The organism is Pseudomonas sp. F9001, assembly GCF_013385435.1.
Taxonomy (GTDB): Bacteria; Pseudomonadota; Gammaproteobacteria; order Pseudomonadales; family Pseudomonadaceae; genus Aquipseudomonas.
This window is the reverse complement of the sequence record NZ_JACAPX010000020.1, coordinates 57672-107500: the sequence shown is the minus strand read 5'-3', so window position 1 is coordinate 107500 and position 49829 is coordinate 57672. Positions and strand designations below refer to the sequence as shown.

The window sequence follows — 49829 nt, the reverse complement described above, 5'->3', positions numbered from 1 at the left end:
TTCTAAGCTTCAGGTAACCAGGAACCGTACCCCAAACCGACACAGGTGGTTGGGTAGAGAATACCAAGGCGCTTGAGAGAACTCGGGTGAAGGAACTAGGCAAAATGGCACCGTAACTTCGGGAGAAGGTGCGCCGGTGAGGGTGAAGGACTTGCTCCGTAAGCTCATGCCGGTCGAAGATACCAGGCCGCTGCGACTGTTTATTAAAAACACAGCACTCTGCAAACACGAAAGTGGACGTATAGGGTGTGACGCCTGCCCGGTGCCGGAAGGTTAATTGATGGGGTTAGCTAACGCGAAGCTCTTGATCGAAGCCCCGGTAAACGGCGGCCGTAACTATAACGGTCCTAAGGTAGCGAAATTCCTTGTCGGGTAAGTTCCGACCTGCACGAATGGCGTAACGATGGCGGCGCTGTCTCCACCCGAGACTCAGTGAAATTGAAATCGCTGTGAAGATGCAGTGTATCCGCGGCTAGACGGAAAGACCCCGTGAACCTTTACTATAGCTTTGCACTGGACTTTGAATTTGCTTGTGTAGGATAGGTGGGAGGCTTTGAAGCGTGGACGCCAGTTCGCGTGGAGCCAACCTTGAAATACCACCCTGGCAACTTTGAGGTTCTAACTCAGGTCCGTTATCCGGATCGAGGACAGTGTATGGTGGGTAGTTTGACTGGGGCGGTCTCCTCCTAAAGAGTAACGGAGGAGTACGAAGGTGCGCTCAGACCGGTCGGAAATCGGTCGTAGAGTATAAAGGCAAAAGCGCGCTTGACTGCGAGACAGACACGTCGAGCAGGTACGAAAGTAGGTCTTAGTGATCCGGTGGTTCTGTATGGAAGGGCCATCGCTCAACGGATAAAAGGTACTCCGGGGATAACAGGCTGATACCGCCCAAGAGTTCATATCGACGGCGGTGTTTGGCACCTCGATGTCGGCTCATCACATCCTGGGGCTGAAGCCGGTCCCAAGGGTATGGCTGTTCGCCATTTAAAGTGGTACGCGAGCTGGGTTTAGAACGTCGTGAGACAGTTCGGTCCCTATCTGCCGTGGACGTTTGAGATTTGAGAGGGGCTGCTCCTAGTACGAGAGGACCGGAGTGGACGAACCTCTGGTGTTCCGGTTGTCACGCCAGTGGCATTGCCGGGTAGCTATGTTCGGAATAGATAACCGCTGAAAGCATCTAAGCGGGAAACTAGCCTCAAGATGAGATCTCACTGGAACCTTGAGTTCCCTGAAGGGCCGTCGAAGACTACGACGTTGATAGGTTGGGTGTGTAAGCGCTGTGAGGCGTTGAGCTAACCAATACTAATTGCCCGTGAGGCTTGACCATATAACACCCAAGCAATTTGCGTCGAANNTTCCAGAACCCCTGATTGCTTACGCAGTCAGGGGTTTTGTTTATGTAGAAGTCCATGATTTTCACCGGCACGTTGCGAACGCAACGGTCTGGTACACAGAATTTCTTGACGACCATAGAGCATTGGAACCACCTGATCCCATCCCGAACTCAGCAGTGAAACGATGCATCGCCGATGGTAGTGTGGGGTTTCCCCATGTGAGAGTAGGTCATCGTCAAGATTGAATTCCGAAACCCCTGTCTGCTAGCGCAGACAGGGGTTTTGTCGTTTAAGGGCTGGGCAAACAACTAGAACCGGCTCACCCTTTGCGTGCCTTACTGCTTCGCCTGGCCATTAACTTGCGCCACCATATATAGATCCCGGTAGCAGACAACATCGCGATCACAGCTCCCAGCAGCGCAATCAGCACCTGACCCGTCACCCCGATGATCCTGCCCCCATGGATCGGCAGTTGCAGCCGATAAAAGCGCTCTCCCAACGTACCTTGCCCTGCTATTTCCTGCCCCAGTAAACGCCCATCCGTCCCGTGGAAAAACAACCAGGATTTCCCATGGGCCTCGGTATCATGTTGTCCAAAACCCGCCCCATAAAAGTTGTACTCAAAGCTGTAGTAAAGCTCTCCAATCGCCGCCGTCAGTCCCAGCCGCTTGCCTTCCTCCAGCGCCCGCTCATAGGCCTGTTGATAACTCAGTTGTGTCACGCCCAATTGCTCGGCGGGTAACCCGCCACGGGCCTCATAGACGCTAGGCTCAACCGGTGAGAACAGCGAGACAGCAGGCTTGAACACCTGGCTCGGCAAATTCATCGCGACGCTGCTGACTGCAATCGGCAGCAACAACAGCCAAAGCCATAACCCGCCTGCACGATGCAGGTCGAAGTTCAGCCGGTAAGCGTGGCCGCCCTTGATCTTCCACGCCGTGGACCACTTCTTCCAGAACGGTTTACCTCTCGGCAGGGTCAGCCACAGCGCGATAAAACAATCGAACACCCATGCGATCGCCACCAGTCCCATCAGCCACAAACCCCAATTACCCGGCAGTGTCAGGTTGTAGTGAAATTCCAGAATGAACGGAATGAAGTTCTCGCGCTGAAAGCAGCAAGCCCCCCAAACACGCCGGCCCATTTCTTCGCCGCTGACCGGATCCAGGTAAAAGACCTGGTTGGGCTCCTCAAAGGGTTTGCCCGTCGCCGGATCGTTTCTCGCAACTGCCGCCAGCATCGCGGTATGACCGGCCTCTTGTGGATACTCCATGTACCAGACTTGCAGTTTGGGATGCTGCCCCTGCAACGTGTCCACCAGTTCACCTGGCGGCAATGCCGACCCTTTGGCCGTTGCTTCATAAAAGCCGGGATTGAGCCATTCATCCAACTCATGATTAAACGCCAGAAGGCTGCCCGTGAGTCCCGCCATCATCAGAAACAACGCCGTTGCCAACCCGATGTAGCGATGAAGTAAAACCAGCAATGCGCGCATAAAAATTTCCTGCAAAGACGACAAAGCCAGCGCCTGGAATCAGGAACTGGCTTTGTATGAATCGAGAGGGATTAGAACTGGTAGCTCACCGTCGCACTGACGTTGCGCTCTTCACCCAGGTAGCAGAAGTTCAAACTGGCACACGACGCCACGTAAGACTCGTTCGTCAGGTTGTTGGCATTCAGGCGTACATCCACACCCTTCAGTCCCACCTTGCCAAGGTCATAACCCATCGAGGCGTCAAACAGCGTGTAGGCGGGCACCTTCATGGTGTTCTCCGCATCTGCCCAGCTGTAGCCGACATAACGAACACCACCACCGAGTCGCAGGCCATCCAGTGCGCCGCTATCGAACTTGTAGTCTGCCCATACCGACGCCATATGACGCGGCGCCTGCGTCGGCGAGTTTCCCTTGTTCTCGATCACGTTGTCTGCGGTACTCAGCGTGCTGACCATCGACTTCGAATACTCGATATCGGTGAAGGTATAGCTGCCCAACAATTTGAGATGGTCGGTCAACTGCATATGCGCCTCCAGCTCCAGGCCCTGGGAGCGCACAGCGCCGACCGCGCGATAGAAGTTTTCCTGCGGCAGTTTGGTCGCCAGGTTTTCCTGGTCGATGCGGAACAGCGAGGCCGTGAACAAATTGTCGGTACCCGGCGGCTGATACTTCAAGCCGACTTCCCACTGGGTGCCGTCGGTAGGTGCAAGGGGATTGCCGGCACTGTCCGAATAGGAGTTCGGGTTGAAGGATTCGGAATAGCTGACGTAGGGCGCGAGACCGTTATCAAACAAGTAGAGCGCTCCGGCCCGGCCGGTCAGTTTGGTACGTTTATCACTGATCTCTGTGCCCAGCGGTCGTCCCGCTTCGGCAATGCGATTTTCATCGGAGGTCTCAACCCAGTCCTGACGCAGCCCGAGGGAGAACCGCCACTTGTCCATCTCAATCAGGTCTTGCAGGTAAACGCCGGTCTGCTCGAGCCGGCGCAGATAACTGGTTGGGCTGTAATAGCTGATCTCGGAATTGCCATACACCGGGTTGAACGCATTGATTGGCGCAAGAGAGCCGCTGCTCCAGTCCACGACGGTTTTGCGCCGCTGATAGTCCGCCCCCATCAACACCGTATGCTTGGTCGCGCCGGTAAAAAATTCAGCCTGCAGCATGTTGTCGATGATGAACGCATGCAGCTTTTCGTCACCGCCTGAGTAGTAGCGATTCAGCTCATTACTGGTGGGCGTAGTCCAGCCATAGGCATACACCTGGTCCAGCCGGACCTTGGAGTCCAGATACCGAAAATTCTGCCGCGCCGTGAAAACATCATTGAAGCGATGCTCGAACTGATAGCCGAACGACTGTTGATCACGCTTGTACCCATCAATGCCCGGCTCGCCTTCGAAGAAGTGATTGGAGATCCGCTGGCCGTTGCGCTGGTGCAACGCGCCATCTGCCGGCATGCCTCCGTGGTAGCCACCGTCGGGGTCATGCTGCAGGTAAGCCTGGAGTGTGAGGGACGTGTCATCGGTAAAGTCGATGCTCAAGGTGGGTGCCAGCGCGTAGCGTTTTTCCTTGGCATGGTCGAATTGCGTGTCGGACTTGTCTGCAAGCCCGGTCAGTCGGTAAGCAATGCGCTTGTCGTCATCCACCGGGCCGCTGAAGTCGAAACCCATGCCTCGCTGCCCTTGGGAACCTATCGTGGCCTGGACCTGATGGTATGGCTCAAACAATGGCTTCTTGCTGGTCAACGCCACCAGCCCACCCGGCGAGCTGCGCCCGTAGAGCACCGATGACGGTCCTTTGAGGATATCTACGCGCTCGAGGAAATACGGGTCCACCTGCATGGTGCTGTAGGTTCCGCTGTCACCCATGGATTTCAAACCGTCCAGGTAGATGTTATCCACCGAACCGTCGTTGAAACCACGCATCGCCACATAGTCATAGCGGTGAGTGGCGCCATAAGGGTTGGTCAGCACGCCAGGGGTGTAACGCATGGCCTGGGCAACGGTTTGCGAGCCTTGGTCGTCCATCTGCTCGCGGGTCACCACTGAAACCGTCTGAGACGTTTCCAGCAGCGCGGTACTGGTCTTGGTGGCGATCTGGCTGTGGGTCGCGTTGTAGCCTTCCATGCTGCCCAGGGCATTACCCAGGGCGAAGCCTTTGATGTCGGTGGTCGGCAAGGTCAGCGCCTCGCTCTCGGGCTGGACCTGCAACACGAAACTCACGTCGTCCTGCGCCTGCGCCTGCAAGCCTGAGCCGTTGAGCAATTGGCTCAGGCCCTGTTCGGCCGAGTACTCCCCGTGCAGCCCGGAAGACTGTCGGCCCTGAGTCTGCGCAGGCGTGCTGGAAAGGGTGATGCCTGCCTGACGGGCAAACTGATTGAGCACATCGCTCAGCGCGCCTGCCGGGATGTCATAGCGCTGGCTGATACGTTCGACCCCGCTATCAGCCGCGACACCGGCCACTGGCAGCAAGCCGATGCCCATCGTGGTCGACAGCAATGCTGCGCGTACGGCTTTGCCGAGCAAAGGGTAGGAAGAGGGAGAGTTGCTGAAAAAACGCACAGTCATTATCGAGATCCGTAGAGGTCGCTGAAGGCAGATTGAATTGCTTACTGTCTAAGCCGGACTCACGGAAAAAAGCCGCCAAAAATAAATCAGGCACGCCAAAAATAATCAGGCCTGACGCTCCAGGCTCACCCACCAGCGGGTGCGATAGCGCAGGCGCACAGGCAGCGTCTGCGGAAGGATCGCCAATAGTTTCTCGGTGTCCTCCAGGCGAAAAACACCAGACAAGCGCAAATCTGCGATATCGCTCGAGCAGCCCAGATAACCATGGCGATAGCGCCCCACCTCCGCCAGGAAGTCGGCAAGACGCATGTTGCGGGTGACGATCAATCCGTCGGCCCAGGCCCCTGTATCCATATCCGAAGGCGGCGCCAGAGCGGCCGCATTCTGACGCACCAGGTAGCTTTCTCCTGCATGCACTTGAGTGAAAAGCCCGTCGGCGGTATGCGGTGAATGAATCGCCACGTTGCCTGACGCGACGCTCAGGCGTGTGCAATCGCTGTCCTGGCGCACCACAAATCGCCCGTCTATTCCTTCGAACAAACCATGGCGGGTGCGAACCAGCAGGGGGGCGGTCGCCGCGGCGCCGCAGGTCACCAGGATTTCCCCACGCACCAATGTGATCAAGCGTTGTTGCGGGTTGAAGTCGAGGTCCACTGCGCTATCGGTATTGAGCTGCAGGCGCGTGCCATCCGGTAGTTGCACGCTACGGCGTTCGCCAGTGGTGGTAGCCAGGTCAGAGGTCCAACGCTGCCAGCCGGTGAGGTCTCGGCTGACCCAGGCCGCCGAACCCATCAACAGCACGCCGGACAATACCTTCAATGCCTGCCGGCGCCCAAGGCGCTGGGCACTGTTCTCCAGCGCCACATGGGCCCCGGGAATCGCCGCCAACTGGCTGCTTAATTCATGCTGCAGTGCCTGCACGCGTTGCCAGGCCAACTCGTGTTCATGATGAGCCTCGCGCCAGTGCTCGCACTGCGCCTTCAGGCGGACATTGGCGCGATTGTTACGCAGGCGCAGCATCCAGCTGATGGCCTGCTTGACCACCTGCGGGTCGATTCCTGCGCGCGCGGTGTTATCCATCGAGGTCATGCCTCATACCGCAGCACATAACAGTGATAAAGCGCCTCGGCGACATAGCGTTCCACCGAACGCAGTGATACACCCATCTGCTGCGCAATCTGCTTGTAAGTCAGGCCGTCGCATTGAGCCAGTAGAAACGCCTTGCGTACCTTGGGCTTGAGTCCGTCCAGAAGCCGGGCGATGGACTCCAGCAATTCCAGAATCAACGCACGTTCTTCAGCACTCGGCGCCAAGGCTTCGGGCAAATGCGCGATGGACTCCAGGTAGGCGCGCTCGATTTCTTCGCGACGCCAATGATCGATCACCAGGCCCCGCGCGATAGTGCGCAGGAAAGCGCGAGGGGCCTTGAGTTCGAAACGTTCGGTTTTTTGCAGCAGCCGCACGAACGTGTCCTGGGCCAGGTCCGCCGCATCCGCTGCGTTACCCAGACGGCTGCGCAGCCAAGTGTTCAGCCAGCCATGATGGTTGCTGTAAAGCGTCTGTACTGCGTACTCGGATGAGGGCATTCACACGGCCTGGCAAAGCGTCACAAATGATAATTAGTCGCATTGTCGACAAGCCTGAAAAATTTTGCAACTCCTGACGTTAGAGCGCTACCACTGGTCGGTTTCTGACATTAAAAGCAGATGCTTCTCACAAATTCCTAAGATTTATCCTGCCTTGGCCGAAAGCCTGACGAGCCATGCGTGCACCGAAATAGAGCAGTCGCAGAGTCTGCCTATACCGTTACATGGAATGTTGCATCCGGCACGCTCACCCCCTTTTGGCAAAAAGAAGTCAATGAAATGAATCTCAAGTTCAGTCATAAAATTCTGTTGGCCGCGTCAGGCGTAGTGGTTCTGGCCTTCGCGTTATTCACGTTCTACAACGACTACTTGCAGCGCAATACCATCCGGCAAAACCTGGAGTCGTCCATTCAGCAATCCGGTGAACTCACCGCCAGCAGCGTGCAGAACTGGCTCAGCGGGCGGGTGCTGGTACTGGAAAGCCTCGCGCAAAACGTGGCCCATCAAGGCAGCTCTGCCGATCTTCCGGGGTTGGTCGACCAGTCGGCATTTACCTCCAACTTCCAGTTCACCTACGTCGGTTCCACCAACGGCGTGTTCACCCAGCGTCCCGACGCCAAAATGCCCGATGGCTACGATCCGCGTCAGCGTCCCTGGTACAAGCAAGCTGTCGCAGCCGACAAGACCATGCTCACACCGCCCTACATGGCTGCGGTAGGCGGGCTGATCGTGACCATCGCGATGCCGGTGAAAAAGAATGGCGAACTGCTTGGCGTGGTCGGCGGTGACCTGAGCCTGCAAACCCTGGTGAAGATCATCAACTCGGTGGATTTCGGCGGCATCGGCCATGCATTCCTGGTCAGCGGTGATGGTCAGGTGATCGTCAGCCCGGACCAGGACCAGGTGATGAAGAACCTCAAGGACATCTATCCCGGCACCAACGTGCGCATCGAGAAGCTCAGCCAGGAAGTGGTCTTGAATGGCCAGGAACGGATTTTGTCCTTCACCCCGATCAGCGGGTTGCCGAATGCCGACTGGTACATCGGCCTGTCGATCGACAAAGACAAAGCCTACGCACCGCTGGGTAAGTTCCGTACCTCGGCATTGATCGCCATGTTCATTGCGGTTGCCGCCATTGCCGTGTTCCTGAGCGTCCTGATCCAGGTCTTGATGCGCCCGCTGACCACCATGGGCCGCGCCATGCAGGACATCGCCCAGGGCGAGGGTGACCTGACCCGCCGCCTGACAGTGGAAAGCAAGGACGAGTTCGGTGACTTGGGCAGTGCCTTCAACCAATTCGTCGAGCGTATTCACGCGTCGATTTCCGAAGTTTCCTCGGCGACGCGCCAGGTGCACGACCTGTCCCAGCGAGTAATGGCCTCGTCCAATGCGTCGATCATCGGTTCCGACGAACAAAGCGCGCGCACCAACAGCGTGGCCGCAGCGATCAACGAACTGGGGGCCGCCACGCAGGAAATCGCGCGCAACGCCGCTGATGCTTCGCAACACGCCAGCGGTGCCAGTGAGCAGGCCGATGATGGGCGCAAGGTGGTTGAGAAAACCATCCTGGCGATGTCGGAGCTTTCGCAAAAAATCAGCCTGTCCTGCACGCAGATTGAAACCCTGAACGCCAGCACCGACAACATCGGCCACATCCTGGATGTGATCAAAGGCATCTCCCAGCAAACCAACCTGTTGGCCCTCAACGCCGCGATTGAAGCGGCACGTGCCGGTGAGGCCGGGCGTGGGTTTGCCGTGGTGGCGGATGAAGTACGCAACCTGGCGCACCGCACCCAGGAGTCGGCAGAAGAGATCCACAAAATGATCACCTCGCTGCAGATTGGCTCGCGTGAGGCCGTGACCACGATGAACGCCAGCCAGACCTCGAGTGAAGAAAGCGTCGAGGTCGCCAACCAGGCCGGTGAACGCCTGGTCAGCGTGACGCAGCGGATCGTCGAGATCGACGGGATGAACCAGTCGGTAGCGGCCGCCACCGAGGAACAGACCGCCGTGGTGGAAACCCTCAACGTCGACATCAACCAGATCAACCTGCTGAACCAGCAGGGCGTGGCCAACCTCAACGAAACCTTGAAGGATTGCGACGCCTTGTCTCAACAGGCCAACCGCCTGAAGCAGTTGGTCGACAGTTTCAAAATCTGATCGATGAACACACAGGAGCGAGCCTGCTCGCTCCTGTCTCCTTTAGCCAAACATCGCTCGCACATTCGCCAGCGCACCGTCGGCGAATGCCTGCACAAACGGCTCAAATCCCTCCGCGCCAGGTTCAACCGGCTCGGCGATGATCGTCCAGGTCACCCGTGAGGATCCTGCTCCCAACGGTTCGACATCCATGGCGGCCCACAACCGTGCTACGCCCAAGGTGTTGTAGATCGTGGTCCAGGTCATGCGCATGGCCTGCTCGTCGCGGCTGTTGAGTTGCTCCACCACCAGGTGTCCATCGTGGAAGAACTTCTTGCGCAGCGATCCCGCGCCCGCACCAGTGATTTCGATGTGGGACAAGGCGGGGATGAATCGATCAAATCCGCCAAAGTCACCGACCACCGCCCACGCACCGGCGGCATCACAGGCAACCACAACTGAGGACACCACAGGTTTGGCGCAAGGGTTGCGAATCAACGTATCGGGTTTCATAAGGTCTTCCTTCAATTGAGAGCCTGGTCACAGGAAACCGGTGCTGCGCAGGTACTCGCAGCCCTTGCGTAACAGCGCCGGATTTTTTTCGGGGTAGCGTCCGCCCATCTGCTCGACGCCGCGTCGTGCGTTGTCATGGCGGATCATCGAGGTATCGCCGATGTCCTCGCCCACCCCGTTGAGGTAGAAGCCCAGTACGCCGAACAGCGCATTGCGGCTGTCCACTGTGTGCAGGTGACGTTGCCAGTGAGCCACGCTCACCAGCTCGAATGCGTGGCCTGCCTGGCGAAAGGCGTCGACGTAGGTTTCCCAGCTCAGGGGCTGCGGGTTATGCAGGTTGAACACCGTCCCTCCAGCACGGCAGCGGCTGCTGTGGAACGCAATAAACCGGGCGAGAAAGTCCACCGGCATCAAGTCGAAATTCAACTCAAGGTGCGGCACCAGGCCCAGTTGGAGTGAACCTTTGAGCATCAACATCAGGCGATTCTTCTGTGGCTCGCAGACTCCGCTGCGGCTGTTGAAGCTGATGTTCCCCGGGCGATGGATATTGACCCAGGCACCTTGCGCTGCGGCGCGTCCCAGCAAGCGTTCGGCAACCCATTTGGACAGGTTGTAGCCATTCTGGATGTAGAGCGGCGGGGTGGCCGCGGCGGGGTTTTCGAGTACCTGGCCATGTGCGTCGATAGTGCTGGCGGCCGACAGCGTCGAGATAAAATTGAAGACCTTCTTGCACCGGGTCTCACACAGGCGCAGGCATTCCAGCACCGGTTCGACGTTGTCCTTGGCCAGGGTGGCGTAATCCATCACATGATTGACGTGGGCGGCGTTGTGCACCAACACGCCGAACTCCCCGGCGAGGTAGTCATACACCTCACTCGACAGGCCAAGACGCGGCTGGCTGATGTCGGCGGCATACACCTGCACCCGGCTCAGGTCCAGGTGTTCCAGACGGTACTCTCGCAGGGCCTCGGCAAACCTCGCGGTCGCCGAATGTCCGGGCCGTTCGCGCACCAGGCACGCCACTTCAAGTGCACCCTCGGCCAACAGTGCCTCGACGATATGCACCCCGAGAAAACTGTTGGCCCCGGTCACGATCACCCGGCGACGTTCGCCCGCCTGTTCAGCCGGCAATGTCTGCACATGCAGCTCACGCAGCGCATCCCGGGTAGCCTGGCCGGTCGGTGCTTCGGGTGGTGCGTCGTCCCCCATCAGCGTAGCGAGGGTACGAACCGTGGGGGTTTCAAAAAACCGACTTAGGGATAGGCTGCGCCCGAACTGCTCGCGGATACGCAGCAGCATCGTCGACAGCAGGATGGAATGGCCGCCAAGATTGAAGAAGCTCTCGTCGGCCGACAGCTGCGTGACCGGCATGCCCAGCAACTCGCTCCACAGGTTGAGCAACTGCACTTGCATGGGCGTGTGCGGTTCGCCGTGAATGATGGCCGGCAGCGTTGGAGTCGGTAACGCCAGCAATGCCTGGCGGTCGACCTTTCCGTTGGGGGTGCACGGCATGCTCGCAAGTTCCGTGCACAGGGTTGGCCGCAAATAGTCCGGCAGTGTTTGCCGGGCATGCTGCGTCAGTGCAGGCAGGGCGTCTTGTGTTTCGGGCTGAGCAACAAAAGCCAGGATTCGCCGCTCACGGTCAATCACCACCGCCACTTGGCGAAACAGCTGACTGCTGCGCAGGCAATGTTCGATCTCTTGCGGTTCGACCCGGAACCCACGGATCTTCACCTGCTGATCCCGGCGCCCGACCAACTCGATGCCGGCAGCGGTCCACTTCGCCAGGTCGCCTGTGCGGTAGGCCCGCAAGGTCTGGCCGTCGGGCAACTCCAGGGGGACGAAATGCTCGGCGGTCTGACGCGGCTGGTTGAGGTAACCCAGGCTGACGCCGGGACCGGCGATGTACAGTTCGCCCAACACCTGCTCATCCACCGGTTGCAGGTGCTCGTCGAGGATCAGTACCTGGCTGTTGGCGATGGGCGTGCCGAGGTTGCGATTGCTGTCGCCCGGCTGCAACGTGTGGCTGGTCACCAGCACGGTGGCTTCGGTGGGCCCGTAGAAATTGTGCAGGCGGCACTGGCCTGCCAACTGCTCGATGACATAGGGCTCGCACACATCGCCTCCGGTCATCAGGTGCGCCAGGCCCAGGGGTTGATCCAGCGGCAGGATGCTCAGCAGCGCCGGCGGCAGGAAGGCGTGGGTGACGCGCTGTTGTCGGATCAACTCCACCAGTTGCTGCGGGTCGCGTCGCTGGTCTTCACTGGGCACGATCAGCTCGGCGCCCGCGATCAGGCTCGGGAAGATATCGATCAGGGACGAGTCAAAACTCAAGGGCGAAAACTGCAAGACCCGGCTGTGTTCGCTCAGCTGCACATGACCCCCGAACCAGGCGCTGAAATGGGCCAGGTTGTGCTGGCTGAGCAGCACGCCCTTGGGGTGGCCGGTAGTGCCCGAGGTGTGGAGCACCATGCAAGGGTCTTCCATGGCGGGGCGCTGGCGCATTGGCAGCGAGGTGTCGGGAGTGTCGACGGCACTCACATCCAATGCACAGAACCCGTCCCGCAGTGGATGCTTGCCATCATCCAGCAGCACCGAGACGCCGGCGTTTTCCAGCATCGCTTGCTGGCGTTGCAGCGGGTGGCCCGGCTCCAGGGGCAGGTACACCGCACCGCAGGCGAGTACCGCGAGAATGCTGGCGTACAGCTCCAGGGATTTGTCCAGGCAGACGCCGATTACCGGCGGTGTGTCGTGGGGCCCAAGCAGAGGTCGCAGACGGTGCTGGATAGCCAGGCTCTGGCGATGCAACTGTCGGTAAGTCAGCCCGCTGCCGGCAATGTTCAACGCCAGCCGGTCGGCGAAGGTTTGCAGACTGTTTTCCAATCGTTCGATCAGGGGTACCTGGGCTTGCTGCTGCAGAACCAAATCGGCCGTCAGGTTAAAACGATGCAGGTACGCCAGGGATGCGAGCGCTTGCAGGCCGTGTTCCGGATCATCAGAGGCGACGGCCGCCTGCGAGAAATAGCCCGGGTCCCGGGAGAACCCACTCACCTGTTGGGCTACCCACTCCACCAGGCTGCTTACTGCGTGTTGACGCAGCCGTTGACCATTGCCACAGGCTTCTCCGGCAACCTCCAGGGTTGTCAGGAGTCGCCGTGAGTGGGCGTAACACCTGAGCTGCAGGGCCGGCAATCCACAGTCGGTCAACGCTCCCATACCCACGCGCAGGCTCATCAAGGCTGTGCACGTCACGCCGGGCGGAACCTCCTCGCTACCGTCATCAATCAGCAGGTCTACTAGGTGGGTGACATCCTGTGCTCGCAGCACCCCATGACCGTATTGCGCCAATGTCTCACCCAGTTCATTCAGCGCCGCGCTGAAGCCCGCCAGCCCAATCTTCAGGTGCCTCATGGGTGCCCTCCTGGCGCCGCAAGAAAGGCATCCAGCGCCCCAACCACACTCGGCGTTTGCAGCAAGCCGCTGTGATTCAGGAAGCCCATGATATTGCCGATCAACGGGTGCTGGCGGGTAATGGGAAAGCCCATCGCCTGCACTTCAGTGCGCAGCGCAGAGCGCGTGCCGTCACTGACATCCAAGTGCTCGATCAAGTACAGGTCGAAGTTTTTCTGCAGGTCGTGGGTCAGGTAATGCTGGAGAAAAACCGGCAGGATCCGGGCGATACAGTTGCGGTCCGCGGCGTCTGCAGACTGCCAATAAATACGCACCAGGCGCGTCCAGAAAAGCGCGTGGCGGCCCTCGTCAAACAGGTGGTCGGCCATCAACCCACGGATGGACTGCTTGACACTGTCGTCCTTGGAAAACGCTGCCACGTCATGGGTCACGGTGTTCTCGGCGATGGCCACGGCAATCAGTTCCACGGCATCGCGCAGGTGTTCGGGCGCCAGCGCCAGTGCGGCAGGCAAGGCGCGGCTCAGCTCGATTTGCGCGGGTAGTTCAAGGGGTGGGATCCCGGTCATCTCGATGGTCTGTTGCATGAAATCGAGGGCGACGAGGGCGTGGTAATCCTCGTCCACCACCACAGTCATGGCGTCGTAGCGACAGGCAAGCGGGAAGGGCACCGAAAAGCGATTCTTGGCGATGCTGCGTGCGGTCTTGTCGACGATCTCGGTTTCAAAGATCACCACGTCGTTGATGAACTTGTAGAACGTCTGCAGCAAGACAACATCACGGCACTGCGGGCATTGGTCGATAAAGGTCGCGCTCAGCACCAGAGGCTGTCGGCTCAGGGGGTAGATCAGTTTCTGATCGTTTTCCAGCCGCCGCCGCGGGCGTGTGCGGATGGTCGCGCGGCGCTCCCAGTCGTCGGCAAATGAGCGGTAGTCGGCAGGGTTCATGCGCTCATCTCCGGCAGGCACCTATGCAACCCATCCCATAAGGCCAGGCGGCTTTCCACGGCGCCGAGCGCGCAACTGTCGGCTTGCTGCTCGCGGCTTGGGTCGCCGAGGGTAAGGCGTTGCAGCAATTGCGTTGCCGCCGGGCCATGCTCCTGGGCGTCGATCTCCATGTGGCGCTTGAGGTAGTAGCAGAAGGTGGGCGCCTGGCGATGGAGCACCTCGCACTCCTCCAGGATGCGCTTGAACATCGCCGGGATGACGCTCTCGCGCCCGTGGAGAAAGGCAGCCGCCACGCAGTGCGTCGGTGCGTCCAGGGCAACCTGCAGGGTACTTCTGACGAACCGGGCCACGGACGGGTGGATATCGATTTTTTGCAGGGCCGTTTCTGCATCGTTGCCGTCACGCTGTAGGCTGACGAACCGCTCGATGTTCGCCGTGCTCGCGCCGACTTCACGCATGGCTTCCAGGTACAACTCGAAGTGGCTGCCGTGCCCATGGCCGGGATACGCGTCCGACTCTTCGCCCAATACGATCTCATTGATCAGGCGAGCCGCTTGCGGGTCCGTTGGCGGTAACCAGGGCAGGCGCATACCGGTGAGGTCATGTTGCAGGCGTTTGGTGAGTGTCATGAAGTCCCACACGGCGAATACGTGGTTTTCCATAAAGTACTGCAACTTTGGAAGAGCATTTATTTGTTTGAATATTGGATGGATATGTAACTTCTGCTTTTTTTGTTTAAGCAGGTGTGAGTGCTGGAACATGTTGATGCCTATAAGTCGTTGTCTCTTCCCTGATAAAAGCGTTGTGCTTTAGCGACAAATAAACATTGGTTTTCACGGATGCGCGGGTGCCTTGATAACAGGCAGCCCTGTACGAGGCTGACACTGTTACTGGCAAGCAGCATGCTGTGACAAAATACCAAGGCTTTATTTAAAGGAACGCCACGCGCAGTGACGCACCGAGCATGGATTCACGCTGTCGATTGGGAGAATTGGAGTGTTGGTAATAATCTGATTAAGTATTCAGGTGTTTTTAGTTTTATAAGTTTTTCGAGTTGGAATATTGCGGTAGTTGGATCGCTCTGCGGAGTGTGTGAAGTTTTCTTTGGGCTTAATGGTTTAACGGGAGTAATGGTGGTGCACTGGCCTCCGTCGGCCAGCGTCACTTTGCAGCGCTTTGTGGTCGAGGGAGGCGTTTCAGTTCCACGCGGAATTTACAGCGCAGCGTTCTGTTCAGTCTCTTCAAGACTTTTGAGGTAACCCGTAATCACCTCCATGCCGCGGGTAAGGTGGTTACGCAGGGTCAGGATGCTTTCGTCGACCTTCTTTTGCGCCACGAGGTCGAGCAGTTCGCGGTGATCTTCCTGGGACGTCTTGCCCAGGCCCATGGCCTCGAGGTTGAAGCGCAGGAAACGTTCCTCTTCGTTCAAGCCGTGTTCAACCAGCTTGAGCAACCGCTGATTGCCCGCCTTGCCATACAGCGCCATGTGGAACAGGCGGTTGAGGCGGCCGATTTCGGTGTAGTCGCTTTCCCGTTCCAGCGCGTCGATAAAGGCGCCAGCCTGGGCGATGTCATCGGGCGTGAGCAGGGGAATCGACAAGCGCAGCGCTTCGGATTCGAGGAGTATGCGCAGGGCGTAGGTTTCCGCCGAGTGGTCCTCGATCAGTGGCGCCACCACCGCGCCTTTGTGGGTGACCACATGCAGCAGCGATTGGGCTTCCAGTTGACGCAATGCCTCGCGCACCGGCATCCGGCTGACCCCGAACAAGCTGGCCAGCTCCTGTTGACGCATGGCGGTGCCACAGGGCAAGCGGCCATCCAGGATGGCGTTGCGCAATGTTTCTTCAATCACGGAGCGGGCGAGATGGGCGGGGATAGGCCCGCTGATCTGGATGCTGCTCAAAGGGTTCGGCTTCTGCGTCACGACTACGCTATCCTCCTTTTCAAGGTGAGGTGGCTAATTGGATCCAATGCACACTAGAGATTGTCCACAAGCTTGTCAAACGGGCAAGGTTTCGGCTTGTAAGCGACTCAACAGCGTGTTCTTCGGGCCCACAGCTCCCATTTGTCAGGTCTTACAGGCTAAAGGTCCGTCGTGCACATTTTATTCCCGGGAGTCGGGCCAACAGCGGTATTGCTGCATATCGATATTCACTAACGGTATTTAAAATGCGGTTCTTATGACTATAAAGTCACTCTCCTGACTGCACGGGAGTGAACTCATGTCTGCCACCTCTACTGTTCCAACAGCGACCGACACCACACAAACCTTCGAGATCCGTCCATTTCCCGGCAGCGTCGGCGCCGAAATCATAGGCCTGGACCTGGCCCGCCCGGTCAGCGACCGGGACTTCGCACGCATTCACCGCGCGCATCTGGACCATCACGTCGTGGTCTTCCGCGACCAACGTATCACCCCCGAGCAACAGATCGCCTTCAGCCGCCGTTTCGGCGTGCTGCAAATCCATGTGCTCAAACAATTCCTGCTGGCCAACCACCCGGAAATCCTGATCGTCTCCAACATCATCGAAAACGGCCAATCCATCGGCCTGGGAGACGCCGGCAAGTTCTGGCACTCGGACCTCTCCTATAAGGAGCTACCGAGCCTGGGCTCGATGCTCCATGCCCAGGAGCTGCCGTCCGAGGGTGGCGACACGTTGTTCGCCGACATGCATAAAGCCTGGGACAACCTGCCCGAGCCCTTGCGCAAGGCGGTCGAAGGCCGCAGCGCCGCGCATTCCTACACCGCACGCTACAGCGAAACCAAATTCGAAGGCAATTGGCGCCCGACCCTCACGCCCGAGCAACTCGCTCAAGTGGCGGAAGTGGTACACCCGATTGTGCGCACCCACCCGGAAAACGGCCGCAAGGCGCTGTTCGTCAGCGAGGGCTTCACCACCCGTATCGTCGGCCTGCCTGAGGATGAAAGCCGCGACCTGCTGGCCCAGCTGTACGCCCACAGCGTGCTGCCGGAAAACATCTACCGCCATCAGTGGCAGCCCCACGACATGGTGTTCTGGGACAACCGCTCGCTGATCCACCTGGCGGCCGGCTGCCCCAGCCACCTGCGGCGCAAGCTGTACCGCACCACCATCCAGGGCGACGCGCCTTTCTGACCCGGAGCATGACCATGTCCAAGAAAACCCCATTTGCGCGCCTGGCCGCGACGGTTGGCCTGGGCGTCAGCCTGCTGGCCGGCAGTCTTGTGGCGCCTGCCGCCGCCCAGGCCGAAGGCGAGATTCGCATCGCCGAGCAGTTTGGCATCGTCTACCTGTTGCTCAACGTGGTGCGCGACCAGAACCTGATCGAAAAATACGGCAAGCAGGAAGGCATCGACATCAAGGTCGACTGGACACAATTGTCCGGCGGCGCAGCCGTCAATGATGCGCTGCTCTCCGGCTCCATCGACATCGCCGGGGCCGGCGTTGGCCCGCTGCTGACTATCTGGGACCGCACCCACGGCAAGCAGAACGTGAAAGCCGTCGCCTCCCTGGGCAACTTCCCCTACTACCTGGTGAGCAACAATCCCAAGGTCAAGACCATTGCCGACTTCACTGAAAAAGACCGCATTGCCGTACCGGCAGTGGGCGTTTCCGTGCAGTCGCGTTTCCTGCAATACGCTGCCGCCAAGCAATGGGGCGACAAGGAATTCAATCGCCTCGACAAGTACACCGTCGCCGTCCCGCACCCGGATGCCACGGCTGCGCTGATTGCCGGTGGCACCGAGCTGACCGGGCACTTCTCCAACCCGCCGTTCCAGGAGCAGGCCCTGACCAACCCGAACGTGCATGTGGTGCTCAACTCCTATGACATCCTCGGGCCTAACTCGCCGACCGTGCTGTTCGCCACCGAGAAATTCCGCAACGACAACCCGAAAACCTACAAGGCGTTCGTCGAGGCACTGACCGAAGCGGCGCAGTTCGCCCAGAACGACAAAGGCGCCGCAGCCGATACCTACATCCGCGTGACCAAGGCCAAGATCGACCGCGCCGAGCTGCTGAAAATCATCGAAAACCCGCAGTTCGAATTCAGCGTCACACCGAAAAACACCTACCCGCTGGCGGAATTCCTCTACCGCGTCGGCGCGATCAAAAACAAACCCGAATCGTGGAAGGACTACTTCTTCCAGGACGCCAAGCCGCTGCAAGGGAGCTGACATGAACGCGCCCTTGCAAGGCCACACGGCCAGCAACCCGACCACCACCGAAGCACTGCTTTCGGTGGATAAAGTCAGCCTTGAATACCGCACGCCCGAACGGGTGGTGCGGGCCACTCACCAGGTCAGCTTCGCGATCGATCCGGCAGACCGCTTTGTATTGCTGGGGCCTTCGGGCTGTGGCAAATCCACACTGTTGAAATCCATCGCCGGCTTTATCAAGCCGTGTGAGGGCGAGATCCGTCTGCTCGGGCAAAAAGTCGAGCAGCCAGGGCCGGACCGTATCGTGGTGTTCCAGGAGTTCGACCAACTGCCACCGTGGAAAACCGTCAAGCAGAACGTCATGTTCCCGCTGCTGGCGTCCAAAACCCTCAAGCGTCGCGAGGCCGAAGAGCGGGCGCTGTACTACCTGGAAAAAGTCGGCCTTACGGCCTTTGCCGATGCCTACCCGCACACCCTGTCCGGCGGCATGAAAGCCCGCGTGGCAATCGCCCGGGCGTTGGCCATGCAGCCGAAAATCCTGCTGATGGATGAACCCTTCGCCGCCCTCGACGCCCTGACCCGGCGCAAGATGCAGGAAGAACTATTGCTGCTCTGGGAAGAGGTGCGTTTCACCCTGCTGTTCGTCACCCACTCCATCGAGGAAGCGCTGGTGGTGGGCAACCGCATCCTGTTGCTGTCGCCGCACCCGGGGCGGGTGCGGGCGGAAATCCACAGCCATCAATACGACCTGCACAGCCTCGGCGGTGTGGAGTTCCAGGCTTCGGCGCGGCGCATTCATCGGCTGTTGTTTGATGAAGCGCCCGAGGTGGAAACCGAACTGGGTTTCGCCGATATCCGCATCGCTTATTGAAGGGTTTGCACCATGCGCCAGGAATATGAAATCACTCTCGAACCGTTGCCCGGTGTTCGCGTAGAGCGCGAGTTGCCGTGGCGCCAGCGCCTGTGGCAACAAGGCTGGCTGCGTAAAAGCCTGATCCTGATCGTGCTTGCGATCCTCTGGGAAGCGGCTGCCCGTTATCAGAACAATGACTTGCTGCTGCCGAGCTTCCTGCAGACACTGAGCGCGTTCTACGACGGCATGGCCAGTGGCGAGTTGTTGAGCAAGGTCAGTATCTCGCTGGTGGTGCTGATCAAGGGTTACCTGATCGGCATTGTGCTGGCGTTTGCCCTGACCACGCTTGCGGTGTCGACCCAACTGGGGCGTGACCTGCTGAGCACCCTGACCTCGATGTTCAACCCGTTGCCGGCGATTGCCCTGCTGCCGCTGGCGCTGTTGTGGTTTGGCCTGGGGCAGAACAGCCTGATCTTCGTGCTGGTGCATTCAGTGTTGTGGGCGCTGGCGCTCAACACCTATTCAGGGTTCCTCGGTGTCTCCGAAACCCTGCGCATGGCCGGTCGAAATTATGGCCTCAAGGGTATGCGCTTCGTGTTGTTCATCCTGATCCCGGCTGCGCTGCCGTCGATTCTCGCCGGGTTGAAAATCGGTTGGGCGTTCGCCTGGCGCACGCTGATCGCCGCCGAGTTGGTGTTCGGTGCTACCAGCGGCAAAGGCGGTTTGGGTTGGTACATCTTCCAGAACCGCAACGAGCTGTACACCGACAAAGTGTTTGCCGGCCTGGCGGTGGTGATCCTGATCGGGTTGCTGGTGGAGAACCTGGTGTTCGACACCCTGGAGCGGGTCACCGTGAAGCGCTGGGGCATGCAACGCTGACTGAAACACCAACCCGGACTGAAACACCAACCCTGTGGCGAGGGAGCTTGCTCCCGCTGGGCCGCGAAAGCGGCCCCAATAACATCACCGCGTTCTTTCAGAAAAGTCTCGATTGCAAATTTTGGGGCTGCTTCGCAGCCCAGCGGGAGCAAGCTCCCTCGCCACAGTCTGCTACGATTGCGCCAGGTTCACTCCCAACCCATCACGAGTGCTTGGCATGCAATTACCGGACATGAACCTGCTGGTCGCCCTCGACGCTTTGCTGGACGAGGGCAGTGTGGTAGGCGCCGCGCGGCGGATGAACCTGAGCCCGGCCGCCATGAGTCGCACCCTCACGCGCATCCGCGAGGCAGTGGGCGATCCGATCCTGGTGCGCGCCGGTCGCGGCCTGGTACCGACGCCCAAGGCCCTGGAGCTACAAGGCCAGGTGCGCAGCGTGGTGGAGCAGGCGGCGCTGCTGTTCCGCTCGGCGGACGAAGTGGACCTGCGCACCCTGCGCCGGCGCTTCAGCGTGCGGGCCAATGACTTTTTTGTCGGTGTGTATGGCGGTCGGCTGTTCGACACCATGGAACGCATGGCACCGCTGTGCGAACTGCGCTTCGTGCCGGAAGGCGACACCGATGACGAGGCCCTGCGTGAAGGCCGCCTCGACCTGCGGGTGGGCAACACCATGCCGATCACCCCGGAAGTGAAGGTGCAGAACCTGTTCACCACCACCTTCGTCGGCCTGGCACGGGAAGGGCACCCGTTGTTCGATGGAGAAATCACCGCCGAACGGTTTGCCAGCTATTCGCATATCAGCATCTCCCGCCGCGGCATTGCCCGGGGGCCGATCGACACCGCCCTGAATGCCGAGGGCCTGGAACGCCGAGTCGCGATGATCGCCCCGGGGTTTCACGGCGCGATGTTCATGCTGCCGGACTCCGACCTGATCCTGCCGGTGCCCAAGGAAGCGCTCTACAGCGCCAATCGCCTGAAGCTGCCGTTGCGCGCCTTCACCCTGCCAATTTCCCTGCCGACCCTGGTGCTGACCCAAGCCTGGCACCCGCGTTTCGACAAGGACCCGGCCCATAGATGGCTGCGCGAGACCATGCGTGAATGCTGCGAGGCGACGTGGCAGGAAGCGCAGCCCACGTGAGTCGCAAGTGAGCCCGGTCAATGTGGGAGCTGGCTTGCCTGCGATGCGGGCGACCCGGTTTTTCAGGCATAGCGAGGTGATGCCATCGCGGGCAAGCCCGGCTGCCACAGAGATCGCCTGCATCTTGATCATTGCGTCTGGTGCACTTATAAGCTTCCTATAAGTCACTTTTTGTCATGTCTAAGCCTTATTAAACTGCTCGGGTATTTCCTATTCCGAGTTGTAGTTCATGACGTCCCTCGCTGCTCCCGCACCCCTGGCCGCAGCCAAACCGACCGCCATTACCCCGCCCGTTTTCGGCCCGCGCATCATCATCGGCCTGGTGGGCGTATTGCTTGCGGTACTGGTGTCCGGCCTCAACGAGATGGTGACCAAAGTCGCTCTCGCCGATATTCGTGGTGCGATGTACATCGGCTTCGACGAAGGTACCTGGCTGGTGGCTGCCTACACCGCCACCTCTGTCTCGGCGATGGCCTTTGCACCCTGGTGTTCGGTGACGTTCTCTCTGCGCCGTTTCACTCTCTGCGCCATCGGCCTGTTCACCGTGCTTGGCGTGCTGTGCCCGTTCGCACCGAACTACGAAAGCCTGCTGATCCTGCGCACCGTGCAAGGCCTGGCCGGTGGCGCCTTGCCGCCGATGCTGATGACCGTGGCCCTGCGGTTCCTGCCGGCCAACGTCAAGCTGTACGGCCTGGCCGGCTATGCCCTCACGGCCACTTTCGGCCCCAGCCTCGGCACACCGCTGGCGGCCATGTGGACCGAATACGTCGGCTGGCAATGGGCGTTCTGGCAGATTGTCGGGCCGTGCCTGCTGGCCATGGCGGCCGTGGCCTACGGCTTGCCCCAGGACCCGCTGCGCCTGGAGCGCTTCAAGCAGTTCAACTGGCGCGGCTTGCTGTTGGGGTTCCCGGCGATCTGCATGCTGGTGATCGGCCTGTTGCAGGGCAATCGGCTGGACTGGTTCGAGTCGCCGCTGATTACCTCATTGTTGATCGGCGGCCTGGTGTTGCTGGTGCTGTTCATGATCAACGAGTGGTCGCACCCGATGCCGTTTTTCAAGTTGCAGATGCTTGGGCTACGCAACCTGTCGTTCGCGCTGATTGTGCTCGCCGGGGTGCTGATCGTGCTGCTGGCGGTGACCATCATTCCGTCCAGCTACCTGGCCCAGGTCCAAGGCTACCGCCCGCTGCAAACTGCACCGGTGATGCTGATCATGGCGCTGCCGCAGTTGATCGCACTGCCGTTGGTGGCGGCGTTGTGCAACTTGCGCTGGGTCGATTGCCGCTGGGTATTGGGCATTGGCTTGAGCATGTTGATCCTGTCCTGCGTGGGCGGGGCGCAACTCACGTCGGCATGGATTCGCGATGATTTCTACGTGCTGCAACTGCTGCAAATCTTCGGGCAACCGATGGCGGTGTTGCCGCTGCTGATGCTCTCCACCGGCAGCATCACGCCCCAGGACGGGCCTTTCGCCTCGGCGTGGTTCAACACCGTGAAAGGCCTGGCTGCCGTGGTCGCCACCGGCGTGCTCAATGCCCTGACCACACACCGCCTGCATTTCCACTCGACCATGCTGGTGGACAGCCTGGGCAACTCGCCCCTGGCCGACAGCGATGCCGCCGGCCTTGCCCATCGGCTGCACGAGCAGGCCGTGGTGCTCACCTCTTCGGATCTCTACTACGTCATGGCCGGTGTTGCGGCGGCGTTGATCCTGCTGATTTTCTGGATGCCGACGCGGATTTATCCGCCCCGCGCGCCGACTTGATTGCTCACTGAGCCAAAGGGATTGTTATGAAAAGCAAAGACAAAATCGCTGTAACCGTCATCACCGTGTTTGCCGTAGGTGTGCTGGTTTACCTGCTGGCGCCGGGTGTGTTCGGCAGCAAACGCCAGAGCACCAACGACGCCTTCGTCGCCGCTGACTACACCCTGGTGGCGCCGCGTGTGGCCGGCTTCATCAAGGAAGTGCTGGTGGAAGACAACCAGCGGGTCAAGGCCGGGCAGTTGCTGGCGCTGATCGATGACCGTGACTTCCGCGCCGCTGCCCAGGCGGCCGATGCCGATACGCTGGTGGCCCAGGCGCAGCTGAAAAATGCCACGGCAACCCTGGAGCGCCAAAGCTCGGTGATCGCCCAGGCCCAGGCGACTGTGGCGGCGGATCGCGCCGAAGTGGCGTTTGCCGAACACGAACTGAACCGCTATAACCACCTCGCGGGTGTAGGCGCCGGCACCGTACAGAACGCCCAGCAAGCCAAGACGCGTATTGACCAGGCCACCGCACGCCTGGCGAATGCCACGGCGGTGCTGGCCGCTGAACGCAAGCAGGTGGAAATCCTCAGCGCCCAGCGTGATGCGGCAGAGGGCGGCCTGAAACGTGCCCAGGCCGCACTGGAAATGGCCAGCTATCAGCTGTCGTACACCCGCATCGTCGCGCCGGTGGACGGCATGGTCGGCGAGCGCGCGGTGCGGGTCGGCGCCTATGTGACGCCGGGCAGCAAGATCCTCGCCGTGGTACCGCTGGCCGAGGCCTACGTGGTGGCCAACTTCCAGGAGACCCAGTTGTCCCACATGCACGCTGGCCAAACGGTGGACGTGAAGGTCGACAGCCTCGACGGCGAAGTGCTCAAGGGCCACCTCGAAAGCCTGGCGCCAGCTACCGGCGTGACATTTGCCTCGGTCAAACCCGACAACGCCACCGGCAACTTCACCAAGGTGGTGCAGCGTATTCCGGTAAAAATCATCCTGGAGCCCGGCCAGGCGTTGACCGAGCGCCTGCGGGTCGGCATGTCGGTGGAAGCCAGCGTCGACACCCACGCCGCCGCCCAGCAACGTGAGGTGGCGCAGCAATGAGACGCCTTGCCTGGTTAACCTTGAGCCTGCTCACCCTGAGTGCCTGCACCGTTGGCCCGGACTTCCAGCGCCCGCAGAATCCCGTCGGCCAATGGACCGAGCCCCATGGCCGGCAAGCCGCCAGCCACGCGGTCAACGACCCGCTGGAAGAGCGCTGGTGGGAAGTGTTCCACGACGCGCAGCTCACCGCGCTCACCCATCGCGCGCTGACCGATAACCTTGACCTGAAACTCGCCAGCAGCCGCCTGCAACAAAGCCGCGCGGCGCGCCAGGTGATCACCGCCGAGCGCTACCCGACCGTCAACGCCACCGGCGATTACCTGCGTCAGCGCAACAGCGCCGATGGCTTGAGCGATGCCTCGGGCAAGAACGGCCGCTCGGCGTTCAACCAGTGGGACATGGGTTTCTCCGCCGCCTGGGAACTGGACTTCTGGGGTCGGGTAAAACGCGAAACCGAAGCCGCCGACGCCACCCTGCAAGTCGCCGAAAACGACCGCCGTGCGGTGCTGTTGTCGGTGCTGGCGGAAACCGCCCAGGACTACATCCAGCTGCGCGGCGTGCAAAACACCCGCGCCGTCACCGAGCAAAACCTCGAGGTGGCGCGCCACAGCCTGAAGCTCTCGCAACTGCGCCTGGCCGACGGTGTCGCCACTGACCTGGACGTAGCCGAAGCCGCCGCTCAAGTGGCCGCCATCGAGGCGCGCCTGCCGGATTTGCAGCAACGCCAGGACCAGTTGATCAACGCCCTGAGCCTGCTGATGGGCGAGCCGCCACAAGCCTTGTACGCCGAACTGTCCAAGGACGCTGCGGTGCCGCAAACCCAACGCCAGGTCGCCATCGGCCTGCCGTCGCAACTGGCCGAGCGCCGCCCGGATATCCGCCAGGCCGAAGCTCGCTTGCATGCGGCCACCGCCTCCATTGGTGTGGCCAAGGGCGACTTCTACCCGCGCATCACCCTGTCTGGCAGCGTGGGCTCCCAGGCGTTGCAACTGGCGGATTTCGGCTCGTGGAGTTCGCGTGCATTCGCCTTCGGCCCGCAACTGAGCTTGCCGATTTTCAACGGTGGCCGGTTGCAAGGCATGCTCGATCTGCGCGAAGCCCAGCAACAGGAAGCGGCCCTGGCCTACCAGCAGACCGTACTGCGGGCCTGGCATGAAATCGACGATCAACTGACCCGCTACAACGCCAGCCAACTGCGGCGCGACAGCCTCGCCGAAGCCGTGCGGCAGAACCAGATCGCCCTTGCCACGGCGCAGCATCAATACGTCGAAGGCGTGGTGGATTTCGTCAACGTACTGACCGTGCAAAGTGCGTTGCTGGCGACCCAGGAGCAGTGGGTGGAAAGCTCCACCGGCGTGTCCCTGGCCATGGTCGGGTTGTACAAGGCATTGGGCGGGGGCTGGGAATCGGTGTACCCGTTGCAGACCGCCGGACGCTGAATGACAAAGAACTTTGCCAGCCGTGCAACATGGTGTAATGATAATTGCTCTCAATAACGTATCCGAGCTTTTCATGGACACCGCGACTGACGGCCGGCAACAGCTTCATCTCCTGTATCGCGACCATCATGGCTGGCTGCAAGGCTGGCTGCGCAAACGCCTGGGGGATCGCGAACACGCCGCCGATGTGGCGCAGGACACCTTCCTGCGCTTACTGGTATCGGGGCGCTTTCCCGGTGACAAGGAAAGCCGCAGCTACCTGACGCAGATCGCCCGCAACCTGGTGATTGATCAATGGCGACGCTTGCGCATCGAGCGTGCCTACCTGGAAAGCATTGCCCACCTGCCGGAGCCCGAATCCCCGTCCCTAGAAACCCGCGCACTGATCCTCGAAACCCTGATGCAGATCGACGCCATGCTCGACCGCATGCCCGACAACGTGCGCCGCGCATTTCTGTTGTCGCAGTTCGAAGGGCTGAGCTACGCACAGATTGCCGAGCGCCTGGAGGTGACCGTCAGCTCGGTGCAGAAGTACATGACCCGGGCGATTCTCGCCTGCTACCAGGTCGTCTACGAAGAATGAGAACCCGGCACGAAGCGCCGATTGCCCCGGCCATTGTCGAGCAGGCCAGCGAGTGGTTGATGCTGCAATGGGGCGGCGAGATGGACGGCGATCAGCGCCAGGCCTTCGCGCGCTGGCAGGAGGCCGATCCGGAACACCGGCGCGCCTGGAAGCGCTTGCAGCAGTTACAGCAAACCCTCGGCGGTGTGCCTGTCGACAGTGCCCGTGCGGTGTTACGCGATACACCGGACACCCAACGCCGCGCCGCCTTGAAACTGCTCGGGCTGTTGCTGGTGGCCGGTGGCAGCGGCTATCTGGTGCAAAGCAGCCAGCCCTGGCAGGCGGCGTTTGCCGAATACCGCACCGCCACCGGCGAGATTCGCCACCTGACCTTGAGCGATGGCACACGCCTGGACCTCAACAGCAACAGCGCGGTCGACTTGCGGTTCAGCGCCAGTGAACGGCGTATCCGCCTGATACGCGGCGAGATCCTGTTGACCAGTGGCCACGACCCGTCCCGGCCATTGATCGTCGAAACCCCGGCCGGAGATGTGCAGGCCTTGGGCACCCGGTTTGCCGTGCGTGAAGTGGACGATGGCAGCCGCGTCGACCTGTATGAAGGACGTGTGCAGGTACGTCCGGTGCGCGGTGCGGCGGTGCAGATGAATGCCGGGGACAGCCTGTGGTTCAGCGCCAGCCGGACTTCGACGCGGGTGCCGGTGGATGCCAATGCCAGCAGTTGGACCGAGAACCGCTTGATCGCCGAGCGCCAGCCGCTGGGGCAGTTCGTTGCCGAGTTGAGCCGTTATCGCCCGGGGCTGTTGCGCTGCGATGCGGCAGTGGCCGGCTTACTGTTGACCGGCGTGTTTCCGCTGAATGACACCGACGCAATTCTCCACGCGCTTGAGCGTTCGTTGCCGGTACAGGTACAGGCGGTGACGCGCTATTGGGTCACGATCAAGGCGCGGGGCTAAAAAAATTTTTTGCCTGCGGCTTGTCGGTTTTCCAACCCCGTCCGGGATACCTCTTGAAAGCCAATCAAGAAGCGTTCTCACGGGGAGCCCTGCAATGTCGCACCACCCAATCCAACCCCTGGCCCGCGCCCTGCGCCGTGGCCTGTTTGTCAGTCTGCTGGCGACGGCGCCTGTGGTGCCGAGCGTGGTCCAGGCCCAGGAGAGTGCTGAAGCCCTGCGCCAATACAACATTCCCGCAGGCAACCTCGACCAGGCCTTGAACCAGTTCGCCAGCGCCTCGGGGATTCTGTTGTCGGTGGACGCCTCGCTGACCCAAGGCAAGCGCAGCGCCGGCTTGCAGGGCCGCTACGCCACCGGGCCAGGGTTGGAGCGTTTGTTGGCCGGCAGCGGATTGGTCGCGGTGCAATCCCAGGGCGGCTGGTCATTGCAGGCCCTGCCCGCGAGCGGCGCGCTGCAACTCGGTGCGACGCAGATCAGTGGTCAACAGGATCAGGAAACGGCCTGGGGCCCGGTTGACGGCATCGTTGCCAAGCGCAGCGCCACCGGCAGCAAGACCGATTCGGCGCTGGTGGAAATCCCCCAGACCATCAACGTCATCACCGCCGCCGAGATCAAGGCGCGGGGCGCGCAAAGCGTCACCCAGGCGTTGCTCTATACACCGGGCATGACGGCCGGCGGTTTTTCCGATCGGGTCAAACTGTTTGATGAGCCTACTTCCCGTGGCTTTACGCCGACGCCGCTGTACCTCGATGGTTTGCACTTGCCCTACGGCGGCGGCAGCACCGGCGGTGCTTTGCAGATCGAGCCCTATTCCCTGGAGCGCATCGAAGTGCTCAAGGGGCCGGCCTCGGTCTTGTACGGGCAGAACCAACCGGGTGGCATCGTCAACATGGTCAGTAAGCGCCCCAGCGAAACCCCGGTGCATCAAGTGGTGCTGGAGGCCGGCACCTACGAGCACAAAAGCGCCGCCATCGACCTCGGAGGACCGCTGGATGAGCAGGGCGAGTTTCTCTATCGCCTCACCGGCCTGGCCAAGGACGAACAGGGCGAGATCAACTACGTCGAGAACAAACGTCAGTTCATCGCCCCCAGCCTGACCTGGCAGCCCAACGACGACACGCGCCTGACCGTGTTCGCCCAGTACCAGAAAGACAAAGGTGTGCCCGAGGCCCAGGGGTTGCCCGCGTCCGGGACGATCTGGGACAACCCCAACGGCAAGATCAAGCGTGATGTGTTCATCGGTGAGCCAGGCGTCAACCAGTACAACCGCGAGCAGTACGTGTTGGGCTATGAGGTGTCCCATCGCCTGAACGACACCTGGACCCTCAAGCAAAACGCTCGCTACGCCGAAGTGGACGACCGCTACACCGCACCGTTGCACGGCTACAGATTTGTGCCCAACCCGGTAACCGGCGTGCAAGACCAACGCTACCTGCAGCGCTTCGGCGTGGACTGGTCGCAGCACAACAAAGTATTCGGTGTGGATAGCATCGCCCAGGCGGAGTTCGACACCGGCGCCCTGTCCCACACGTTGATCGTTGGCCTGGATTACTACCACTTCAACTCGCAATTCCACGGCCTGTACGATCGTAATCCGCCGGTGATTGACCTGTTCAAGCCGGTCTATGGCCAGCGGCTGAATTTCGGCCAGCCTTATCGCTGGGACCGCACCGTGACCCAGACCGGCTTGTACGTGCAGGACCAGATCAAATTGGACAAGTGGGCGCTGGTCCTTGGCGGGCGCTACGACTGGGCCAACGTGGTCAACAAGGAGCCACTGGCCGACACCCGCACCAGCAGCAAAGACCAGGCGTTCACCGGCCGGGCCGGTCTGGTGTACCTGTTCGATAATGGCCTGGCGCCGTTTGTCAGCTACTCCGAATCCTTCCTGCCGCTGTCGGGCACCGATATCAGCGGCAAACCGTTCGATCCTTCTACCGGCAACCAGTACGAAGTCGGCCTGAAATACCAGCCGCCGGGCCAGAAGAGTTTTGTGCAGGTCTCGGTCTACCAACTCGACCAGGAAAACGTGCTGACCACCAACCCGGTAGACACCACCTTCAGCACCCAGAGCGGTGCCATGCGCTCACGTGGCGTGGAGCTGGAAGCCAAGGCCTCCCTCAGCGATGCCTGGGACGTGGTCGCCTCGGCAGCGCGCAACGACATCAAATACACCAAGGACAACGACGGCCGCCAAGGCCGACACCCGGCAGGCATCTCACCGCTTACCGCTTCGGTATGGGTCAACTACACCGTCCTTGGCGACACACCCCTGGCCGGTGTTGGCGCAGGCTTGGGCGCGCGTTACGTTCGCAGCAGCTTTGGTGATTACTACGCAGGGGCGTTCAGCATTCCGTCCTATACCGTCTACGACGCCAGCCTGAGCTACGACCTGGGCCGCTCGGCGTTCAAGCTCAAAGGCGTGAAGCTGGCAATGAACGTGCAGAACCTCACCAACAAGACCTACGTGTCGCAATGCACCAGTGACCTGGATTGTTACTACGGGGAAGGGCGCACGGTGGTGTCGAGCTTGACTTATGACTGGTAGATACCGGTCATTCGCGGGCTTTTTGTAGCCCTGAGTGCCCACAGTCCAAGGACCGTGGGCACTCAGGGATTCTGCAAAAACACCACATACCCGCGAAACCACTCACTCCCCTTCAAATACCCCGGCTCCTCCCATGCCCCACCCTGAATCAACCCAATCTTGAACGGCACCCCCAACCGGTTCATGCGTGGCAGATACGCCGCGTAGTCCGGGATGCTGTGGCGGCCCTGGTAGGTCTGCACCACCACTTCATCAATCACGTCCTTGAGTTGTGCGATGGCGGCCGGGTCGGCGTTGCTGCTCCAGTCCATCAGCCCGGTGATGCTCAGGCGTAGGTCCTTGGGCAAGCGTTGACGCAGGTCACGCAGGAAGTCCGCGTATTCGTCGAGGTATTGCGTGCGCGCATCGAAGTCGATCTGGATGCCCATCACCGGATTGCCCGCATCCCGCCAGCGTTGCACCTGGCCGAGCATCTGGCTGTAGACCGACTCGGGCCAGTGCAGGGTGTGGGCGCGGTACACCACCCAGATTTCACCCTGGGTGATGCGCGGCACGCTCATGCCCTGGGCGATGAATTGCACGCCACGCCGGGGCGCGCGGCGGGTCGAGTTGATCTGGCCCTGGAGGATGTACAGGGTTTTCGCCTGCTTGAGCACCGGCTGCGGCGCGACGCCGCTCCACAGCCAGAACGCGTCATGGTCGCGGGCGTCCACCGCGCCGAAGGCCGGGCTTGCCAGCAGGAGCAGGGCCAGCCAGAAGCGCTTCACGGCTTACCAGTAGTACTGCAGCGACTTGCCCCACTGGGTGTCGGCGAACCCGGTTTTCAACTGGCGGAACCAGCCTTTGCGCACGTTCTTGTCGACGTCCTCGCCACCGCAACTGTTGTAGCCCGAAGGTCCGTAGCAGTTGATGGCACGAAACAGCGCGTAGGCCTTGTCGTTTCGCGGTGCCTTGGGATTGCCGATCACCCGCTTGTAGCCCTCCAGTCGCGAGAAGGTTTCACCCTTGAAGGGCGAGGCAGTGCTGCCCAGGCTGCCGGCGGAGCGCGCTTGTTCCAGGGGCATGCCGTCCAGGCCGTTACGCAGGACGAATTCCCCCAGGCAGTTCAGGCCCTGCGGGTTTTTCGGATCGGCCTGCAAGGTACTGGCGATTTGCGCGATGCTCGGGCAGGTGTAGCCGGACTCGGCCTTGTCACCGTTCCACTGGAACAGTCTCAACGACTGGCCGCCGCTGTAGACGTAACCCAGGCTGGTGCCGAGCTTGTCATCGGGAACCGAGGCGGGCAGTTGCTTGAGGTCCTCGGCAAAGGTCTCGAACTGGCCGCGCAGCAGGTCTTTATAGAGCAGCGTGAATTGCGCAGTCTGGCGCTCTACCGGGTCTTCGGCATGGGCAAGCTGCTGGCGCAGCAGGTCGGGACCGGCGACGTTGCGCAGCAGGATATAGCGCACCTGTTTGGCGCTGATCGGTGAGTCGGCAGCGAATACCTTGGCCAACTGGCCGCTGCGTTCGTAGTTCATCGCCAAGGCCAGCTCCAGCTGGTCACGTTGCAACGGTTGCTTGGCCAGCGGCAGCAGTTGCAGCCACAGCGCCTCGGCGGCTTTCCAGTCTTCCTTGGCTTCCAGCGCGAGGCCACGCAGGGTCTGTTGGCTGAAAGCGAAGTAGTCGAGATTCGACGGCACGTCTTGCGGCAGCAGCTTCAAGGCACGGTCGGGCTGATGCTCGACGTTCAGGGCAAACGCCGCCTGCACGTAGGCATACAGCGCGGGCTCCTGCGCGAACACCGCTTTTTGTGCATCGAGCGCTTCACGCGTGAGCTTCGGCGGCTCACCGGCACGCATCCACATCAGGTCGTTGAGGGCCAGGATCAGCGGGTTGCCCACAGGTGCCGTGGTGCTGGTCAGCAGCTTGGTGTCCGCTTCCTGCACCAGTTCATCCAGCGACACGTTGCGCTGGGCATCGGTGGCCTGGGTCAGTTGCCAGGCAAAGTCGTCCGCCAGTTTGTCGGGGTTGGGCGCCAGCCAGTGCACCCGGCGCAACAGGCCACGGGCGGAGGCGGCGTATTCGCCCTGTGGATAAGTTTTCAGGTAGTCGTCGAAAGCGCTTTCGGCCCGTTGCAGGGCAGACTTATCCACATGTTCAAGCGACGGCGTGCCGTATTCATCGAAGGCATTTTGCTGGGCGTCGTTCAGCGCGGTGCGGGCGGTCATGTACAGCGCTGTTTCCTTCAGCCAGGGCAGCGAGCTGCTCGTCAGCCCGGCAAAACCTTTTTGCGCATCGCTGAAGCGTCCGCTGTAAAAGTCCCCGGCGGCTTTCAGATAGGTGAGCAATGCCTGGCCGTCTGCCGATTTGATTTGGTCGGCCTCGCCTGCCGCTACGCCGTCCGAGGAACAACTGCCGAGCATCTGCAGCCGCAGCTTGGCCAGTAACTGGCGCTCGGCCTGCGGTACATCGGCCTTCACCACCTGGCTGATAAACGCGGCGGCGCTGTCATCGGCGTTGCTGCGGCAGCGGCTGCCTTCGCCGGAAAGGAAGGCTTCACCGGCGGTCTTGGCGTCGTCGCGGGTGATGCCCAGCGGGCTGAGCAGTGCATCCAGTTCGGCGGTGCGCGAGTCGTCGGGTTTGTTGTCGGGCTCATCCGCAGCCGGCATAAGCCGATACACCGGAAAGGGCACCGGGCCAAATCCTTCGGACACGTCCTGCTCGCCCAAGGCATTCGGCGCCAGCGGCATGACGTTTTTGTCCGCCAGCAACAGCCGCAGGTTGACCCGGCTGTCATTGCCGGGGCTCAGGAAGGGCAGGTTGCTGCACACGTCCAGGCTGTTGCGCGACACCCGCCAATCCGGGTAGCAAGAGTCATCGCCGCTGGCGTGGGCCTGGAGGGGAAGGGTGGCGAGCAATGCCAGTGCCAGGGGTGACAGAAGACCGATGCGCATGAAATGTCCTTGATCCTGAATCCATGGAAGGCAGCAATCATAGCGTGATCCGATGAAAGCGTCGGAGACGTCCTGCGCAAAATTCAGATTTGTCCGATTGGCGGATGGTTGGTCAAGTCCATGCAAAACAGCGGGCGAATCAAGGCCTTTTGACCTAGAGTGGCGGGTGTTCGCGCAAGCGCAGGTTCAGTAGTGGGTGAGGAAGTAGAGGTGCGACGCTCTGTGGCGGAACAAGACAACAAGGCCGGGGCATTGCCCGTGCTCAATCCTGGCCTTTGGGAGAATGCCGGCTGGCTGGCTCGGTTGTGGTGGGTACCGCTGGTGGCGTTGGCCATGGCCGTGCGTTTCTATGGCCTGACCGCCTCCGCCATCTGGGGCGATGAAGGTTCAAGCCTGCTGCTCGCCGAGTATTCCCTGGAAGACCTGTGGTTTCACGCCGCACATGACGTTCATCCGCCGCTGTATTTCTTCATGCTGCGCGGCTGGATCGAGGTGTTCGGCGACAGCATTTTCTCCCTGCGCAGCATGAGTGCGATCCCCGGTGTGGTCGCAGTCGGCCTGGGAATCTGGCTGACAAGGCTGGTCGCGACCCGTCGCGCGGCGGTGCTGGCCGGGATTCTGTTGGCGTTGCTGCCCACGGCAGTGCGCTACAGCCAGGAAGTGCGGATGTATTCGCTGCTGGGCGTGTGGCTGCTGGCCGCCACCCTGGCCCTGGTGTATTGGGTCCGCCAGCCTGAGCGCAAGCGCTATCTGGTGGCCTATGCGCTGTTGATGACGGCAGCCTTCTACACCCACTATTTCACCGCGTTGTGCGTGCTGGTGCATTGGTCATGGCTGCTGTTGCTGCGCCAGCCACGGGCCGGCGGCCTGCGCCTGGTCACGCGTGCGGGCTGGTGGGTGGCCAACGTTGCCATTGTGTTGCTGTACTTGCCCTGGCTCCCGAATCTGCTGGGCCTGGTGCAGCACACCGAAGAACTCAAGGTGGGCGGTGATATTGGCTGGGAAGACCCGGTCAACCTGTATTCCGTGCCGTCGATGGTGTGGCAGTTCCTCATTCAGGACCCCGGCGACCACTTGTGGCGACCGCTCTTTGTGGTGTTTCCGTTATTGCTGATGGCGCTGGTCGGTGTGACTGCCTGGCGCGATCAAAGCCGCTTTCGCTTTGGCTGGCTGCTGGGGCTTTTTTTCATGCTGCCGGTGCTGCTGGTCTATGGGGTTTCGTTTATTTCCCCGGTGTTTATCGAGCGTTATCTCACCGCCTACGCGATGAGTTTGCCGATCATCGTGGCGTTGGCCGTCGACCGTCTGTCGCCGCGCCTGCCGCTCGCAGCAGCGGCAGTCTTCGTGTTGTTTGTCGGGGTCGAGCTGGTGGGCGTGAAGACCAACTCCACCGTCGATGAGCATGATCAGTTCAACGTGGTGGTGGAGTTCGTCAATCGCAACTACCAGGAAGATGACCGCATCGTCATCAGCGACATGCTGTGGTACCTGCCCTACGTCTATTACGACGAGACCGACGCCCAGTTGCAGCTTTTCACACCGCCGACCGCCGCCGGCAAGTCCACCCGGCCTAATGCCTATGGTTTTGGCACCCTGGTGGACCAGGATGGCGGGCGCATCTACCTTGATCGCTTGTCGGCGTTACCCGCCGAGATCCAGCGTGTATGGCTGATCAGCGCCGCGGAGCCGCCGGATGAGTTTGCCCCGTTGCCGGCCGGATGGCGTCAGCTCAGCCAACAGGACGGCGGCGGCGCGCGGGCCCGGCTGTTCGTGCTGTGTAACGCGCCAGCGGGCGTGCACCGTGAGGGCTGCGATTAATCCGCGCAACACCTGAGAGGTTTATGTTCGCCTGGGGGGCTAGACTCAGGTGAACCCTCTCTCCAGGAACGCCTCATGGAATCCCCAGTCCACAACTTGCCATCGTTGTTCAAACAGCTCGGTTTGCCCGATGACCCGGTCAGCATCGAGCGGTTCATCGCGGTCCACTCCCCACTCAAGCCCGAATTGCATCTGGCGGAAGCGTTTTTCTGGACGCCGCCCCAGCGGGCGTTTTTGCGTGAAGAGATTCTGGAGGACGCGGATTGGGCGGAGGTGGTGGATGAGTTGAATTTGCGGTTGAGAGAGGGGCGAGGAGTCTAGGCCGTCAAGAGGCGGTTGCTTTCTCTGGTGGCCATTGGCGAGCGGTGTGCACAAGCGCCACGACCCTTACTACGTCGGGCTCAAGTTGGTAAACAAGGCGGTAGCTTGGATGAGGAATGACTTCGCGTGTGCCTGTGATCCTGCCGAGTGGGCCGATTTCTGGGTGTTTTGCCAGCCCCAGCACTGCACTGCTGAAGCGTCGATCCATATCGGCTGCGGCTTGTGGGGTTTTCTCAAATAAAAAGTCCCAGATATCCCTACGGTCCTGCGCCGCTTCCGGCGTCCAGGCAACCCTCATTCCTGATTATCTACGTGAGCACGTTTCGCAGAAAACTCAGCTTCCAAATCCTCATTGGAAATCTCTCTGCCTGCCTGTATCGAGGCGCGAGAGGCGTCTACTTTACGCTGCAAGAACGCGTCGTACTCCCGTGATTCCTGCTGGGCCTGGACAAACTGACGCATCATATCTCGCACGATTTGCGATGCAGGACGGTGGGTAGCCTCGCACTCGGCCATGAATTGGTCGCGTAGTTCCGACTCAAGCTTCAAGGTGAAAACGGCTAGTTTTGACATAAGTGAATGCTCTAGATTGGTATGTACGAAGTATATACAACGTGCATACCTGGCGACGCATGTGAGCTGAGCGAGGCGACTGACGGTTGCTGACAGCAAACCACCTTTCCCCAAACCAGCTTTACTTAGCCCACGGGCCATCCACCCATCCGCAAATTTGTATCAAAACTTGACTGCATTGGATCCATCGACCATATTGATAGTTAGCAAACTAACTGTATGCGAATAATCCAGTGTCCCAGACCCTCGAACAACTCCAGATGAACATCAGCAGCAGCATGGTGGTAGGTGCCAGGACCTGGCGCAAAATCTGCCAGACCACGCTCGTCAGCTATGGCATCTCCGAAGCCTGCGCCGTGCCGCTGCTGATGATCGGCCGCCTCGGCGACGGTGTGCATCAGGTCAAGGTGGCCCAGGCCGCCGGGATGGAAAGCCCGTCCCTGGTGCGCCTGTTGGATCAGCTGTGCAGTTCTGGCTATGTGTGCCGCACCGAAGACATCCACGACCGCCGCGCCAAGGCCTTGAGCCTCACCGCGCGTGGCCGCGAGCTGGTGCAGGCAGTGGAACAGCAACTGGTGCGCCTGCGCCGCGAGGTGCTGGCGACAATCGACCCCGATGACCTGGAAGCTGCTTTGCGTGTACTGCGGGCCTTCGAAGGTGCCAATCAACATCCCATGGTTGTGAGTTCTTGAACGGATTTTTTACCGGCATGCCGCCGGCCAGGGATTGGTTCTATGGCGTAAGGACATTCGCCGCTTCAATGATCGCGTTGTACATCGCCATGCTGATGCAAATGCCGCGTCCGTATTGGGCGATGGCCACGGTGTATATCGTGTCCAGCCCGTTTGTCGGCCCTACCAGCTCCAAGGCGCTGTACCGGGCGGTCGGTACCTTCATGGGGGCGGCCGCAGCGGTGTTTTTTGTGCCGATGTTTGTGCAGACGCCTTACTTGCTGGTGGTGGTGATCGCGCTGTGGACCGGGATTCTGCTGTTCCTGTCCCTGCACCTGCGCACCGCCAACAGCTATGCGCTGATGCTGGCCGGCTACACCTTGCCGCTGATCGCCCTGCCGGTGGTGGATAACCCGCTGGCGGTGTGGGATGTGGCCGAAGCGCGGACCGAAGAGATCTTCCTCGGCATCGCCGTGGCGGCGGTGGTGGGGGCGATGTTCTGGCCGCGACGCCTGGCGCCGGTGTTCGATGACTCGGTGAGCAAGTGGTTTGCCGACGCCCAGGTCTACAGCCAGCGCTTTCTCAGCCGCAATGTGCAACCCGAGGAAATCAGCACCCTGCGCGGCGGCATGGTCGCTACCTTCAACACCCTGGAATTGATGATCGGCCAACTGCCCCACGAGGGCTCCCGGCCGCAAACGGTGCGCAATACAAAGGAGCTGCGCGGGCGGATGATCCACCTGCTGCCGGTGATCGACGCACTGGACGACGCCGTGTACGCCCTGGAACACCGCGCCCCGGAGTTGCTCGAGCGCTTCACGCCGCTGCTGACCGCCGCCAACGAGTGGCTGGTCAGCACGCAAAAGGATGCGCCCCTCGAACGCTGGCGTGTCCTGCGCGACCAGATCGAAGCCCTGCAACCCGATGCCGACGCCCTGGATGACCGCCATCAGTTGCTGTTCTCCAACGCCCTGTATCGCCTGGGCGAGTGGGTGGATCTGTGGCAGGACTGCCGCAGCCTGCAAGCCGCCATCCAGTGCGAAAGCCAGGACAGCTGGCGCGCAGTTTACCGCCACTGGCGCCTGGGCCGGCTGACGCCATTCCTCGACCGGGGCCTGATGTTCTACTCGGCGTTTTCCACCGTCACCGCGATCATCGTCGCCTCGGTGCTGTGGATCCTGCTGGGCTGGACCGACGGTGGCAGCGCGGTGATCCTCGCGGCGGTGGCCTGCAGCTTCTTCGCCTCCATGGACGACCCGGCGCCGCAGATCTACCGGTTCTTTTTCTGGACCGCGATGTCGGTGCTGTTCGCCAGCCTCTACCTGTTTCTGGTGCTGCCCAACCTGCATGATTTCCCGATGCTGGTGCTGGCGTTTTCGGTGCCCTTTATCTGCATCGGCACGCTGACGGTACAGCCGCGCTTCTACCTCGGCATGCTGCTGACGCTGGTCAACACCTCGTCGTTCATCAGCATCCAGGGTGCCTACGACGCGGACTTCCTGGCCTTCGCCAACTCCAACCTGGCGGGCCCGGTGGGCCTGTTGTTCGCCTTTGTCTGGACCCTGATTGCCCGGCCGTTCGGCGCTGAGCTTGCGGCCAAGCGCCTGACCCGTTTCAGCTGGCGCGACATCGTCACCCTGACCGAGCCTGCGACCCTGGCCGAACACCGCAAGATGGGCGTGCAAATGCTCGACCGCCTGATGCAACACCTGCCGCGCCTGGCCATGACCGGCCAGGACACCGGCATCGCCCTGCGCGAAGTGCGGGTGGCGCTGAACCTGCTGGACCTGCTGGCGTACTCGCCGCGCATCCTCGGGGTGCCGCGTGTGTTGTTGAACCAGGTGGTGGAAGGCGTCGGCGGTTACTTCAAGGCCTGCCTCAAGGCCGGTGAACGTCTGCCGGCCCCCAGCGGTCTGCTGATGACCCTCGACCGTACCCGCCGCGCCCTCAACGGCCAGGGACTGCAAGGCGAGGACGAAACCCGCCTGCATTTGTTGCACGCCCTCAGCGGCTTGCGCCTGGCGCTGTTGCCCGGCGTGGAATTTCTTGGCGGCACAGAGATGGAAGCGCCGTTACCCGATGGAGCGCCTTTATGATCGGTGATCTGGATATCAGCGGGGTGTTCCTGCCCACGTTGCTGGTGCTGATGGGCATTACGTATGTGTTGTACCTGGTGGTGCACGGGCTGTTGACCCGCGTCCACTTCTATCGCCTGGTCTGGCACCGGGCATTGTTCAATGTGGGTCTCTACGCTCTGTTGCTGGGCGCAGTGGATTCACTCAGTCGATACCTCATGACATGAAAAAACCTTTTTTGACCATTGGCCGTGTAGTCCTGACGTTACTGGTGGTGACCTTCGCCTGCGTCGTGGTGTGGCGCATGGTGATGTACTACATGTTCGCGCCGTGGACCCGTGACGGCCACATCCGTGCCGACATCGTGCAGATCGCCCCGGACGTGTCCGGGCTGATCCAGCAAGTGGACGTGCGCGATAACCAGTTGGTGGTGCGCGGCCAGGTGCTGTTCTCCGTCGACCAGGACCGTTTCAAGCTGGCCCTGCGCCAGGCCCAGGCCGCCGTGGCCGACCGTCAGGAAACCCTGGCCCAGGCCGTGCGCGAGAACAAGCGTAACCGTGGCCTCGGCAACCTGGTGGCCAGCGAGCAACTGGAAGAAAGCCAGTCCCGCGTCGCCCGTGCCCAATCGGCCCTGGCCGAGTCGCAAGTGGCGGTGGATGCCGCGCAACTCAACCTGGACCGCTCGGTGATCCGCAGCCCCGTGGACGGCTACATCAACGACCGTGCGCCGCGTAACCAGGAGTTCGTGACCGCCGGGCGCCCGGTGTTGTCGGTGGTGGACAGCAACTCGTTCCACATCGACGGCTATTTTGAAGAGACCAAGCTCGACGGCATTCACGTCGGCCAGAGTGTCGATATCCGCGTGATCGGCGACAACGCTCGCCTGCGCGGGCATGTGCAGAGCATCGTCGCCGGTATCGAAGACCGTGACCGCACCAGCGGCTCCAACCTGCTGCCCAACGTCAACCCGGCGTTCAGCTGGGTGCGCCTGGCCCAGCGGATTCCGGTGCGCATTGCGTTTGACGATGTGCCGGCAGACTTCCGCATGATTGCCGGGCGCACCGCCACCGTGTCGATCATCGACGACCAACCCAAGTCGGAGAACAAGCCATGAAACGGCTTTTAGCAACCGCCGGGCTGGGGTTGTTGCTGTCGGCCTGCCAAGTGGTGGGGCCCGATTACAAGCTGCCGGACAAGGCGGCCGTGAACCGCGGTGACCTTCAGGGCCAGTTGGCCGGGGAGGGCAGCAATGTGGTGTCGGCGCCGGTACCGGCGGACTGGTGGAAGCTTTACCAGGACCCGCGCCTGGATAAGCTGGTGGAGCAGGCCATGGCCTCCAACACCGACCTGCGGGTGGCTGCGGCCAACTTGCAGCGCTCGCGCTATCAGGTGCAGCAAGCCGAATCGGCCGGCGGCTGGAGTGCCGGGGCCAAGGCCGAAGCCCAGCGCCTGCAAGAATCGGGTGAGGCCTATTTGCTGACGGAAAAAGTCCCGGTGGCGAATATCGGCAGCGCCAGTATCAGCACCTCCTATCAATTCGATTTGTTCGGCACCTTGCAGCGCGGCATTGAAAGCTCCCAGGCCACTGCCGATGCGGCCCAGGCGGCGTCTGATATCGCCCGTATCACCCTGGTGGCGGACGTGGTGCGCTCCTACACCCAGGTGTGTGCGGCCAACGAAGAGCTGGCGATCGCCAACGAGTCCCTCGACCTGCAAGCCCAGAGCACGCACCTGACCCAGCGCCTGCGGGATGCCGGGCGCGGTGATGAAACCCAGGTCACCCGTTCGCAAACCCAATACAAATCCTTGCGCGCCGAAATGCCGCGCTATGAAGCACTGCGCCAGGCCGGGCTGTTCCGCCTGTCGATGTTGCTGGCCAGGCCGCTGGATCAACTGCCGGCCGGCACTGCCCAATGCGCCGAACTGCCGCACATCGCGCAACTGCTGCCGGTGGGCGATGGCGCCACGCTGCTCAAGCGTCGCCCTGACGTGCGCCAGGCCGAACGCCAACTGGCGGCGGCCACCGCGCGCATCGGTGTGGCCACCGGCGCGCTGTACCCGGACATCAGTATCGGCGCCACCGTGGGCACCGTCGGCATCCTGGATGACCTCGGCACCCCGGCCACCAACCGTTGGGGCTTTGGCCCGCTGATCAGCTGGACGCTGCCGACCAACGGCGCCCGCGCCCGCATCCACGAAGCCGAAGCCGCGACCCAGGGCGCCCTGGCGCACTTCGACGGGGTGGTGCTCAACGCTATCCGTGAAACCCAGACCGGCCTCGCGCAATACACCGCGCAACTGCAACGCCGCGATGCCCTGGCGGATGCCGGCGCGTCGGCCAAAGAGGCGGCGGAGCAGACGCACCGGTTCTTCCAGGCCGGCCGCGCGTCGTTCCTGGCTGACCTGCAAGCCACTCGCACCTACACCGACGTGCGGGCGCAATTGGCGGCGGCGAACACCCAGGTTGCCATGAGCCAGATCGATTTGTTCCTGGCCCTGGGCGGTGGCTGGGAAAGTGGACGAACGCAAGCCACACAAGCCAGCAAACCCTGAGCTGATTGCTATGCTTTGACAGGCGGACTTACGTGATGGTCCGCTGGTCACTGCTCGCGTTTGCTCATGGGGATTCCAATAATGAAAAACCCTTATGCTCCCGCTTTCTGGTGCGTGTTCTTCGCACTGGTGTTGCTATCGGCGACTTACTTCTACGGCATCATGCTGGCCCATCAAATCGACAAGGCCATGGTGTTCCTCGACAGCGCCAGCGCGCTGATCGCGGTGCTGTCCATCGGCGTGGTGGCCTGGGCCTCCTACCAGGGCCAGCGAATCAAGCGAAGACTGCTCGAACAAGGCAAGACCCGCGTGGCGATCTGGGATACCAAGGTTGCCCTGCGCCGGGTCGAGACGGTGTTCGACCGCTACTTCTGGGGCAGCTACTGGCAGCCGGGGCGCACCTTCCAGGAAGTCATGGGCGAACTGACCGGCACACCGCTGGAAAAAAGCCTCGAAGCCCTGAAAAAACAATGCGTGATGCTTGATCGGCAAGTCGCCGACGGACGGCATTGGCTGAATAACGCCCGGGAATTATCCGATGTGGCCACTGCGATGGCGCGGGAGCGTTACCAGCTGGATTTTTATGATCCCAAGTCGGATACGCCGGGCAATGCGGTGATTCACCGTGAGTTTGAGGTGCTGGTGTATACGTGGACGGCGCGCCTGAAAAGCTTCGACCATCAACTCGATGAGATCGAAACCGAGTATTCCTGAAATCTGTGGTGTCTGTACTGACGCCTTCGCGAGCAAGCCCGCTCCCACATTCGACTGCATTCCAAAGATGGAACTCGATCGAATGTGGGAGCGGGCTTGCTCGCGAAGGCACTTTACCGTTCAGCGCTGAAGTCTGCGCCTATTGAAAAATTGGGCTGCATACGCCAGCCAATGCTAATCTTCCCCGGATTTCGGCGGGCTTGAGCCGACACCCTTCGGGGTTCAGGGAAGACAGCCCACTTCACAGGATTTGATCAGGTCACTACATGAATAAGCCAGCAGTCGTTCTCTTGGGTATCGTCGTCGCCATTGGTGCAATCAGCGCAGGCGGTGCCTGGTACACCGGCAAGCAACTGGAGCCGGTGCTGCAAACCGCCATCCAGGACGCCAACAAGGAACTGCAGACCTCCATGGCCGGTGTCGACGGCACTGTGACCCTCGAACTGGTCTCCCTCGACCGTCAGCTGTTCAGCAGCACCGCCCACTATCGCCTCAAGGCCCAGGGCGCGGTGTTCGGCGAAAATCATCAGGACACCGAACTGCTGTTCGTCGACCATATCGAACACGGCCCGCTGCCGTTCTCGCGCCTGGTGTCGCTGAAGTGGCTGCCGGTCATGGCCACCAGTCACTACGAACTCGAGAAAAACCCCACCACCGAAAAATGGTTCGCTGCCAGCAAGGACGTGTCGCCCCTCAAAGGCGTGGCCAACATCGGCTATGACCGCTCGGTGACCGGCAACGTTGAACTGCTGCCCCTGGAACTCAAGGACGACAAGTCGGCCGTGAGCTTCTCCGGCGCCAACCTCGACTTCGACTCCACCGCCGAAGGCAAGAAGGTCAAGGCCAGCGGCTACATGGACAGCCTCAAGGTCTCGGTTGTCGATGCCAACAACGCCAAGCTGGATGCGGAGCTGAGCGGCCTGACCATCGCCAGCAACCTGGAAAAAACCACCTTCGGTTTCTACACCGGGCAAAACACCGTCGAGCTGACCAACACCAAGGTCACCTTCGGCCCGCAGCAAGCAGTGCTGACTCTCAAGAACTTTGAGCAGAAAGACAGCAGCGAAACCAAGGACAACAACCTGGCCGGCCGCGTCGACTACAAGATCGACGAGATCGGTTACCAGGGCAAGCCCGTGGGTTCGGCGGCCATGGCCGTCAGCATGAAGAACGTCGACATCCCGTCGATGCTGGTACTGACCAAGCTCTACCAGGAAAAAGTACAGCCGGCCCAGGCCGCTGCCGCTGCTGGCCAGCCCGTGCCTGAGTTGCAACTGACCGAAGCCGAGCAGACCCTGGCCCAGGCCAACGTCGACCAACTGCTGGCTGCCAAGCCGCAAGTGGCGGTAGAAAACCTGTCGCTGAAAACCACCAATGGCGAGAGCCGCTTCAACCTGGTGGCGGACTTCGCCAAGCCGTCGAGCATGGACCTGCCGCCGGTTGAACTGGGCAAGCAAATCGTTGCGCTGCTGGACGCCAACCTGACCCTGTCCAAGCCGATGATCCAGGACGTTGCCGGCCTGCAGGCGCAGATCGGTGGTGTGACCGACCCGAAAGCCATCGAGCAGCAATCCCAGATGGCCAGCGAGATGATCAGCGGCATGGCCGTGGGTACTCAACTGGCGACCCTGGTGGGTACCGATATCGTGTCCAAGCTGCACTACGCCAACAATGAAGTGACCTTCAACGGCCAGAAAATGACCGTCGAGCAATTCATTGGTTTTGTGCTGGGCAAGTTCGGCGCGGTCAGCGGCGCTCAATAAGATTCGGCTCAAAGTGATGTAGGCCAATTCTGAACAATTGTTCTGAATTGGCCTTTTTTGTACCCCCCTCAAGGATATTGCGCCCCGGGAAAGCTTGGCCGCGTCATCAGATGCCGGCCGCCTGGAGTGTCGTGCAGGTGAACTTATCGCTACAGCTTTCCCTGGTGAGGAAGCTGACGACATGTCGCGTAATATTCATCCGTTTATCCGCCTGGCCCTGTGCAGCCAACTGCTCTGGCCCGTCGTGGCATCGGCCGATGCGGCCTATGATTCGCTGATCAACCAGGCCCGCAGTGGCAACTATGGTCCGGCCCTCAACCTGTTGCGCCAAATGCCCGCCGAGCGCCAGACGCCGGGGCAGGTCAGCGATCACCTGTTGATTGCCAGCTGGGCGCGCCAGGACGCCGAGGTGCTGTCGGTCTACGAGGCCCAGGGCCGCTCACGCACCCTCACCACCCAGGCGCTGGCCACCGTCGCCCGCACCTATCGCAACCAGCAGCGTTGGGAACCGGCGATTGCCGTGTATCGCCAGGCGTTGCTGCGCGAGCCGAATAACCCGGACCTGCAACTCGGCCTGGCCCTGACCCAGGCGGACGCCGGCCAGACCGCTGAAGCGGTGCAGCGCACCCGCGCCCTGGTGGCCGCCAAGCCCGACGACGCCGACCGCCGCATGGCCCTGGGTTACGCACTGACCCGTGCCGGTTCTACCTATGACGCGCTGTTCGAATTCGACCAGGCGTTCATGCGTGCCGGCAACAAACCTGAAGTCGCCCGCGAATACATCGTCGCCCTGCAACGTGCGCGCCTGCCGGAACCGGCCCTGCGCCTCGCTGCCCGGCGCCCTGGCCTGTTGGACCCGGTCACCCAACGCCGCCTCGAAGGCGACCTGGCCGCCGAGCGCGTGCGCATGGCCGAGTTCGCGACCCGCAGTGAAAAAGAGCGCTACGTCATCGCCGACCGTGCCCTCAAGGATTACGACCAACTGCTCACCACCTGGACACCGGATGCCAACGCCCATGATGACGTGGTGCGCTGGCGCATCGACCGTCTGGGCGCGCTGAAAGCCCGGGCGCGCACCGCCGAGGTGATCCGCGACTACGAAGTGCTGAAGGGCGAAAGCGTACAACTGCCGACCTACGCCCTGCGCTGGGTCGCTGCCGCCTACCTCGACCAGCGCCAGCCGGAAAAGGCCGCGCCGCTGTATCGCCAGGCACTGGCGGCAAGCGATGCGGACGCCGGCGATCACGTCGAAGACAGCACCGCGCTGTTCTACGCCCTGCTCGAAAACGATCAAGTGGTGGAAGCTCGCGAAGTCGCCGACAACCTGGCGAGCACCCAGAAACCCCGGGTCGAGCTCAAGGGCTTGCCCATCGGCAACCCCAACGACGCCTGGATGGACGCCCAACAATTGGCCGCCCAGGCCGGCACCTATGGCGCCGACCTGCCCGCCAGCGAAAAAGGCCTGGAAGCCCTGGTGCAACAGGCCCCGGGCAATATCGGCCTGCGCCTGGCCCAGGCCGATATGTACCGTGCCCGCGACTGGCCACGGCGCGCCGAAAACACCCTCAAGGAAACCGAAGCCCAGGCCCCGCGCGACATCGGCCTGGAGGTTTCCCAAGGCCACACTGCCCTCGATCTGCAGGAATGGCGTCAGCTCGATGCACTCACCGATGACGTGGTCGACCGCGCCCCGGACAACCGCCAGGTACAGCGCCTCAGCCGCCTGCGGGATGTGCACGACATGGCCGAATTGCGCGTCGAGGCCTACACCGGCAAAAGCAACGGCGGCGGCGATAACGGCGCGGGCGCGGTGTCCGGCAGCCGCGATTTCGGCATCGAAACCTTGCTCTACAGCCCGCCCATCGATGAAGACTGGCGCGTGTTTGGCGGGGCCGGCTACGCCACCGCCGATTTCGAAGAAGGCACCGGCCAACACCGTTGGCAGCGCCTCGGTGTAGAGCGGCGCACCCGCGACATGACCCTCGAAGCCGAGGTCTCCAACCACTCCTACGGCTTTGGCGACAAGCAGGGCGCACGCATCGCGATTGCCCGCGACATCAATGACCAATGGCAGTACGGCGGCAGTCTCGATTACCTCTCCGCGAGCACCCCGCTGCGGGCACTGAATGCCGACATTACTGCCAACGGCGGCAGCGGGTTTATCCGCTGGCGCGCCAACGAAAGCCGCGAATGGAAACTGGCCCTGAGCCCGTCCCACTTCAGCGACGGCAACAACCGCCTTGAAGCGCTGCTCACCGGTCGCCAGGGCGTGTACAGCTCGCCGGGGGTGCAAGTCGACCTGGGCCTGGAAGTCGGCACCAGCCGCAACACCAAGGAAGACACGCCGTACTTCAACCCGCGCTCGGACTTCAGCGTGCTGCCCACGGCCACCGTCAACCACGTGCTCTACCACCGCTACGAAACCCAGTGGAGCCAGCAGTTCCAGGTGGGGGCGGGCACCTACAGCCAGCGCGACTACGGTACCGGCGGCGTTGCACTGGTGGGCTACGGCCAGCGGTTTCGCTGGAACGACGTGCTCGAAACCGGCGCCAACCTCAGCTGGATCAGCCGACCTTATGACGGTGAGCGCGAAAGCGACCTGCGCCTGATCGTCGACCTCACCTACCGCTTCTAGAAGAGTCCGATCATGCCCGTCTTGTCCCGTTGCCTGTTGGCCCTGGGGTTAATGCTGAGCAGCGCTTGCGCCCAGCAACCCGCACCTTTCACTCCACCCGCCGAGCGGCTCAAGCCTGCCAGCGAAGCGGCGTGGCCGAAGAACCATTTCCTCGGTATCGCCTACCACGACATCGAGGACCGCGACCCCGATCAGGCTGTCGTGGCCGTGCGCACCGAACGTTTGATCGAGCAGTTGGCGTGGCTGCGGGAAAACGGCTACCAGCCCGTCACCGTCGACCAGATTTTGGCGGCCCGCAACGGCGGCCCGGAGTTGCCGGCGAAGGCGGTCATGCTCAGCTTCGATGACGGCTACGCGAGCTTCTACACCCGTGTGATGCCGATCCTGCGCAGCTACAACTGGCACGCGCTGCTGGCGCCGGTGGGTTCGTGGGTGGATACGCCGCTGAACCAGCCGGTGGATTTCGCCGGCACACCACGCCCGCGTTCGGACTTCCTGACCTGGCAGCAGGTGCGCGAAATCGCCCAGTCCGGCCTGGTGGAAATCGCCGCGCACACCGACGCCAATCACAAGGGCGTGCTGGCCAACCCACAGGGCAACCTGCAACCGGCCGCCACCACCCGACGCTTTGACCCGGCGACCCATCGCTACGAAACCGAAGCCCAGTTTCAGGCGCGGATGCGCACCGACGTGACGGCGATCTCCAACAAGATCCGCGCCGTCACCGGCAAGGCGCCGCGCGTGTGGGTGTGGCCTTACGGCGCTGCCGATGGCACCTCGCTGGCGGTGGTGGGCGAGCAGGGTTACCAGATGGCCCTGACCCTGGAAGACGGTCTCGACAGCCTCGGCAACCTGATGAGCAGCCCGCGCTTCCTGGTGGCCTCCGACCCGGACGGCGAACACTACGCCAACGCCATCGTCGCGACCCAGACTGAAGCCCCGCTGCGGGTGCTGCATGTGGACCTGGACAACGTCTACGACCCGGACCCGGAACAGCAGGTGCGCAACCTCGACAAACTGATCCAGCGCGTGGTCGACATGGGCGCCAGCACCGTGTTCCTGCAGGCTTTCGCCGACCCCAAGGGCGATGGCCTGGTGCGTTCGCTGTACTTCCCCAACCGCCATTTGCCGGTGCGCGCCGACCTGTTCAACCGCGTCACCTGGCAACTGCGCACCCGGGCCCACGTGAACGTATTTGCCTGGATGCCGGTGCTCAGTTTCGCCCTCGATTCGAAGCTGCCCCGCGTCACCCGTTGGGACCCGCAAACCGGCAAGGTCGCCATCGACCCGGACCAGTACCAGCGCCTGTCGCCGTTCGATCCGAAAGTGCGGCAGGTCATCGGTGAGATCTACGAAGACCTGGCGCGCACCAGTGCCATCGACGGCGTGCTGTTCCACGACGACGCGGTGCTGTCGGACTTCGAAGACGCCAGCCCGCTGGCGCTCAAGGCCTACGCCGCCAATGGCCTGCCGGACACCATCGAAGCCCTGCGCGCCGACCCTGCGGTGATGCAGCGCTGGACGCGTTTCAAGAGCCGCTACCTGATCGACTTCACCCATGAGCTGACGGCCAAGGTCCGCAAGCTGCGCGGCCCGCAGGTGCAGACCGCACGCAATATCTTCGCCGAACCGATGCTCAACCCGGGCAGCGAAGCCTGGTTCGCGCAGAACCTTGACGACTTCCTCACCAGCTACGACTGGACTGCGCCGATGGCCATGCCGCTGATGGAAGGCCAGGACCTCAAGGGCTCCAACGCCTGGCTGGAAAAGCTCGTGGCCACCGTCAAGGCCCGCCCCGGCGCGCTGCAACGCACGGTCTTCGAGTTGCAAGCCAAGGACTGGCGCACCTCGGCCGCCCCCGATCTGGACGGTGCACAAATGGCCGAGTGGATGGGCGTGCTCAAGCGTCAGGGCGTGACCAGTTTTGGCTACTACCCCGACAACTTCCTGGAGAATTCGCCGGATCTGAAAACCGTGCGTCCGGCCCTTTCCAACCAGTGGAATCCTTGACTCATGTTCGACAGAATCCTCGCGCTTATCGTGTTGTCGCTGGTATTGGGTGTGCCCCTGGGCCTGATCTTTCTGGTCACCGGGCAGTTCCTGATGGACTTCGTCTTCTTCTATCCACTGTTCATGTCCGGCTTGTGGATCGCCGGCGGCCTGTACTTCTGGCTGCACTGGGAGCGCCACTGGCCGTGGGCGGATGACACCCCGGCGCCGGTACTCGCCGGCGAGCCGCTGATCTCGATCCTGATCCCTTGCTACAACGAAGGCGACAACGCCGCCGAGACCATCGGCGCCGCGTTGGCCCAGCAATACCGCAACATCGAAGTGATCGCGATCAACGACGGCTCCAGCGACAACACCGCCGCCGTGCTCGATGCGTTGGCCCTGAAAGAGCCGCGCCTGCGGGTGCTGCACCTGGCGCAAAACCAGGGCAAGGCCGTGGCCCTGCGCATGGGCGCAGTGGCGGCGCGCAGCGAATACCTGGTGTGCATCGACGGCGATGCGTTGCTTTCGCCGAACACCGCGGCGTACCTGGTGGCGCCGATGCTCGACAACCCGCGCCTGGGGGCGGTCACCGGCAACCCGCGGATTCGCACGCGCTCCACCTTGATCGGCCGGGTGCAGGTGGGCGAGTTCTCTTCGATCATCGGCTTGATCAAGCGCACCCAGCGGGTCTTCGGGCGGATCTTCACCGTCTCCGGCGTGGTGGTGGCGTTTCGGCGGGCGGCCCTGGACCGGGTCGACTACTGGAGCACCGACATGATCACCGAAGACATCGACGTGAGCTGGAAGCTGCAACTGGACCACTGGAGCATCTTCTACGAGCCCCGCGCGCTGTGCTGGATCCTGATGCCGGAAACCCTCGGCGGCCTGTGGAAGCAACGCCTGCGCTGGGCCCAGGGCGGCGCTGAAGTGCTGTTCAAAAATATTCGTGGCATCTGGCAATGGCGCCATCGCTACCTGTGGCCGCTGCTGTTCGAGTACTGCCTGTCCACCGGTTGGGCCTTCACCTTTTTGCTCTCGGTGATTTTCTGGGCCGTGGGCAAGGTGGTGACGCTGCCTGCCGCCATCGCCGTCGACTCGCTGATGCCGCCGGCCTTCACCGGCCTGCTGCTGGCGGTGGTGTGCCTGGTGCAGTTCGCGGTGAGCATCATGATCGACCGGCGCTATGAAAAGGGCCTGTGGAAAACCCTGTTCTGGACCGTCTGGTACCCGTTGGTGTTCTGGCTGGTGAGCCTGTTCACCACCCTGGTCAGCTTCCCCAAAGTGTTGTTCCGCCAACACCAGAAACGCGCGCGCTGGGTCAGCCCGGATCGCGGTATCAAAGCCCCCACTACGGATGTGCAGCCATGAACCTGATCCGAACCCAACAGCGCCCGGTGATGTGGGCCATCGACGTATTCCTGACCCTGCTGGCCTGGGCCGGGCTGATTATCCTGCTGGTGCGCGGGCTGGTGCCGATGCTCGACAGCCACGGCGGCCCGCGGATCGATGCGCCGATTTTCGCGGCGCTGGATACCTTGCAGATCTACCTGTGGATTGCCGTGTTCAACGCGATGGTACTGATCAGTTGGGCACGCTACCAGCAGCGACGTGGCAAGCACTTTGCCCAGCGGCGCTCGGCGGCCAAGGCCTTGAGCGACCAGCATTTGAGCGACAGCTTCAGCCTGGGGGAAGGTGACCTGGAGCAACTGCGCCGCCCGGGTGTGCTGGTGATTCATAACGACCACGAAGGGGGTGTGCAGGAAGTGACAGCCCATGTGTCCCGGCATGTGGAGCGGCCAGGGTTGAAGTTGGTGGCGGGGCAGGAGCGGACCAAGGAGGTTGGTTAACCGGGATATCGAAAAATGGGATCCAATTCACAAAATAACCGCGAACTTTTCTCATCTTTTGGCTACTAACCAGTCTTGATACCGCATTGATGGCCAAGTAATGGCAATTGTAAGCGCCACCATTGGAGGTGTATCAAAACTGTTACCGCTTGTCGGAATAAAAATTCCAATTGCAAGCAATTAAACGTTGCATGATTTATTTATTGTTAATAATCAGCAACTTATATGCCTGTTAAACATAACTTCCCACTAAGCCAGAATCTTGGCCCACCGGAAGTTCGATGTTAGTTTGCCGGCCCCCGCTTTTTCGACGGATCGAACATGTCTTTATTATTGCCACGGACTCGGCTGCTGCTGGGCGTTTGCCTGCTGACTTGCTTCGCACTCAATAGTGCGACGGCTGCGCCCACGCCTGGCGATCAGGACCTGATCCGCGACCGGCAAAACCGTCTGCTGGAAGAACAGCGCCGGCGCCTTGAAGACCTCAAGGAACTGCCCGGCAAAGAAGCCAAGCCCGAAGCGCCTGCCACCCCGGCCGACACCCGTTGCTTCCCGATCAAAGACATC

The 49829-nt window shown here is 61.4% G+C and carries 39 protein-coding genes and 2 rRNA genes (2 of these 41 cut by a window edge); 28 read left to right on the top strand and 13 right to left on the bottom strand.

What is annotated here, in order from left to right:
• Window positions 1-1327 (top strand): 23S ribosomal RNA (locus tag HX818_RS20280); it begins 1567 nt to the left of the window's first position.
• A 132-nt stretch (window positions 1328-1459) separates the two neighbouring features.
• Window positions 1460-1575: ribosomal RNA gene (rrf, locus tag HX818_RS20275) — 5S ribosomal RNA — on the top strand.
• A 78-nt stretch (window positions 1576-1653) separates the two neighbouring features.
• Here the strand turns inward: rrf and HX818_RS20270 are convergent.
• From HX818_RS20270 to HX818_RS20255, 4 genes are all read right to left on the bottom strand, one after another.
• Window positions 1654-2829 carry a PepSY domain-containing protein gene (locus tag HX818_RS20270; protein ID WP_003218250.1) on the bottom strand — a complete coding sequence of 392 codons (1176 nt, stop codon included), beginning with the start codon at window positions 2827-2829 and terminating at the stop codon, window positions 1654-1656.
• Between the two features lie 71 nt (window positions 2830-2900).
• Complete coding sequence (locus HX818_RS20265) at window positions 2901-5393, bottom strand: TonB-dependent siderophore receptor (protein WP_177020637.1); 2493 nt, start codon at window positions 5391-5393, stop codon at window positions 2901-2903.
• 105 nt (window positions 5394-5498) lie between these two features.
• A complete protein-coding gene (locus HX818_RS20260) occupies window positions 5499-6482 on the bottom strand; it encodes a FecR domain-containing protein (protein ID WP_003218246.1) in 984 nt (327 codons plus the stop codon).
• A complete protein-coding gene (locus HX818_RS20255) occupies window positions 6479-6979 on the bottom strand; it encodes a sigma-70 family RNA polymerase sigma factor (RefSeq protein WP_008433614.1) in 501 nt (166 codons plus the stop codon). The genes HX818_RS20260 and HX818_RS20255 overlap by 4 nt, the downstream gene beginning before the upstream one ends.
• Before the next feature lie 279 nt (window positions 6980-7258).
• On the opposite strand from HX818_RS20255, the gene HX818_RS20250 reads away from it, so the two are divergent.
• A complete protein-coding gene (locus HX818_RS20250; RefSeq protein ID WP_003218243.1) occupies window positions 7259-9139 on the top strand; it encodes a methyl-accepting chemotaxis protein in 1881 nt (626 codons plus the stop codon).
• Between the two features lie 42 nt (window positions 9140-9181).
• Here the strand turns inward: HX818_RS20250 and HX818_RS20245 are convergent, their stop codons facing one another.
• From HX818_RS20245 to HX818_RS20225, 5 genes are all read right to left on the bottom strand, one after another.
• A complete protein-coding gene (locus HX818_RS20245; protein WP_008433617.1) occupies window positions 9182-9631 on the bottom strand; it encodes an SRPBCC family protein in 450 nt (149 codons plus the stop codon).
• Between the two features lie 27 nt (window positions 9632-9658).
• Window positions 9659-13042 carry an amino acid adenylation domain-containing protein gene (locus HX818_RS20240; protein WP_177020636.1) on the bottom strand — a complete coding sequence of 1128 codons (3384 nt, stop codon included), beginning with the start codon at window positions 13040-13042 and terminating at the stop codon, window positions 9659-9661.
• A complete protein-coding gene (locus HX818_RS20235; protein WP_177020635.1) occupies window positions 13039-13986 on the bottom strand; it encodes a diiron oxygenase in 948 nt (315 codons plus the stop codon). The genes HX818_RS20240 and HX818_RS20235 overlap by 4 nt, the downstream gene beginning before the upstream one ends.
• The gene (locus HX818_RS20230; RefSeq protein ID WP_177020634.1) at window positions 13983-14747 is read right to left on the bottom strand and encodes a DUF3050 domain-containing protein; all 765 of its coding nucleotides are present in this window, start codon (window positions 14745-14747) and stop codon (window positions 13983-13985) included. Before HX818_RS20230 ends, HX818_RS20235 begins: the two co-directional genes overlap by 4 nt.
• A gap of 452 nt (window positions 14748-15199) precedes the next feature.
• On the bottom strand, window positions 15200-15910 hold the full coding sequence (locus HX818_RS20225; RefSeq protein WP_134325512.1) for a GntR family transcriptional regulator: 711 nt from the start codon (window positions 15908-15910) through the stop codon (window positions 15200-15202).
• 298 nt (window positions 15911-16208) lie between these two features.
• On the opposite strand from HX818_RS20225, the gene HX818_RS20220 reads away from it, so the two are divergent.
• From HX818_RS20220 to HX818_RS20170, 11 genes are all read left to right on the top strand, one after another.
• The gene (locus HX818_RS20220) at window positions 16209-17102 is read left to right on the top strand and encodes a TauD/TfdA family dioxygenase (RefSeq protein ID WP_102605412.1); all 894 of its coding nucleotides are present in this window, start codon (window positions 16209-16211) and stop codon (window positions 17100-17102) included.
• A gap of 14 nt (window positions 17103-17116) precedes the next feature.
• Window positions 17117-18142 carry an ABC transporter substrate-binding protein gene (locus HX818_RS20215; protein WP_003218229.1) on the top strand — a complete coding sequence of 342 codons (1026 nt, stop codon included), beginning with the start codon at window positions 17117-17119 and terminating at the stop codon, window positions 18140-18142.
• Between the two features lies 1 nt (window position 18143).
• Window positions 18144-18995 carry an ABC transporter ATP-binding protein gene (locus tag HX818_RS20210; protein WP_008433632.1) on the top strand — a complete coding sequence of 284 codons (852 nt, stop codon included), beginning with the start codon at window positions 18144-18146 and terminating at the stop codon, window positions 18993-18995.
• Window positions 18996-19007: 12 nt separating this feature from the next.
• Window positions 19008-19856, top strand: a complete 849-nt coding sequence (locus tag HX818_RS20205) for an ABC transporter permease (protein WP_003218225.1) — start codon at window positions 19008-19010, stop codon at window positions 19854-19856.
• Window positions 19857-20073: 217 nt separating this feature from the next.
• Window positions 20074-20994, top strand: coding sequence for a LysR family transcriptional regulator (locus tag HX818_RS20200; RefSeq protein ID WP_177020633.1), 921 nt, complete (start codon window positions 20074-20076; stop codon window positions 20992-20994).
• A 229-nt stretch (window positions 20995-21223) separates the two neighbouring features.
• On the top strand, window positions 21224-22759 hold the full coding sequence (locus HX818_RS20195) for an MFS transporter (protein ID WP_177020632.1): 1536 nt from the start codon (window positions 21224-21226) through the stop codon (window positions 22757-22759).
• Between the two features lie 26 nt (window positions 22760-22785).
• Window positions 22786-23844: an HlyD family secretion protein gene (locus HX818_RS20190; RefSeq protein ID WP_177020631.1), complete on the top strand. Its 1059-nt coding sequence runs from the start codon at window positions 22786-22788 to the stop codon at window positions 23842-23844.
• The gene (locus HX818_RS20185) at window positions 23841-25283 is read left to right on the top strand and encodes an efflux transporter outer membrane subunit (protein ID WP_177020630.1); all 1443 of its coding nucleotides are present in this window, start codon (window positions 23841-23843) and stop codon (window positions 25281-25283) included. Before HX818_RS20190 ends, HX818_RS20185 begins: the two co-directional genes overlap by 4 nt.
• 73 nt (window positions 25284-25356) lie before the next feature.
• Complete coding sequence (locus tag HX818_RS20180; protein ID WP_008433639.1) at window positions 25357-25866, top strand: sigma-70 family RNA polymerase sigma factor; 510 nt, start codon at window positions 25357-25359, stop codon at window positions 25864-25866.
• Window positions 25863-26819 carry a FecR domain-containing protein gene (locus HX818_RS20175; RefSeq protein WP_003218213.1) on the top strand — a complete coding sequence of 319 codons (957 nt, stop codon included), beginning with the start codon at window positions 25863-25865 and terminating at the stop codon, window positions 26817-26819. The genes HX818_RS20180 and HX818_RS20175 overlap by 4 nt, the downstream gene beginning before the upstream one ends.
• Before the next feature lie 94 nt (window positions 26820-26913).
• Window positions 26914-29367 (top strand): TonB-dependent siderophore receptor, encoded by a 2454-nt coding sequence (locus HX818_RS20170; RefSeq protein WP_177020629.1) that lies wholly within the window; start codon window positions 26914-26916, stop codon window positions 29365-29367.
• A 62-nt stretch (window positions 29368-29429) separates the two neighbouring features.
• Here HX818_RS20170 and HX818_RS20165 read toward each other — a convergent pair whose 3' ends face one another.
• Window positions 29430-30134 carry a DUF3142 domain-containing protein gene (locus tag HX818_RS20165; protein ID WP_177020628.1) on the bottom strand — a complete coding sequence of 235 codons (705 nt, stop codon included), beginning with the start codon at window positions 30132-30134 and terminating at the stop codon, window positions 29430-29432.
• A 3-nt stretch (window positions 30135-30137) separates the two neighbouring features.
• Window positions 30138-32300 carry an outer membrane assembly lipoprotein YfiO gene (locus HX818_RS20160; protein WP_177020627.1) on the bottom strand — a complete coding sequence of 721 codons (2163 nt, stop codon included), beginning with the start codon at window positions 32298-32300 and terminating at the stop codon, window positions 30138-30140.
• Between the two features lie 210 nt (window positions 32301-32510).
• Between HX818_RS20160 and HX818_RS20155 the strand changes: the two genes are divergently transcribed.
• Together HX818_RS20155 and HX818_RS20150 are read left to right on the top strand one after the other, a co-directional pair.
• Complete coding sequence (locus HX818_RS20155) at window positions 32511-34118, top strand: glycosyltransferase family 39 protein (protein WP_371315731.1); 1608 nt, start codon at window positions 32511-32513, stop codon at window positions 34116-34118.
• A gap of 75 nt (window positions 34119-34193) precedes the next feature.
• Window positions 34194-34439 (top strand): DUF2789 domain-containing protein, encoded by a 246-nt coding sequence (locus HX818_RS20150; RefSeq protein WP_177020625.1) that lies wholly within the window; start codon window positions 34194-34196, stop codon window positions 34437-34439.
• 4 nt (window positions 34440-34443) lie between these two features.
• Here HX818_RS20150 and HX818_RS20145 read toward each other — a convergent pair whose 3' ends face one another.
• Together HX818_RS20145 and HX818_RS20140 are read right to left on the bottom strand one after the other, a co-directional pair.
• A complete protein-coding gene (locus HX818_RS20145) occupies window positions 34444-34737 on the bottom strand; it encodes a type II toxin-antitoxin system RelE/ParE family toxin (RefSeq protein WP_177020624.1) in 294 nt (97 codons plus the stop codon).
• On the bottom strand, window positions 34734-35012 hold the full coding sequence (locus HX818_RS20140; protein ID WP_003218199.1) for a hypothetical protein: 279 nt from the start codon (window positions 35010-35012) through the stop codon (window positions 34734-34736). Before HX818_RS20140 ends, HX818_RS20145 begins: the two co-directional genes overlap by 4 nt.
• Before the next feature lie 260 nt (window positions 35013-35272).
• Between HX818_RS20140 and HX818_RS20135 the strand changes: the two genes are divergently transcribed.
• The 12 genes from HX818_RS20135 to HX818_RS20080 form a co-directional block, all read left to right on the top strand.
• On the top strand, window positions 35273-35704 hold the full coding sequence (locus HX818_RS20135; protein WP_008433651.1) for a MarR family winged helix-turn-helix transcriptional regulator: 432 nt from the start codon (window positions 35273-35275) through the stop codon (window positions 35702-35704).
• Entirely contained in the window at window positions 35701-37779 is a 2079-nt protein-coding gene (locus HX818_RS20130) for an FUSC family protein (protein ID WP_177020623.1), read from the top strand. Before HX818_RS20135 ends, HX818_RS20130 begins: the two co-directional genes overlap by 4 nt.
• Window positions 37776-37985 carry a DUF1656 domain-containing protein gene (locus tag HX818_RS20125; protein WP_003218193.1) on the top strand — a complete coding sequence of 70 codons (210 nt, stop codon included), beginning with the start codon at window positions 37776-37778 and terminating at the stop codon, window positions 37983-37985. The genes HX818_RS20130 and HX818_RS20125 overlap by 4 nt, the downstream gene beginning before the upstream one ends.
• Window positions 37982-38872 (top strand): efflux RND transporter periplasmic adaptor subunit, encoded by an 891-nt coding sequence (locus HX818_RS20120; protein ID WP_003218191.1) that lies wholly within the window; start codon window positions 37982-37984, stop codon window positions 38870-38872. Before HX818_RS20125 ends, HX818_RS20120 begins: the two co-directional genes overlap by 4 nt.
• Complete coding sequence (locus HX818_RS20115) at window positions 38869-40311, top strand: efflux transporter outer membrane subunit (protein WP_008433656.1); 1443 nt, start codon at window positions 38869-38871, stop codon at window positions 40309-40311. Before HX818_RS20120 ends, HX818_RS20115 begins: the two co-directional genes overlap by 4 nt.
• 81 nt (window positions 40312-40392) lie before the next feature.
• Window positions 40393-41025: a hypothetical protein gene (locus HX818_RS20110; protein WP_003218188.1), complete on the top strand. Its 633-nt coding sequence runs from the start codon at window positions 40393-40395 to the stop codon at window positions 41023-41025.
• Window positions 41026-41291: 266 nt separating this feature from the next.
• Window positions 41292-42788 carry a YdgA family protein gene (locus HX818_RS20105; protein WP_087693604.1) on the top strand — a complete coding sequence of 499 codons (1497 nt, stop codon included), beginning with the start codon at window positions 41292-41294 and terminating at the stop codon, window positions 42786-42788.
• 181 nt (window positions 42789-42969) lie between these two features.
• Window positions 42970-45423 carry a poly-beta-1,6 N-acetyl-D-glucosamine export porin PgaA gene (gene pgaA / locus HX818_RS20100; RefSeq protein WP_177020622.1) on the top strand — a complete coding sequence of 818 codons (2454 nt, stop codon included), beginning with the start codon at window positions 42970-42972 and terminating at the stop codon, window positions 45421-45423.
• 12 nt (window positions 45424-45435) lie between these two features.
• Window positions 45436-47433: a poly-beta-1,6-N-acetyl-D-glucosamine N-deacetylase PgaB gene (gene pgaB / locus HX818_RS20095; RefSeq protein WP_177020621.1), complete on the top strand. Its 1998-nt coding sequence runs from the start codon at window positions 45436-45438 to the stop codon at window positions 47431-47433.
• A 3-nt stretch (window positions 47434-47436) separates the two neighbouring features.
• Window positions 47437-48783: a poly-beta-1,6-N-acetyl-D-glucosamine synthase gene (pgaC, locus tag HX818_RS20090; RefSeq protein ID WP_003218180.1), complete on the top strand. Its 1347-nt coding sequence runs from the start codon at window positions 47437-47439 to the stop codon at window positions 48781-48783.
• Window positions 48780-49262: a poly-beta-1,6-N-acetyl-D-glucosamine biosynthesis protein PgaD gene (gene pgaD, locus HX818_RS20085; RefSeq protein WP_008433665.1), complete on the top strand. Its 483-nt coding sequence runs from the start codon at window positions 48780-48782 to the stop codon at window positions 49260-49262. Before pgaC ends, pgaD begins: the two co-directional genes overlap by 4 nt.
• A gap of 321 nt (window positions 49263-49583) precedes the next feature.
• Window positions 49584-49829, top strand: partial view of a ShlB/FhaC/HecB family hemolysin secretion/activation protein gene (locus HX818_RS20080; protein ID WP_256346313.1) — the 5' end (the start) only. The gene runs 1476 nt beyond the window's last position; only the first 246 of its 1722 coding nucleotides appear in the window; the start codon lies at window positions 49584-49586; its stop codon lies off the right edge, out of view.

Excerpts from the sequence above, each read along its gene's own strand:
- HX818_RS20270 (WP_003218250.1), bottom strand. The coding sequence starts at position 2,829 with ATGCGCGCATTGCTGGTTTTACTTCATCGCTACATCGGGTTGGCAACG.
- HX818_RS20265 (WP_177020637.1), bottom strand. The coding sequence starts at position 5,393 with ATGACTGTGCGTTTTTTCAGCAACTCTCCCTCTTCCTACCCTTTGCTC.
- HX818_RS20260 (WP_003218246.1), bottom strand. The coding sequence starts at position 6,482 with ATGACCTCGATGGATAACACCGCGCGCGCAGGAATCGACCCGCAGGTG.
- HX818_RS20255 (WP_008433614.1), bottom strand. The coding sequence starts at position 6,979 with ATGCCCTCATCCGAGTACGCAGTACAGACGCTTTACAGCAACCATCAT.
- HX818_RS20250 (WP_003218243.1), top strand. The coding sequence starts at position 7,259 with ATGAATCTCAAGTTCAGTCATAAAATTCTGTTGGCCGCGTCAGGCGTA.
- HX818_RS20245 (WP_008433617.1), bottom strand. The coding sequence starts at position 9,631 with ATGAAACCCGATACGTTGATTCGCAACCCTTGCGCCAAACCTGTGGTG.
- HX818_RS20240 (WP_177020636.1), bottom strand. The coding sequence starts at position 13,042 with ATGAGGCACCTGAAGATTGGGCTGGCGGGCTTCAGCGCGGCGCTGAAT.
- HX818_RS20235 (WP_177020635.1), bottom strand. The coding sequence starts at position 13,986 with ATGAACCCTGCCGACTACCGCTCATTTGCCGACGACTGGGAGCGCCGC.
- HX818_RS20230 (WP_177020634.1), bottom strand. The coding sequence starts at position 14,747 with ATGTTCCAGCACTCACACCTGCTTAAACAAAAAAAGCAGAAGTTACAT.
- HX818_RS20220 (WP_102605412.1), top strand. The coding sequence starts at position 16,209 with ATGTCTGCCACCTCTACTGTTCCAACAGCGACCGACACCACACAAACC.
- HX818_RS20215 (WP_003218229.1), top strand. The coding sequence starts at position 17,117 with ATGTCCAAGAAAACCCCATTTGCGCGCCTGGCCGCGACGGTTGGCCTG.
- HX818_RS20210 (WP_008433632.1), top strand. The coding sequence starts at position 18,144 with ATGAACGCGCCCTTGCAAGGCCACACGGCCAGCAACCCGACCACCACC.
- HX818_RS20205 (WP_003218225.1), top strand. The coding sequence starts at position 19,008 with ATGCGCCAGGAATATGAAATCACTCTCGAACCGTTGCCCGGTGTTCGC.
- HX818_RS20200 (WP_177020633.1), top strand. The coding sequence starts at position 20,074 with ATGCAATTACCGGACATGAACCTGCTGGTCGCCCTCGACGCTTTGCTG.
- HX818_RS20195 (WP_177020632.1), top strand. The coding sequence starts at position 21,224 with ATGACGTCCCTCGCTGCTCCCGCACCCCTGGCCGCAGCCAAACCGACC.
- HX818_RS20190 (WP_177020631.1), top strand. The coding sequence starts at position 22,786 with ATGAAAAGCAAAGACAAAATCGCTGTAACCGTCATCACCGTGTTTGCC.
- HX818_RS20185 (WP_177020630.1), top strand. The coding sequence starts at position 23,841 with ATGAGACGCCTTGCCTGGTTAACCTTGAGCCTGCTCACCCTGAGTGCC.
- HX818_RS20180 (WP_008433639.1), top strand. The coding sequence starts at position 25,357 with ATGGACACCGCGACTGACGGCCGGCAACAGCTTCATCTCCTGTATCGC.
- HX818_RS20175 (WP_003218213.1), top strand. The coding sequence starts at position 25,863 with ATGAGAACCCGGCACGAAGCGCCGATTGCCCCGGCCATTGTCGAGCAG.
- HX818_RS20170 (WP_177020629.1), top strand. The coding sequence starts at position 26,914 with ATGTCGCACCACCCAATCCAACCCCTGGCCCGCGCCCTGCGCCGTGGC.
- HX818_RS20160 (WP_177020627.1), bottom strand. The coding sequence starts at position 32,300 with ATGCGCATCGGTCTTCTGTCACCCCTGGCACTGGCATTGCTCGCCACC.
- HX818_RS20150 (WP_177020625.1), top strand. The coding sequence starts at position 34,194 with ATGGAATCCCCAGTCCACAACTTGCCATCGTTGTTCAAACAGCTCGGT.
- HX818_RS20145 (WP_177020624.1), bottom strand. The coding sequence starts at position 34,737 with ATGAGGGTTGCCTGGACGCCGGAAGCGGCGCAGGACCGTAGGGATATC.
- HX818_RS20140 (WP_003218199.1), bottom strand. The coding sequence starts at position 35,012 with ATGTCAAAACTAGCCGTTTTCACCTTGAAGCTTGAGTCGGAACTACGC.
- HX818_RS20135 (WP_008433651.1), top strand. The coding sequence starts at position 35,273 with ATGAACATCAGCAGCAGCATGGTGGTAGGTGCCAGGACCTGGCGCAAA.
- HX818_RS20125 (WP_003218193.1), top strand. The coding sequence starts at position 37,776 with ATGATCGGTGATCTGGATATCAGCGGGGTGTTCCTGCCCACGTTGCTG.
- HX818_RS20120 (WP_003218191.1), top strand. The coding sequence starts at position 37,982 with ATGAAAAAACCTTTTTTGACCATTGGCCGTGTAGTCCTGACGTTACTG.
- HX818_RS20115 (WP_008433656.1), top strand. The coding sequence starts at position 38,869 with ATGAAACGGCTTTTAGCAACCGCCGGGCTGGGGTTGTTGCTGTCGGCC.
- HX818_RS20110 (WP_003218188.1), top strand. The coding sequence starts at position 40,393 with ATGAAAAACCCTTATGCTCCCGCTTTCTGGTGCGTGTTCTTCGCACTG.
- HX818_RS20105 (WP_087693604.1), top strand. The coding sequence starts at position 41,292 with ATGAATAAGCCAGCAGTCGTTCTCTTGGGTATCGTCGTCGCCATTGGT.
- pgaA (WP_177020622.1), top strand. The coding sequence starts at position 42,970 with ATGTCGCGTAATATTCATCCGTTTATCCGCCTGGCCCTGTGCAGCCAA.
- pgaB (WP_177020621.1), top strand. The coding sequence starts at position 45,436 with ATGCCCGTCTTGTCCCGTTGCCTGTTGGCCCTGGGGTTAATGCTGAGC.
- pgaC (WP_003218180.1), top strand. The coding sequence starts at position 47,437 with ATGTTCGACAGAATCCTCGCGCTTATCGTGTTGTCGCTGGTATTGGGT.
- pgaD (WP_008433665.1), top strand. The coding sequence starts at position 48,780 with ATGAACCTGATCCGAACCCAACAGCGCCCGGTGATGTGGGCCATCGAC.